Origin of the sequence: Burkholderia sp. Nafp2/4-1b, from assembly GCF_003635165.1 — a bacterium.
Lineage (GTDB): Bacteria > Pseudomonadota > Gammaproteobacteria > Burkholderiales > Burkholderiaceae > Burkholderia.
On the sequence record NZ_ML058626.1, the window covers coordinates 1 to 57,671 of the forward strand.

Annotated in this window: 48 protein-coding genes and 5 pseudogenes; 42 read left to right on the forward strand and 11 right to left on the reverse strand. The window is 63.4% G+C overall.

What is annotated here, in order from left to right; all coding sequences use genetic code 11:
* Positions 1 to 9: 9 nt before the first annotated feature.
* A complete protein-coding gene (locus C7H84_RS31260) occupies positions 10 to 882 on the reverse strand; it encodes a helix-turn-helix domain-containing protein (protein WP_121862424.1) in 873 nt (290 codons plus the stop codon).
* A gap of 187 nt (positions 883 to 1,069) precedes the next feature.
* On the opposite strand from C7H84_RS31260, the gene C7H84_RS31265 reads away from it, so the two are divergent.
* The 4 genes from C7H84_RS31265 (at position 1,070) to C7H84_RS31280 (ending at position 5,740) form a co-directional block, all read left to right on the forward strand.
* Positions 1,070 to 1,903: an SDR family oxidoreductase gene (locus tag C7H84_RS31265; protein WP_121862567.1), complete on the forward strand. Its 834-nt coding sequence runs from the start codon at positions 1,070 to 1,072 to the stop codon at positions 1,901 to 1,903.
* 91 nt (positions 1,904 to 1,994) lie between these two features.
* Positions 1,995 to 3,794, forward strand: coding sequence for an FAD-dependent oxidoreductase (locus C7H84_RS31270; RefSeq protein WP_205611482.1), 1,800 nt, complete (start codon positions 1,995 to 1,997; stop codon positions 3,792 to 3,794).
* Positions 3,795 to 3,808: 14 nt separating this feature from the next.
* Entirely contained in the window at positions 3,809 to 4,150 is a 342-nt protein-coding gene (locus C7H84_RS31275; protein WP_121862425.1) for an NIPSNAP family protein, read from the forward strand.
* 213 nt (positions 4,151 to 4,363) lie between these two features.
* The gene (locus C7H84_RS31280; RefSeq protein WP_121862426.1) at positions 4,364 to 5,740 is read left to right on the forward strand and encodes an aromatic acid/H+ symport family MFS transporter; all 1,377 of its coding nucleotides are present in this window, start codon (positions 4,364 to 4,366) and stop codon (positions 5,738 to 5,740) included.
* A gap of 133 nt (positions 5,741 to 5,873) precedes the next feature.
* Here C7H84_RS31280 and C7H84_RS31285 read toward each other — a convergent pair whose 3' ends face one another.
* On the reverse strand, positions 5,874 to 6,815 hold the full coding sequence (locus tag C7H84_RS31285) for a dihydrodipicolinate synthase family protein (protein WP_121862427.1): 942 nt from the start codon (positions 6,813 to 6,815) through the stop codon (positions 5,874 to 5,876).
* Between the two features lie 603 nt (positions 6,816 to 7,418).
* Here C7H84_RS31285 and abaF point away from each other — a divergent pair.
* The 3 genes from abaF (at position 7,419) to C7H84_RS31300 (ending at position 11,053) form a co-directional block, all read left to right on the forward strand.
* Positions 7,419 to 8,798 carry a fosfomycin efflux MFS transporter AbaF gene (gene abaF, locus C7H84_RS31290; protein ID WP_121862428.1) on the forward strand — a complete coding sequence of 460 codons (1,380 nt, stop codon included), beginning with the start codon at positions 7,419 to 7,421 and terminating at the stop codon, positions 8,796 to 8,798.
* A gap of 749 nt (positions 8,799 to 9,547) precedes the next feature.
* Positions 9,548 to 10,135 (forward strand): hypothetical protein, encoded by a 588-nt coding sequence (locus C7H84_RS31295; RefSeq protein ID WP_240462148.1) that lies wholly within the window; start codon positions 9,548 to 9,550, stop codon positions 10,133 to 10,135.
* A 237-nt stretch (positions 10,136 to 10,372) separates the two neighbouring features.
* Positions 10,373 to 11,053 carry a GntR family transcriptional regulator gene (locus C7H84_RS31300; RefSeq protein WP_121862430.1) on the forward strand — a complete coding sequence of 227 codons (681 nt, stop codon included), beginning with the start codon at positions 10,373 to 10,375 and terminating at the stop codon, positions 11,051 to 11,053.
* A gap of 138 nt (positions 11,054 to 11,191) precedes the next feature.
* On the opposite strand, the gene C7H84_RS31305 is transcribed toward C7H84_RS31300, so the two are convergent.
* On the reverse strand, positions 11,192 to 11,386 hold the full coding sequence (locus C7H84_RS31305) for a hypothetical protein (RefSeq protein WP_121862431.1): 195 nt from the start codon (positions 11,384 to 11,386) through the stop codon (positions 11,192 to 11,194).
* A 306-nt stretch (positions 11,387 to 11,692) separates the two neighbouring features.
* Between C7H84_RS31305 and C7H84_RS31310 the strand changes: the two are divergent.
* From C7H84_RS31310 to C7H84_RS31385, 18 genes and pseudogenes are all read left to right on the forward strand, one after another.
* Positions 11,693 to 12,334: pseudogene (locus tag C7H84_RS31310) on the forward strand (TRAP transporter substrate-binding protein); the annotation flags it as partial.
* The gene (locus C7H84_RS31315; RefSeq protein WP_121862432.1) at positions 12,330 to 12,707 is read left to right on the forward strand and encodes a TRAP transporter small permease subunit; all 378 of its coding nucleotides are present in this window, start codon (positions 12,330 to 12,332) and stop codon (positions 12,705 to 12,707) included. The pseudogene C7H84_RS31310 and the gene C7H84_RS31315, both read left to right, overlap by 5 nt.
* 4 nt (positions 12,708 to 12,711) lie before the next feature.
* Positions 12,712 to 14,064 (forward strand): annotated as a pseudogene (locus C7H84_RS31320) (TRAP transporter large permease).
* A gap of 95 nt (positions 14,065 to 14,159) precedes the next feature.
* A complete protein-coding gene (locus C7H84_RS37315; protein WP_240462154.1) occupies positions 14,160 to 14,321 on the forward strand; it encodes a hypothetical protein in 162 nt (53 codons plus the stop codon).
* Positions 14,294 to 15,144 (forward strand): annotated as a pseudogene (locus C7H84_RS31325) (methyl-accepting chemotaxis protein); the annotation flags it as partial. The gene C7H84_RS37315 and the pseudogene C7H84_RS31325, both read left to right, overlap by 28 nt.
* Before the next feature lie 221 nt (positions 15,145 to 15,365).
* On the forward strand, positions 15,366 to 17,897 hold the full coding sequence (locus C7H84_RS31330; protein ID WP_121862433.1) for a type VI secretion system Vgr family protein: 2,532 nt from the start codon (positions 15,366 to 15,368) through the stop codon (positions 17,895 to 17,897).
* A gap of 4 nt (positions 17,898 to 17,901) precedes the next feature.
* Positions 17,902 to 18,867, forward strand: a complete 966-nt coding sequence (locus C7H84_RS31335) for a DUF4123 domain-containing protein (RefSeq protein ID WP_121862434.1) — start codon at positions 17,902 to 17,904, stop codon at positions 18,865 to 18,867.
* Positions 18,868 to 18,907: 40 nt separating this feature from the next.
* Complete coding sequence (locus C7H84_RS31340) at positions 18,908 to 21,769, forward strand: T6SS effector BTH_I2691 family protein (RefSeq protein WP_121862435.1); 2,862 nt, start codon at positions 18,908 to 18,910, stop codon at positions 21,767 to 21,769.
* An 8-nt stretch (positions 21,770 to 21,777) separates the two neighbouring features.
* Positions 21,778 to 22,515 carry a putative type VI secretion system effector gene (locus C7H84_RS31345; RefSeq protein WP_121862436.1) on the forward strand — a complete coding sequence of 246 codons (738 nt, stop codon included), beginning with the start codon at positions 21,778 to 21,780 and terminating at the stop codon, positions 22,513 to 22,515.
* 35 nt (positions 22,516 to 22,550) lie between these two features.
* Complete coding sequence (locus C7H84_RS31350; RefSeq protein ID WP_121862437.1) at positions 22,551 to 22,802, forward strand: PAAR domain-containing protein; 252 nt, start codon at positions 22,551 to 22,553, stop codon at positions 22,800 to 22,802.
* 36 nt (positions 22,803 to 22,838) lie between these two features.
* Positions 22,839 to 23,966, forward strand: a complete 1,128-nt coding sequence (locus tag C7H84_RS31355) for a T6SS effector BTH_I2691 family protein (protein ID WP_276208428.1) — start codon at positions 22,839 to 22,841, stop codon at positions 23,964 to 23,966.
* Positions 23,963 to 24,694 (forward strand): putative type VI secretion system effector, encoded by a 732-nt coding sequence (locus tag C7H84_RS31360; protein ID WP_121862439.1) that lies wholly within the window; start codon positions 23,963 to 23,965, stop codon positions 24,692 to 24,694. Before C7H84_RS31355 ends, C7H84_RS31360 begins: the two co-directional genes overlap by 4 nt.
* A gap of 11 nt (positions 24,695 to 24,705) precedes the next feature.
* Positions 24,706 to 24,956, forward strand: a pseudogene (locus C7H84_RS31365) (PAAR domain-containing protein).
* 285 nt (positions 24,957 to 25,241) lie between these two features.
* Complete coding sequence (locus C7H84_RS31370) at positions 25,242 to 25,436, forward strand: hypothetical protein (RefSeq protein ID WP_121862569.1); 195 nt, start codon at positions 25,242 to 25,244, stop codon at positions 25,434 to 25,436.
* 8 nt (positions 25,437 to 25,444) lie between these two features.
* On the forward strand, positions 25,445 to 26,182 hold the full coding sequence (locus C7H84_RS31375) for a putative type VI secretion system effector (protein WP_121862440.1): 738 nt from the start codon (positions 25,445 to 25,447) through the stop codon (positions 26,180 to 26,182).
* Between the two features lie 49 nt (positions 26,183 to 26,231).
* Positions 26,232 to 26,777: a putative type VI secretion system effector gene (locus tag C7H84_RS31380; protein WP_346428406.1), complete on the forward strand. Its 546-nt coding sequence runs from the start codon at positions 26,232 to 26,234 to the stop codon at positions 26,775 to 26,777.
* A gap of 17 nt (positions 26,778 to 26,794) precedes the next feature.
* A complete protein-coding gene (locus C7H84_RS37695) occupies positions 26,795 to 26,968 on the forward strand; it encodes a hypothetical protein (protein ID WP_346428407.1) in 174 nt (57 codons plus the stop codon).
* A 35-nt stretch (positions 26,969 to 27,003) separates the two neighbouring features.
* On the forward strand, positions 27,004 to 27,255 hold the full coding sequence (locus tag C7H84_RS31385) for a PAAR domain-containing protein (protein ID WP_121862441.1): 252 nt from the start codon (positions 27,004 to 27,006) through the stop codon (positions 27,253 to 27,255).
* A 51-nt stretch (positions 27,256 to 27,306) separates the two neighbouring features.
* Here C7H84_RS31385 and tssF read toward each other — a convergent pair whose 3' ends face one another.
* Positions 27,307 to 29,157 carry a type VI secretion system baseplate subunit TssF gene (gene tssF / locus C7H84_RS31390; RefSeq protein ID WP_240462149.1) on the reverse strand — a complete coding sequence of 617 codons (1,851 nt, stop codon included), beginning with the start codon at positions 29,155 to 29,157 and terminating at the stop codon, positions 27,307 to 27,309.
* A 138-nt stretch (positions 29,158 to 29,295) separates the two neighbouring features.
* Between tssF and C7H84_RS31395 the strand changes: the two are divergent.
* Together C7H84_RS31395 and C7H84_RS31405 are read left to right on the forward strand one after the other, a co-directional pair.
* A pseudogene (locus tag C7H84_RS31395) lies at positions 29,296 to 29,503 on the forward strand (IS3 family transposase); the annotation flags it as partial.
* A 577-nt stretch (positions 29,504 to 30,080) separates the two neighbouring features.
* Positions 30,081 to 30,905, forward strand: a complete 825-nt coding sequence (locus C7H84_RS31405; protein ID WP_121862443.1) for an alpha/beta fold hydrolase — start codon at positions 30,081 to 30,083, stop codon at positions 30,903 to 30,905.
* A 74-nt stretch (positions 30,906 to 30,979) separates the two neighbouring features.
* Here the strand turns inward: C7H84_RS31405 and proP are convergent, their stop codons facing one another.
* The 6 genes from proP to C7H84_RS31435 form a co-directional block, all read right to left on the reverse strand.
* Positions 30,980 to 32,449, reverse strand: a complete 1,470-nt coding sequence (gene proP / locus C7H84_RS31410; protein ID WP_121862444.1) for a glycine betaine/L-proline transporter ProP — start codon at positions 32,447 to 32,449, stop codon at positions 30,980 to 30,982.
* A gap of 502 nt (positions 32,450 to 32,951) precedes the next feature.
* A complete protein-coding gene (locus C7H84_RS31415) occupies positions 32,952 to 34,019 on the reverse strand; it encodes a porin (protein WP_121862445.1) in 1,068 nt (355 codons plus the stop codon).
* A gap of 625 nt (positions 34,020 to 34,644) precedes the next feature.
* Complete coding sequence (locus C7H84_RS31420; protein ID WP_121862446.1) at positions 34,645 to 34,962, reverse strand: high-potential iron-sulfur protein; 318 nt, start codon at positions 34,960 to 34,962, stop codon at positions 34,645 to 34,647.
* A gap of 120 nt (positions 34,963 to 35,082) precedes the next feature.
* Positions 35,083 to 36,342 carry a transporter substrate-binding domain-containing protein gene (locus C7H84_RS31425; RefSeq protein WP_121862570.1) on the reverse strand — a complete coding sequence of 420 codons (1,260 nt, stop codon included), beginning with the start codon at positions 36,340 to 36,342 and terminating at the stop codon, positions 35,083 to 35,085.
* Between the two features lie 73 nt (positions 36,343 to 36,415).
* Positions 36,416 to 38,143, reverse strand: coding sequence for a methanol/ethanol family PQQ-dependent dehydrogenase (locus tag C7H84_RS31430; protein WP_121862447.1), 1,728 nt, complete (start codon positions 38,141 to 38,143; stop codon positions 36,416 to 36,418).
* Between the two features lie 639 nt (positions 38,144 to 38,782).
* Positions 38,783 to 39,787, reverse strand: coding sequence for an alpha/beta fold hydrolase (locus C7H84_RS31435; protein ID WP_121862448.1), 1,005 nt, complete (start codon positions 39,785 to 39,787; stop codon positions 38,783 to 38,785).
* Positions 39,788 to 40,047: 260 nt separating this feature from the next.
* Between C7H84_RS31435 and C7H84_RS31440 the strand changes: the two genes are divergently transcribed.
* From C7H84_RS31440 to pqqE, 6 genes are all read left to right on the forward strand, one after another.
* Complete coding sequence (locus C7H84_RS31440) at positions 40,048 to 42,066, forward strand: sigma-54-dependent Fis family transcriptional regulator (protein ID WP_121862449.1); 2,019 nt, start codon at positions 40,048 to 40,050, stop codon at positions 42,064 to 42,066.
* Between the two features lie 293 nt (positions 42,067 to 42,359).
* On the forward strand, positions 42,360 to 42,434 hold the full coding sequence (gene pqqA / locus C7H84_RS31445; RefSeq protein ID WP_006410019.1) for a pyrroloquinoline quinone precursor peptide PqqA: 75 nt from the start codon (positions 42,360 to 42,362) through the stop codon (positions 42,432 to 42,434).
* Positions 42,435 to 42,497: 63 nt separating this feature from the next.
* A complete protein-coding gene (gene pqqB, locus C7H84_RS31450; RefSeq protein WP_121862571.1) occupies positions 42,498 to 43,421 on the forward strand; it encodes a pyrroloquinoline quinone biosynthesis protein PqqB in 924 nt (307 codons plus the stop codon).
* Positions 43,422 to 43,423: 2 nt separating this feature from the next.
* Positions 43,424 to 44,143 carry a pyrroloquinoline-quinone synthase PqqC gene (gene pqqC / locus C7H84_RS31455; RefSeq protein WP_121862450.1) on the forward strand — a complete coding sequence of 240 codons (720 nt, stop codon included), beginning with the start codon at positions 43,424 to 43,426 and terminating at the stop codon, positions 44,141 to 44,143.
* Positions 44,140 to 44,421, forward strand: coding sequence for a pyrroloquinoline quinone biosynthesis peptide chaperone PqqD (pqqD, locus tag C7H84_RS31460; protein ID WP_121862451.1), 282 nt, complete (start codon positions 44,140 to 44,142; stop codon positions 44,419 to 44,421). The genes pqqC and pqqD overlap by 4 nt, the downstream gene beginning before the upstream one ends.
* Positions 44,422 to 44,428: 7 nt before the next feature.
* Positions 44,429 to 45,547: a pyrroloquinoline quinone biosynthesis protein PqqE gene (pqqE, locus tag C7H84_RS31465; RefSeq protein ID WP_121862572.1), complete on the forward strand. Its 1,119-nt coding sequence runs from the start codon at positions 44,429 to 44,431 to the stop codon at positions 45,545 to 45,547.
* A 781-nt stretch (positions 45,548 to 46,328) separates the two neighbouring features.
* Here the strand turns inward: pqqE and C7H84_RS36665 are convergent.
* Complete coding sequence (locus C7H84_RS36665; protein ID WP_162999427.1) at positions 46,329 to 46,637, reverse strand: hypothetical protein; 309 nt, start codon at positions 46,635 to 46,637, stop codon at positions 46,329 to 46,331.
* 71 nt (positions 46,638 to 46,708) lie between these two features.
* Here C7H84_RS36665 and C7H84_RS31470 point away from each other — a divergent pair, with 71 nt between their 5' ends.
* From C7H84_RS31470 to C7H84_RS31510, 9 genes are all read left to right on the forward strand, one after another.
* Entirely contained in the window at positions 46,709 to 47,680 is a 972-nt protein-coding gene (locus C7H84_RS31470) for a helix-turn-helix domain-containing protein (protein ID WP_121862452.1), read from the forward strand.
* Positions 47,681 to 48,457: 777 nt separating this feature from the next.
* Entirely contained in the window at positions 48,458 to 49,519 is a 1,062-nt protein-coding gene (locus C7H84_RS31475; RefSeq protein WP_121862453.1) for a sugar transferase, read from the forward strand.
* A 214-nt stretch (positions 49,520 to 49,733) separates the two neighbouring features.
* The gene (locus C7H84_RS31480) at positions 49,734 to 50,909 is read left to right on the forward strand and encodes a polysaccharide biosynthesis/export family protein (RefSeq protein WP_121862454.1); all 1,176 of its coding nucleotides are present in this window, start codon (positions 49,734 to 49,736) and stop codon (positions 50,907 to 50,909) included.
* On the forward strand, positions 50,906 to 51,340 hold the full coding sequence (locus C7H84_RS31485; RefSeq protein ID WP_121862455.1) for a low molecular weight protein-tyrosine-phosphatase: 435 nt from the start codon (positions 50,906 to 50,908) through the stop codon (positions 51,338 to 51,340). The genes C7H84_RS31480 and C7H84_RS31485 overlap by 4 nt, the downstream gene beginning before the upstream one ends.
* A gap of 53 nt (positions 51,341 to 51,393) precedes the next feature.
* Positions 51,394 to 53,631, forward strand: a complete 2,238-nt coding sequence (locus tag C7H84_RS31490; RefSeq protein ID WP_121862456.1) for a polysaccharide biosynthesis tyrosine autokinase — start codon at positions 51,394 to 51,396, stop codon at positions 53,629 to 53,631.
* Between the two features lie 75 nt (positions 53,632 to 53,706).
* The gene (locus C7H84_RS31495; RefSeq protein ID WP_121862457.1) at positions 53,707 to 54,939 is read left to right on the forward strand and encodes an oligosaccharide flippase family protein; all 1,233 of its coding nucleotides are present in this window, start codon (positions 53,707 to 53,709) and stop codon (positions 54,937 to 54,939) included.
* A 28-nt stretch (positions 54,940 to 54,967) separates the two neighbouring features.
* On the forward strand, positions 54,968 to 56,167 hold the full coding sequence (locus C7H84_RS31500) for a capsular biosynthesis protein (RefSeq protein WP_121862458.1): 1,200 nt from the start codon (positions 54,968 to 54,970) through the stop codon (positions 56,165 to 56,167).
* 1 nt (position 56,168) lies between these two features.
* Positions 56,169 to 56,699, forward strand: a complete 531-nt coding sequence (locus C7H84_RS31505) for a serine acetyltransferase (protein WP_121862459.1) — start codon at positions 56,169 to 56,171, stop codon at positions 56,697 to 56,699.
* Positions 56,696 to 57,670: a glycosyltransferase gene (locus tag C7H84_RS31510; RefSeq protein ID WP_121862460.1), complete on the forward strand. Its 975-nt coding sequence runs from the start codon at positions 56,696 to 56,698 to the stop codon at positions 57,668 to 57,670. The genes C7H84_RS31505 and C7H84_RS31510 overlap by 4 nt, the downstream gene beginning before the upstream one ends.
* Position 57,671: the final 1 nt, after the last annotated feature.

Here is a 57,671-nt window from a genome sequence, read left to right on the forward strand (position 1 = left end):
GGGACGCGTTCATATAGATTCCCTGAACTCGCCGGGCGTCACACCGGTTTGCTTGCGGAAATAACGGCTGAAGTACGCGCTGTCCGCAAAACCCATCTCGTGCGCGATCTGCTTCACGCTCAGATTCGAATAGACAAGATCGCGTTGCGCTTCCCGAATCAGGTGCGCGTTGACGACCGCCGTCGTCGAAATCCCCAACTCCTCCCGACAGACGCGCGCAAGCTGCGCAGCCGTGACGCCGAGCCGGTCTGCATAGAATTCCACCGGTCGATGCTCGCGAAAATGCGTGTCGATCAGTTCACGAAAACGTCGCAGCAAGGTGCCGCGCCGATCGGTGCCTGCATGCGACGGCGCGGCCGCGAGATCGCCCACGCGCGCGATATGCACGACGAGCGCCACCAGCAACGCCATCCCCGCCGCGCCGCGCCCGCGTGACGTGCTGCGGAATTCCTGTTCGAGCAACGCGAACAGCGGCATCAGCATCGCCACGCTCGCGTCCGACCCCTTGACCGGAATCACCGCCGCCCGTTGCAGGATCGACAGCGCGCCCGGTGCGACGGTCTTGACCAGTGTTTCCAGCGCGCGCTGCACGACCGTGATCACGAGGCCGTCGATGTGCGGCGAGAACTCGAATGCATGGATTGTCTGCGCGGGCAGCAGCACGAGGCACGGCGGCGCGAACGTGTGCTTGTCGCTCTCGATCACGACATGCCCATGCCCGCCGCGAATGTACAAAATCTGCAATAGCGCATCGTGGCGGTGCGCGGCGATATGCCAGTCGTTCGGCCGGCTGCGCTCCGGTATCCATTCGAAGTTGAACGCGTCGTACCAGGGCGGACGCGCCGATTCGCCATACAGATCGTAGTTAGGGATTTTCCTCATGCCGCGCGGCCTCCTGTGTACAAATTGTCCTGTTGCTTGCGGCGTTTGTCCAATTTTCGCGCGGTGCGCGCTTCTATACTTTTCCCATCGACGTAGCGCCTGAACTTGACGCATCGCGTGACGTCCGGGTAGCAGGTGACGAATCCAGTCGGCGCGTTTCGAGCCTATTTAAAGAGGATGACTAATGATATCGCAAGCAGACAATCGCAAGCAGGGGTGGCTTCGCCTCGACGGACAGGTGTGCGTGGTGACGGGAGCGGCCGGGGGCATCGGCACGTCGATCGTCGAAACGTTTGTGGCGACCGGTGCACGGGTCGCACTGCTCGACCGCGACGCGGATGCGACCATCGCGCTCGCTGAGCGACTGCGTGCGGCAGGGGGCGACGTCGTCGCGATCGGCTGCGACATCGGCGACACCGCCAGCGTGACCCAGGCCGCCGAACGCGTGGAGCGCGACTTCGGCCCCGCCGACGTCCTCGTGAACAACGCCGGCCTGTTGCGGGCCGGCGGTATCGAGACCATCGGCCTCGATGCCTGGAACGCGATGCTGCAGGTCAATCTGACCGGCTACATGTTGTGTTCGCAGGCGTTCGGGCGCGCGATGCTGGCGCGCGGTTCCGGCGCGCTGGTGCATGTGGCGTCGATCGCGGCGCGCCACCCGCAGACGTATAGCGGCGCGTACAGCGCAAGCAAGGCAGCGGTCGCGATGTTGGCGCGGCAACTGGCGGCGGAGTGGGGGCCGCGCGGCATCCGCAGCAATACCGTGTGCCCCGGCATGATCCGCACGCCGTTGTCCGAGTCGTTCTATGCGAGCGGCGACATCGAGGCGCGCCGCGGCGCGATGACCGCGAGCCGCCGCATCGGCCGGCCCGACGACATCGCGAACGTCGTCGCGTTTCTCGCCAGCGAGCGAGCCGCGTATGTGAACGGCGCGGAACTGGTGGTCGATGGCGGCCTTGACGCGATGCTGATGGATCTCGTGCCGCGGCCCGGCTATGAAGCCGGCGCCGTCGCACGTTGATTCGACGACCCTGCCGTGCCGCACGCGCGGCTCGAAATCCGAGCTCGACGGCGTGGCGGCGCGGTCATTCCAGGAAACGGAGGAAGACATGATGAACGATCAACAGCGTTCGAAGCACGTCACGTGCGATCTGCTCGTGATCGGATCGGGCGCGGGCGGCCTGTCCACGGCCATTACCGCGCGCAACGCGGGCCTCGACGTGATCGTCGTCGAGAAGGAAGCGTGCTTCGGCGGTACCACTGCGTTTTCCGGCGGCGTGCTGTGGATCCCCGGCAATCGCCATGCGAGCGCGAACGGCGTGCAGGATACGCGCGAAGCGGCACGCACGTATCTGCGCGGCGAAACGGGCGCGTTCCACGACGACGTGGCGATCGACGCGTTTCTCGAGCACGGCCCGCGCATGCTCGAATTCTTCGAGCGCGAAACGGACGTGAAATTCGTGCCGACGCTGTATCCCGACTATCACCCGAACGTGCCCGGCGGCGTCGACATCGGCCGCTCGGTCGTTGCCGCACCGTACGATGCGCGCCGGCTCGGCCGCGATCTCGAGCGCCTGCGTCCGCCGCTGAAGACCATTACGTTCATCGGGATGATGTTCAATTCGTCGAACGCGGACCTGAAGCACTTCTTCAATGCGACGCGCTCGCTTCAGTCCGCGTGGTACGTGACGAAGCGGCTTGCCGCGCATCTGAAGGATCTCGCGCTGTACCGGCGTGGCGTGCAGATCACGAGCGGCAACGCGCTGGCCGCACGGCTCGCGAAGTCCGCGCTGGACCTCGGCATCCCGATCCTCACGAACACACCGGCACGCGAGCTGATCGCGGATGGCGCGCGCATCGTCGGTGCGACGGTCGGCGCGGACGGCGCGACGTATCGCATCACCGCGCGCCGTGCGGTCGTGCTCGCGAGCGGCGGCTTCTCGCACGACGTCGCGCGAATCGCGCGTGCGTATCCGCACGTTGCACGCGGCGGCGAGCATCTGTCGCCGGTGCCGACCGGCAACACCGGCGACGGCGCGAAGCTCGCCGAGCGCGCCGGCGGCCGCGTGGAGATTCGCTATCCGCAGCCGGCCGCATGGATGCCCGTCTCGCGCGTGCCGCTCGGCGACGGCCGCTTCGGCGTGTTTCCCCATCTGCTCGATCGCTACAAGCCGGGCGTCATCGGCGTGACGCGTCGCGGCACGCGTTTCACGAACGAATCGAATTCGTATCACGACGTCGGCGCTGCGATGATCGCCGCCTGCCGCGACGACGCCGAGACGGCGATGTGGCTCGTATGCGATCACGCGACGATCCGCAAATACGGGCTCGGCTTCGCGAAGCCCGCCCCCGTGCCGCTCGGGCCGCTGCTGCGCAACGGCTATCTCGTGCAGGGGCGCACGCTCGCGGAGCTCGCGCAGCGGGCCGGCATCGACGGGGCGAACCTGGAGGTGACCGTGCGGCGCTACAACCGCGATGCCGCGCGCGGCGAGGATCCCGAATTCGGCCGCGGCACGACGTCGTTCAACCGCTATCTCGGCGACGCCGACCATCGTCCGAATCCGTGCGTCGCGCCGCTCGGCGACGGACCGTATTACGCGCTGAAGGTCGTGATGGGCGATCTCGGCACCTTCGACGGGATCCGGACTAATGCGGTCGGTCAGGTGCTCGCCGCCGACGGTCGGCCGATCGCCGGCCTGTACGCGGTGGGCAACGATCGCGCCAGCATCATGGGCGGCAACTATCCGGGCGCGGGGATCACGCTCGGTCCGATCATGACGTTCGGCTACCTGAGCGCGCGCCATATCGCGGGGCTCATCGCGCTCACCGACCTGACCGACCTGAGCGCCCTCACCGAACCCACGCGGCGCGCGGCCGCGCCGCAATCGGCCGACGCACGCGCGACCGCCTGAACCCGGAGCCGACCATGACTACCGAGAAGGCATTCATCGACCATCGCATCTATACGATCCGCCCCCGCGGCATGGCGGAGTTCATCGAGATCTTCGACCGGCTCGCGATGCCGATCCAGGTCAGGTATCTCGGCGCACCCGTCGGCTTCTACATGAGCGACATCGGCGCGTTGAACCAGGTCGTCCATCTGTGGGGCTACGACAGCATCGCCGATTACGACGCGCGACGCACCGCGCGCGATGCCGATCCGGACTGGCCCGCGTATCTGCAGGCATCGGGCCATCTGATCGTCGCGCAGGAGAGCCGCATCATCCGCCGCGTCGAGTTTCCGAGCCTTGCGTACCTGACGCGCTGAGCGCTCACGACGATGAACCGGATGCGGCGAGCGACGTCACCGGCACCGTGCTGAACGTCGACGGCGGCTGGCCGGCCTACAGCGCTGATTCACCGCCCGGCTGACGGCTTCGTTGACCCGAGGCCAGATTCACAACACAACATGTTCATGGAGATGTCCGCACGCTTGCGGCGCGTCGGCGCCGTCTTGCGTCCGGACCGAAGGAGACACACGATGAAAACCCAACCGCGTACGCTCGACGTGCAGTCGTTCATCGACGCCGAGCGCTTTTCCCCCTGCCAGTGGCTGATCCTGATCCTGTGCTTCCTGGTCGTGGCCGCCGACGGCTACGACACGGCCGCGATCGGCTTCATCGCGCCCGCATTGACACACGACTGGGGCATCGCGCGCAGCGCGCTCGGCCCGGTGATGAGCGCGGCGCTGGCCGGGCTCGGCATCGGCGCACTTGCCGCCGGCCCGTGCGCGGACCGGCTCGGCCGCAAGACCGTGCTCGTGCTGTCGGTGGCCTGCTTCGGCGCGTGGAGCATGGTGTCCGCGCATGCGCAGTCGATCGAGACGCTGACGGCCTTTCGCTTCCTGACCGGGCTCGGCCTGGGCGCCGCGATGCCGAACGCCGTCACGCTGATGTCGGAATATGCGCCGGCCCGGATCCGCGGCGTGGCCGTCAACGCGATGTTCTGCGGCTTCTCGTGCGGGCTCGCAATCGGCGGCATCACGTCCGCATGGCTGATTCCGCATTTCGGCTGGCAAAGCGTCCTGAGCGCGGGCGGGATCGGACCGATCGTGCTGGCCGTGGCACTCGTCGTGCTGCTGCCCGAGTCCGCGCAGTATCTCGCGGCACGCCACGGCACCCAGGCGCGCATCGCTCGCATCCTCGCGCGGATCGCGCCGGGCGAGCGCTTCGACGACTGTACGTTCGTTGCCGCCGGCGCGCGCGTGAGCGACGGGGGTGGGGCATCCGCGCTCGCGCTGGTGCTGTCCGCGTCGTTCCGTGCGCGCACGCTGATGCTGTGGGCGGCCTACTTCATGGGGCTGCTGATCTATTACCTGCTGACCAACTGGATGCCGACGCTGCTGCGCGACGCGGGCTTCAGTGCCGAAGGCGGCGCGCTGATGACGTCGCTGTTCCCGCTCGGCGGTGTGCTCGGCAATCTCGGTGTCGGCTGGCTGATGGATCGCTTCAATCCGAATCGCACGATCGTGTGTGCGTATGTCGTGGCGGCGCTGCTGGTGCTCGTGGCGAGCCGCACGATCGGGCATGCCGCGTGGCTCGGCACGCTGATCTTCCTGTGCGGCACCGTGGTGACGAGCGCGGTAACGTCGATGTCGGCCTATGCCGCGAGCCTGTATCCGACGCGCTGCCGCGCGACGGGTGTGGCCTGGATGCTCGGCATCGGGCGCATCGGCGGCGTGGCCGGCGCGTTCGCCGGCGCGATGCTGATGGGGCTCGGCTGGCGCTTCGGCGACGTGTTCAGCCTGCTTGCGGTGCCGGCGCTCGTCGCGGCCGGTGCGCTGTACGCGATCGGCGCGTGCCGCACGGAGATCACCGAGCAGGAGCGCGCGAGCGGGGCGGCCGTGCAGCAACACTGATCCGGCGCGCGCGCAGTTGCAGCGCGGCGCATGAATGACGAAAAGCCACGGATCGCTCCGTGGCTTTTCGTGTTGGTCACGCAGCCGCTTCATGGCCACGTGTCGTGCAGCGCGTGAGCGCTCAGGCGATGGCTCAGGCGATGGTCTTGGACCAGTTCGCGTACCAGTTGCGGAACAGCGTGTACTGCGCTTCCGCGTAGTTGCGCTGCGCGTCGCTCAGTGCATCCGTTTCGTTGAAGTGCAGCGTGTATTCCTTGTCGCCGTTCAGCACCATCAGGTGCTTGTAGAACAGCACCAGGTCGCAGCCTTCGTCGAACGACGACAGCACGGCCAGCGCGGCTTCCAGTTCCTTCGCACGCACGCGCGCCACCGGGTCGCCTTGCGCGGCCTTCTTGCACAGGTCGACCAGTTGCAGCACTTCGCGCGGCAGCGCGTTGCCGATGCCGGTGATCGCGCCTGCTGCGCCGCAGTTCACGAAGCCATGGAACACTTGCGTGTCGACGCCGGCCATCAGCGTCACGCTGTCGTCCTGCGACGTGATGTTCTCGGCTGCGTAGCGCATGTCGGCCGCGCCGCCGAATTCCTTGAAGCCGATCAGGTTCGGGTGCTGGCGACGCAGTTCGAAGAACAGGTCGGCGCGCGTTGCGAAGCCATAGTACGGGCTGTTGTAGATCACGGCCGGCAGGTTCGGCGCGGCGTTCAGGATCGCGGCGAAGTGCGCCTTCTGTGCGGCCGGCGATGCGCCGCGCGACAGCACGCGCGGGATCACCATCAGGCCGTGCGCGCCGACCTTCGCGGCATGCGCGGCGTGCGACACGGCTTCCTTCGAGTTCACCGCACCCGTGCCGACGATCGTCGGCACGCCGGCTTCGACCAGACGCGCGACGCCCTCCTGGCGCTGCGCTTCCGTCAGCAGCGGCCAGTCGCCCATCGAGCCGCAGTACACGACCGCGCGCATGCCGAGTGCCACCAGCTCCTTGCCCTTCTTCACCAGCGCGTCGAAATCCGGCTGACGGTCAGCGGTGCACGGCGTCATCAGGGCCGGAATGGTGCCGGTAAAAATGTTGTCGCTCATCTCGTTTCCTCACATTCAGATAGGGTCAACTGCCGTTGCCGGCAGCTTGGGCTGTGCGCGTGCTCGCCGTCTCGTCGGTACTTCGCGTGATCCGGACGGCGGCTGGCCACTTCTTGTTTGCCTCGGTGCCGAAGCGTTGGCTCCGGTTCCGCCCGAGAGTCAGCCATCGACGGAAGCCATTCTAGTCAGTTCGCATATTTTATACAATATAAAATAAAAGGGGCATGACGAACGGTGCCGTGCCGGGGTGTCGGGGAGGGCGGGAAACCGCGCCGCAGCGGGCTCTGACGGGAATCGCCGGGAGTTTCGATGAAGCGGGGTCGTTGGTTCTTTCGGCGCTTCTTGCTTCCGCCGGGCGGTGCTTGTGGCCCAACGGGGCCCCTCAGGCGGCCCCGTGTCGCGCTTTCCGCCGATCAAAAACGCCCGTCTCGCCCACACCCGCCTGGTCCCCAAACACCTTCTTACCCGTCGCATCTCAGCCTGCCGAAACCATTTTGAGATTACGTGGATTGTGTATTGAATATTGTATAAAATCCATCGCGCGAGCTTACTCGCGAACCGCCCCGTCACGGGAATTGGAAGACAACGAGAGGAGATACGGAGATGACAAGTCAGGTCGGCGAGGCAGTCTCGCCCGGTAGTCCGGCAGCCGTGCAGGACACGGCATCGAAACGGGAGTTGAAGCGGGTCGTCGCGGCGTCGATGGTCGGGTCGGTCGCGGAGTGGTACGAGTTCTTCCTGTATGGAACGGCGTCGGCGCTGGTGTTCGGCACCCACTTCTTCAAGAAGACGGGCAATCCGATCGACGGCCTGCTCGCCGCGTTCGCGTTGTATGCGGTCGGGTTCGCTGCTCGTCCGATCGGCGGGCTGGTGTTCGGCTACTACGGCGACAAGTTCGGCCGCAAATATCTGCTGCAGGTCAGCCTGATCGTCGTCGGCATCACCACGTTCCTGATGGGGTGCCTGCCGACCTTCGATGCGATCGGCTACTGGGCGCCGGTGCTGCTCGTGTCGCTGCGGCTGATCCAGGGTTTCGCGTTCGGCGGCGAGTGGGGCGGCGCGATCCTGCTGGTCAGCGAACACAGTCCGGACAACCGCCGCGGCTACTGGGCCAGCTGGCCGCAGGCCGGCGTGCCGGCCGGCAACCTGGTCGCGACCATCATCCTGCTGGTGCTGTCGAGCTCGCTGTCGGAGGCCGACTTCCTGGCATGGGGCTGGCGTGCGGCGTTCTGGTTCTCGGCGGTGGTCGTGCTGATCGGCTTCTGGATTCGCCGCAAGGTCGACGATGCGCCGATCTTCAAGGAAGCGCAGGCGCGCCGCGCGCAGAAGCAGGAAAAGCAGCTCCGCGTGGGGCACGTGCTGAAGTATCACTGGCGACAGGTGCTGATCGGCATCGGCGCGCGGTTTGCCGAGAACATCCTGTATTACATGGTCGTCACGTTCTCGCTGACTTATCTGAAGCTGGTTGTCGGTTTTGATACCACGCGGATTTTGAAGCTGATGTTCGCGGCCAATGCGATTCATTTCTTCTTCATTCCGATGATGGGGCTGTTGTCGGATATCGTCGGCCGCAAGCCGGTGTATTTGACTGGCGCCGTGTTGACCGCCGGGTGGGGCTTCGTCGCGTTCCCGATGATGGATACCGGCAACGACTGGATCATCATGGCCGCGATCGTGCTCGGGCTGTTCATCGAATCGATGACGTATTCACCGTATTCGGCGCTGATGACCGAGATGTTTCCCACCAACGTGCGTTATACGGCGCTGTCGCTGTGTTATCAGGTCGCGCCGCTGATGGCCGGGTCGCTCGCGCCGCTGATCGGGTTGTCGCTGCTCGAGCGCTATCACTCGTCGACGCCGATCGCGTTGTACCTGGTCGCCGCCGCGGGGATCTCGATCGTGTGCGTGGGGCTCGCGAAGGAGACGCGCGGCAAGTCTTTGCGCGATGTCGATGCCGACGCAAGCCGGCGGACCGGCGTGTGACGCAGGCGGTCGAAGTCGGATCGCAGGTACGGAAGCCACCCGCGAGGGTGGTTTTTTTGTTCTCAGGCGTAGGGTTTCGTCTGAATAAATCGAGGCTCGACGTTAATCCACGCGGCAGAAATTTCACTATTACATACTGAAAGTTTCGCAATGTTCATTATGAATTGCGACCCCTTCACTATTTGCGGCATCAAATGTAAAAAAATCTGCCGCATTAATCAGTGCCGGAATCCAGGTCAGAACAATTTCGTATCCGCCGTATCGGGGGAAACCCCGCGTGGGTCCGACCCTGCCGTTATGCGGCTTGACCGTCGTTACGCTATTTGCATTTCGTAACAAGTCGGGTTGATCGGTCGAAACTGGCGTTTTAAATTTCGCCGGTCGTTCAGCAGCACCCCTGCAGTTGGGCGACCTTTCATTCTGCAAGTCACGGCATGCGAATGCCTGGATGGCCAGCCATCCGACACCACAAGTCTGCACGCTGTGTGGGCTTGATCAATTGGTCGAACTCGCGATGGGTATCGATTCGACTGTATGCGGCCCGTGGGGACCCGACGCACCTTAGTGGGCTCGCCGAGTTATTCATGTCATGCCGAACTGGATCCAGCTTGATACCGGAATCCATGATCGAACTTTGATATTTGCGTCGTATTCCTAAATGTATAGCCGAAATTCGCCCAGATTTGCGGCGGTACAACTTAACTTTTGCGCAATGCGCCGATAAAGGACAGACAATGGAATTCGTACGAATGGGAATCGTCTATATTCATCTCATCGCCTGCTGTGTCGCGATTGGTCTCGTGCTGACCAGCGACATCGCCATGGTCAAGCGACTGCTGGATTCAGACGCATCTGCCGATTTTGACCAGGGCCACCTGCCCAGCCTGCAGCGCACCGTCTCGTTGGCGTTGACGGTTCTCTGGATCACGGGCATCGCGATCATTGCGTTCGACATGCGGACCCAGGGTCTCGGATATCTCGGCAATCCCAAACTGCAGGCCAAGATAGCCATCGTCGCGTTGCTGACCTTCAACGGTATCGCTTTGCACTCCGCGGTTCTTCCGGCATTGGAGAAAGCGGGGTCCCTGCTGAAGCTTTCCTTCGAACGACGCATGGTTGCCATTTTCTCTGGCGTGATTTCCGCCGTCTCGTGGTTCTACGCGGCAATGCTGGGCGTCGGGCGCCCGTTGAGCTGGAAGTATTCGCTGGTCCAGATTCTCGCCGCTTACCCGGCACTGATTGCCGGTGGAATCGCCACCATGTTGTTCATCACGGCAGTGGCGAAATCCAGGACGTCCGTTGAACAACAGAATTCGGAAGAGGCCGCGGCCTATTGATTGCCGCCACCCGAAGGATGCGCACCGCTCACGGCAGTGCGCATCCTGTCGTCGCACCTTCCGCGCGTTGGCCAGCGCCGGATTTCGACTCTTAGGGTGCACGCGACCACTCGGACGGTGGCTGCACGCCACCGCCGCGCGGCGGCTGGGGACGCTCTGCTAATATTGTAGAAAATATGCAATCCCCGCCGCCGCGTCGGCGCCAGCCTGACCGCCATCCCCCGTCCGAACCGCAACATGAACGAGAAACGCCCTGCTCTTGTCTACGCCACGCGCGCCGAAGCCGCTGCGAATGAACTGCGCCGCCGTATCCTGACGGGCGAGTATGTCGACGGCTACCAGCTTCGCCAGGATGCGCTCGCGACCGAGCTCGGCATCAGCCGCATCCCGCTGCGCGAAGCGCTCGTGCAGCTCGAGAGTGAAGGACTGGTGAAAATCCTGCCGCACAAGGGCGCGATTGTCTCGGAGCTATCCCCGGAAGACATCACCGAGTTGTTCGAACTCCGCGCGCTGCTCGAACCTGTGCTGCTGAAAAAATCGATTCCGAAGCTGACCGCCGAGGACTTCGCGCGGCTCGATGCGATTCTCGACGAATACAGCGCCGTGCTGCATGCGAGCCAGTCGGGGCGTTGGGGCGAACTGAATACCGAATTGCATCATTTGCTGCTGTCGCGCGCAGAGCAGCCGAAGACGGCGGCGATCGTCGCATCGCTGCTGCAGCAGACCGACCGTTACACACGCGTGCAGCTGTCGCTGTCGGAAGCCGCCCGCGACGTGGCCGAATCCGAACATGCGGAACTGGTCGCGTTGTGCCGCAAGGGCGACACGCGCGCGGCGTCGTCGTTGCTCAAGCGCCATATCGAACACGCGGGCAACGAGTTGAATACGTTTCTGCGAGACCGACGCCTGGGTCGTTGAGCGCACTCGGTTACCCGACTCCGCGAACACCACGTTACGATCAGGTCCAGCGCCGAAGGCGCTCGCATCCGACGTATTGCCGTCCGGACGGCGCGCGCCGGATGTCACCGAGCCGCGCTTGTACCCGCTGACTTCGGCTTAGCCGCCACCGATCCCCTGCAGCACCTTCCCCGTCCCGCCGCACACCGTGCACGGCTGTCCTTCGACCATCCCGGTGCCGCGGCACACGCCGCATACATCCTCGCCGACGCCCGGCGCATCGGGCGGCCCTTCGTCGCCCGGGTTCAACGACGAATCCTGATGCTGTCCTTCTTGCGGTTTGTTCGTCTGCATCGCGCACCTCCTGTCGCGTTTCGGGTGTCGCGGCGGGCACGCATCGCTCGTGCCCGCCGCGACAGCACGCAAGCAGGCGGCGGCCCGCGCCGCGGGCCCGTGATCGCGATATGGTCAGTCATCCTATGACAATGTAAGTGGAAACGGAAGGCGGCGGTCTGCAGCAGGAAAACGACACAACCCCGTGTCGATTCAAATGCACTCCCGGTTCCGGAAAACGTTTCGCCCCGAGTCTGTCGTGTGGGTATGGCTGTTCCACGTCCCCGGCCGAAAACCCGCTACAGGGGTGCTTATAGGGGTATGCACCAGGTGTTCGGCAACAGCGCGCTCGGCTCCGAGAAGGACACGGTCGACCAGGTGCGGATCGGCGCGATCGACATGGCGCGCGCGAACGGCGCGTCGTTCAACGAGATCGTGCCGGAGTGGCTGATCCCGTCGTTCCCGTTCCTGTTCCGCGACGTCGACCACTTCCGCAAGGCGATGTACGGCCCGGCCGGCCAGAAGATCCTCGACGCGTTCGCGGCGAAGGGGATGATCGCGCTGACGTTCTACGAGAGCGGCGCGCGCTCGATCTACGCGAAGCGCCCGGTGCGCACGCCGGCCGACATGAAGGGGCTGAAGGTGCGCGTGCAACCGTCGGACCTGATGGTCGACGAGATCAAGGCGATGGGCGGCACGCCGACGCCGATGCCGTTCGCCGAGGTCTACACGGGCCTGAAGACGGGCCTCGTCGACGCAGCGGAAAACAACCTGCCGTCGTACGAGGAAACCAAGCACTTCGAAGTGGCGCCCGACTACTCGGAGACGCAGCACGCGATGACGCCGGAAGTGCTGGTGTTCTCGAAGAAGATCTGGGACACGCTGTCGCCGCAGGAGCAGGCGGCGATCAGGAAGGCCGCGGCCGATTCGGTGCCGTACTACCAGAAGCTGTGGACTAGTCGTGATGCGTTACGTGTTCGAGGACGCGCCCGATTTCGTCGAGCCGATCGCATTGCTGCTGGTGATCGTGATCGCGATGTTCGGCGCGGCGATGAAGGTGCGCGACGGCGGCCACATCGGCCTCGACTCGCTCGTGCAGCGCCTGTCGGCCGGCCCGCGCACGGTCGTGATCGCGATCCAGCACCTGAGCCTGATCGCGTTCGCGATCGCGATCATGGTCGGCTGCGGCACCATGGCCGCCGAGACGATGGGCGACCACATCCCGATCATCGGGCTGCCCGAAGGCGTGCGCTACCTGATCACGATTCCCGCGGCGATCGCCATCATCCTTTTCTCGCTCGAGCACTTGCTCGCGCTTCGTCGTTCTTCGTCGGGACAATAACGCCATGGAACTCGCGATCCTGTCCGTCAGTTTTCTGATATTCCTCGTGCTCGGCGTGCCCGTGTCGTTCGGGCTCGGGCTCGCATGCGTGCTGACCTACATGGTCGAAGGGCTGCCGATCGCCACCGCGATGCAGTCGATGATCTCGGGGATGAACGCATTCTCGTTCCTCGCGGTGCCGTTCTTCATCTTCTCCGGCGAGCTGATGCTGCACGGCGGCATCGCCGACCGGATCCTGCGCTTCGCGCAGGCGACCGTCGGCCATTTCCGCGGCGGCCTCGGGATGGCCAACGTCGTCGCGTGAACACTGTTCGGCGGCGTGTCGGGCTCGCCGACCGCCGATACGTCGGCAATGGGCGGCGTGGTGATTCCGTTGATGAAGCGCGAAGGCTACAGCGCGGCTTATGCGGTCAACGTGACGACCCACGCGTCGCTCGCCGGCGCGCTGATGCCGACGTCGACCAACATGATCATCTACGCGTTCGCCGCGCAGGGCATCACGGGCATGCTGCATGGCCAGCAGGTGAGCGGCGTGTCGATCGGCGACCTGCTGTTCTCCGGCTTGCTGCCGGTGCTGTGGGTGATGGGCTTCGTGCTCGCCGCCGCGTACTGGCAGGCCGTGCGTCACGGCTATCCGCGCCGTGAAGACGGCTCGTCCGCGCTGCCGTCGTTCCCGGGCTGGTATGCGGTGCTGCGCAGCTTCGTAGGCGCGGTGCCGGGCCTGATGGTGATCGCGATCATCCTCGTCTGCGTCGCGAAGGGCATCGCCACGGCAACCGAAGCTGCCGCGATCGCCGTCGTGTATTCGCTCGTGCTGACCGCGATCGTGTACCGCACGCTGACCGTCGAGAAGCTGCGCCGCGCGCTGTCGCACGCGGCGCGTACGACGGGCGTCGTGCTGCTGCTGATCGCCGTGTCGAACATGCTGCGCTTCCAGATGTCGTACCTGGAGATTCCGGATGCGATCGAAGGGCTGCTGAAGCAGTCGACCGCTGCGCCGTGGCTGATGCTGCTGTACATCAACATCATCCAGGTGTTCCTCGGCACGTTCGTTGACATGGCCGCGCACATCCTGATCACGACGCCGCTGTTCCTGCCGATCGCGATGGCGTGCGGCGTCGGGCCGGTGCAGTTCGGGATCATGCTGCTGCTGAACTGCTCGCTCGGCCTCGTGCACCCGCCGATCGGTTCCGTGCAGTTCGTCGGCTGCGCGATCGGCAACGTATCGATCGGCGAGACGACGAAGATGGCGTGGCCGTACTACCTCGCGATCTTCAGTGCGATCAACATCGTCACGTACATGCCGTTCTTCTCGACCTGGCTGCCGAGCCTGATCAGCGGGCATGCGGTGTTCTGACCGGTTGCGTTGTCAATCGCGGCGCCGGACGGCCGAGGTTGTCCGGCGCCGCAATCACGTCAATGGCTTCTTTCTTCCTCGCATTGCGAATCCACATGAACAAGAAGACAGCATCGCGCGCCGTCGCGTCTGCCGCATTCGTGCTGAGTGCATCGCTCGTGCACGCCGCGACGTATGCGTACGTGTCGAACAGCGACAGTCGCGACATCTCGGTGTTCGGCGTCGACACGTCGGCCGGATCGCATCGAACGACCTGACCGTGACGGTGCCCGACGCCGGCCGCAACGAAATCGGTCAGTTGTTTGCCGCGATGAAACGGATGCAGGCGGGGCTCGCGAAGACGATCACCGGCATGCGCGACGGCAGTGACGCGATTCACACGGCCGCGCGCGAGATCGCCGCAGGGAACCTCGACCTGTCGAGCTGCACCGAGCAGCAGTCCGCGTCGCTCGAGGAAACGGCCGCGAGCATGGAGCAACTGACGTCGACGGTGCGCCAGAATGCGGACAACGCGCAGCAGGCGAGCACGCTCGCCGCGAGCACCGCGGATCTCGCGCAGCACGGCGGCGAACTGGTCGGCCGCGCGGTCGACATGATGCGCGTGATCGACACGAGCTCGCAGAAGATCGCGGAGGGGATGATCAACGGCATTGCGCTCTAGACCAACATCCTCGCGCTGAACGCGGCGGTGGAGTCGGCCGGAGCGAGCGAACGCGGGCGCGGTGCGCACGCTGGCGCAGCGCAGCGCGGGTGCCGCGCGCGAGATTCGCCAGTTGATCGGCGCATCGATCGACGACGTGCGCGACGGGAATGCGCTCGTGACGCACGCGGGGCACGCGATGGGCGAGATCGTGTCGTCGGTGCGGCGCGTCGCGACGATCATGACCGAGATCCCGACGGCGACCGTCGAGCAGAACGCGGGATCGACCAGGTCGGGCAGGCCGTTACGCACAGATGGACCAGATGACGCAGCAGAACGCGGCGCTCGTCGAACAGGCGAGTGCGGCCGCGACCGCGCTCGAGCATCAGGTGAGCTCGAGGCAGGCGATGTCGGTGTTCCGGATTGCGCGGGCGGGGTGAGTCTATTTACGACAGAGTAGGTTTTACACGAACGGAGAGATATCGGAAATATTTACTTTTAGACTTGTGCGATGCCGGTAAATTGAAGTGCCAATTTCACGCTCTCATATTTATTTGAGATAAGTGAAGTCGGCCGATCCCGCTATCGTCTTGTGCCGAAAGGCATTTATAATCAGCGCTCGGCAGAAACCCCACCTGTATACCAACCAAGGGAAAGCTGCATGGGCCACACCGCACTTTACAAGACGTTGCGTCTGGGCGACGTGCAATACAATCGTCTTGTCAAACTCGACACGCCGCTTGGAGTCGACTGGTTATTGCCGCTTTATGTGAAAGGAACGGCTCGACTCGGTCGCGATTACGAATTCGTGATTGATGCCGTTTCGCCACGCGGTAGCCAAATTGAACTGAGTGCGCTACTGGCCAAGCCGGTCACGCTCTGGATCCAGCAGACGGACGGCTCCTACATGCCGATCCATGGCTACGTTCACCGATTCAGCAGACTGGGCGCGGATGGGCCGCTGACTTTTTACAAGCTAGCGTTCTCGTCCTGGCTCTATTTCTTGCGCCTGCGCCGCGACATGCGCGACTGGCAGGAGCAGAACGGCGAGCAGATTCTGGTGGACGTCTTTAACGAGCACCCGCAAGCACGGGGTGCGTTCCGCGTCGATCTACACAAGCCTCTGCCGTCCTATTCAAATCGCGTGCAGTGGGAATACGATCTGAATTTCGTCTATCGCAGCATGGAGGAGGCAGGCGTATTTCCGTACTTCGAGCAAGCCGAAAATGGCCGATCGCACACGATGGTTTTGACGGACGACGTTTATTTCGTCCCGCAACTCAAACAGCCCGTTGTCGAGTTCGGCCCTACGGAAATCAGCGGGGAACTGGACGGGTTCGCGCAGTGGAAGGAGCAGCTTCAGATTGACAGTGCGCAATTGACGTCGCGCTCGTTCGACTATAAGCGGCCCGATCTTCCTCGGCAGGTACAGGGCGTGACCGACGTGGACGGCCAGTTGGCGACCGACGGGGAAATCTACGACTACCCGGGCGCGTACATGTGGTCGGACCGTGAGCAAGGTGAGCGCCTTGTCCAGATTCGACTTGAAGAGCGCAAATCGCGGATGAAACGTTTTCACGGAATAGGCGGCTTGCGCTGCGCGATGCCGGGGCGACGCTTCGAGCTTCGCGGTCATCCGGTGCATGATGCGGGCAGTCAACCGGATCGTGAATTTGTTCTGCTCGGGGTTGACTGGCTGATTTGCAATAACCTGCCTGGTCTGGACGAGGCGGATCAATTTCCCGACGGGCTGGCTGCGGAAGTTGCCCAAGCGAAGGCTGGCGCGACGGTTCGCCACGCAGACGGCAGCGAAGGTTTTTTCCAGGTGGTGGTTGAGGCGCAGCCGCGCAACGTCCCGTTCCGTAGCCCGTTCGAACACAAGAAGCCGGTGATGCAGTTGCAGAATGCAATCGTCGCCGGGCCGAGCGGGGAAGAGGTGTACACCGATTCGCTGAACCGGGTGAAGGTGTGGTTCCACTGGAATCGCCGCAATGGCCAGGATGAACGTGCATCGTGCTGGGTGCGCCCGACGTTCCTGGATGCAGGCTCGAATCGAGGTGGGATTCAGCCGCTGCGCAAGGGCGACGAAGTGGTCGTCGGTTTCATGGAAGGTGACTGTGACCGGCCCGTCATCATCGCGAGAATGTACGGGGGAGCTACGCAGCCGGTGTGGCACACGAACGGCTTGCTGTCCGGTCAGCGCTCGCGGGAGTACGGCGGCACAGGCTACAACCAGCTCGTAATGGACGACTCGACGCAGCAGAATCGGGTTCACCTTTACTCGAGCAGCTATCAGTCCCACTTGCACCTGGGGTACCTGATCCAGCAGACCGACAATACGCGCGGTGCTTTCCTTGGGAGCGGGTTCGACCTCAAATCAGACGCCTATGGTGCCATTCGGGCGGGACAGGGCTTGTTCGTATCTACCCACCCGACAGCGGCGAACCAGCCGTTGAACGTAACGGCAGCGTCCGAGCAGTTAGCCAGTGCGGAAACCGTTGTGGATTTGACGTCGCAGGCGAGCTCGGCGAATCAGGCCGAAAGTTTGCAGGAAGGACAGGACGCACTCAAGAAGTTCACCGACGCGACGCACTATAGCGTGAGCGGCGGCGCCGGCAGCGGCGGTCGGACTGGCGGCGGCGGCACGGGTAACGCCAACGGCTTTTCGACACCGATCATGCTGATGGCGAGTCCTGCGGGCGTGGGTCTGTCGACGCAGGAATCGGCGCAGGTCACGGCGAACCAGCAGGTCAATATCGTCAGTGGCAAGAGCGTGCACGTGGCGGCCGGCAAATCGCTGATCGCGAGTGTGATGGAGAAGATTAGCCTGTTCGCGCAGAACGCAGGGATCAAGCTGTTTGCTGCGAAGGGCAAGGTCGAGATCCAGGCGCAGAGCGACGAGATGAAGCTTGCCGCGCTCAACGACGTGACGATCACGAGCTCGAACGGGAAAGTCGTCATTTCGGCGGAGAAGGAGATCTGGATCGGTGCAGGCGGTTCGTACATCAAGATCACGCCCGATCTGATCGAGAACGGGACGAGCGGGCAGATTCTCGAGAAGTGTGCGAATTGGGACAAACCGGGCGCGTCGTCGATGCGTCTGCCTTCACCGATTGCGAGCGTGCCGAAGGGCTGTTCGTGGAAGACTGCTGCGGCATCGGCCGATAGCGCGTCGAGTATCGTATTGGAGTGACTGGATGGAAGCGTTCGAATCGATTGAAGACGTGTACCGTAAGTCCGTCGACTCGATGGTGAGTGTCTTGCGTGCCTATTTCGACCAGCACAATGAATCGCGCTGTTGTCTTGTTGTCGATCCGAGCCAGCGTGCGTTGCCTCGAAACGATGAAGGTGCACCTTCGTTTGATGATCAGCCTAGCGCAGTCATCGCGATCGCGCATGAGGCCTTTCCTGAAGATCGTTGCCCATATTTGGTCGAATTGAATTTGTCGACATCCGAAGGTGTGGCGTTGCTGGTTGAAAGCGTTCGGGTGGCCTTCTCAGATCGACAACCGGACGCGGTAGCAAAGGGGCTGGGTCAGCGAATCGGGGGCTGGTTGGTGAGCGATGCGGCACTAGAACAGATCGCCGGATATTGGTCGGACAACGTACTGCAAATCGACGATCAGGGGCGCCGATGCGCATTGCGCTTCTACGACGCCCGTGCGCTGAGCCTGATGTGGCCGATTCTGTCGGATGGGCAAAAGCGGGCCTTGCTCGGCCCGGTCAAGGCCTGGCACGCGCTGGATGCCTGTGCAAAGCCATGCGTCTACGCATCGGAAACTGCGTTGCGTACCGAGCTGGGTCTGACCGATAGGCAGTGGCCTGACATTCACCGCCATGGGCTGGTCAATCGAGCACTTGCATTGCATATGCTGGCTACGCAACGGCAGCCGCGATCCAGCGAAGTGGAGACCGCGATTGCGAGCGCGACCCGCGCGGAACAGCATGGACTTGTTGATCGTGAGGACAAAATCGCATTCATCGGCCATGCGCTGACATGGCATCCATATTTCGATCGTCATCCGAGCGTTGCGCAAGCATTGCGCCAGCGTCCGCCGGACGAGTTCTATACGGCAGCAGTCGGTGAATTAAGCGAAGACGAAATCGAAGCGATTCGACAGGGGATGTGGTACGACGAGTCAGTGAACGTTTCATCTTCCTAGCCTTAGCAAAACAAACCTAACTCCCATATCGAGAGAGCGAATGGACACAGCAAACCAGTGCGCCAACTGCGAAAAGACGGGGCTGCCCATCTTGCCGGTTCGGTACACGGTCGTGCCGAATACCGTGCCGGCAAAATTGCCGGCCGGCATTGGCGGCCATGGGGTGACCGACGTCACACTTACTGAACATCGATACGCGGTGCGCACGTTGCGTGCCGGTTGGTTGTATCTGTTCTACGTAAAGGGCGCGCGAGGCAGCAACTACTGGGAAGCATACAACGTGACGGAGGACGGGCGCTTGTGGAAGCAATCGCTCCCGTTACCGGACGAGCCGACCACTCATCCCGCGTGTGCAAAGAAAGCAATCGCGGTGCCGATGGACATCATCGCGATCGAGAAGCCGGAGAAGTGTACCGACCGTGTGTATATCGCGTTTTCGCAGCATGCGTGGCATCGCGATACGTTCGAACTGTACAAGAAAGATGCAGGGCTTCGTCAGCAACGTATGCAATGGATCGAACCGTCGAAATGGATCTCGGCCGGCCACGATGCGCAAGGGCACGCTATCGTTGCAACCCGACAAAGTATCGATGACATCATCGAATATATGCCGGCTCTCGATCCCAAACTGTTGCAGCCGCCTGTGCAGACGCTGAGCGACGAAACTGGCAAATACAAGCCGGAAGTAATGCGCCAGGAGACGACCTGTTACCCGTTGCATATTCGTCAGGCTTCTCCTCGGTCGGCCAGTGACGGGTTGATCAGGGTGATGAGCGACGTCGGCCAACTCGATAAGGGCAAGCATCATCCGCCGATGTTATTAGCGTTGTGGGACGGGATCGGGAACGTTCATGAATTGAACGGCTTCCGAAACGACGCCGGGAGTTGGTTACTGACGTACACGCGTGAGCGGGTGAGACAGATCGACGCGCTCGAGTCGATTACCGCTGCTGAAGGAGCGGTACGCAACGGTGCCGTTGAGTCGAAAAGCCGTTTGCGGTCGGCGTTGACGGCTGGTTGGGAGGCGATGAAGAATAATCCGTATGCTGCAGACGGGGTTCCTGATGCCCTGGTCGTATCTCCGGAGCAGCAAGCGATGTCCGACAAGAAAATTGCTGCCGCTGGGGTGATCACACCGGCCGAGGCAAAGAAGATAGGCGATGCCGCTTGGCCGAAGTATTACGGCAAACTCGATCCGCGCACGCTGGGCGTGTTTCGGCCGTGGTACGAGTCAGTGCAGAAGGCTTCGCATCAGTTGCAGGCCAATCGAACGCCGGATATCGGCGCGTGGCTGAAGGCATCGACGTTCCTGGTCACGCTGCATGATTATCACGAAAACGATTTCCAGGATGGACTGGCCTTTGCCGCCGTCATCGATGCTGCGTTGTGGGGTTTGCCGTCGGAGGAAAACGGTGCCAAGTTGATTGAAGATTTGGTCAACAACATGGATCCCACGCAACCGTCGAGTCTGGTATGGCGGGCCTATGCGTACAACCAGCAGGATCAGAAGGAGGAAATCAAGGCGCTGCTGGCGAAGGCTACCGAATATAAGGCACAGCCGGCGAGTGTCGGCGATCAGGTCAGTCATTGGGCCGACTTCGTTTCATCGTATCTTGTCAAGAATGGGAAGGCCTTCCTGAAGTTTTGCGACAAGATGACCGATGTGCTAAAGCGCGGCCCAACGGCGGCGTCGGGTTCGGAGTATGCGGTGAAAGGCATTCATGCCGATCAACTCGCCGTGACGATGGGCAATGGCCTGTTCAAATGGAGTAAAAGTGCGGAGTTGGCTGACAGCGTCGGGATGTATCTGATTCGTGGCACGTTGATGATACGAGGCGGAATTGCGCAGGCGGACACGGTCAAGCTCATCAAGGCCGCGATGGTAGCCGAGCCCGCGATGCGCCTGGCTTTGCAGATGGGCTATCGTGAGCTGCGGCAGCAGGGTATGCCGCCGCCTCAGGCGTATGTGCGTTCGCTGCAAGCCGTAGGATCGGATAAGCGTGTCAAGAGTTTGACGGACATGTGGGAGGAGGTCAGCAAGTCGCAAAAGGGAGCGTCGACGCAATTGAATGCCCGGTTGGCCAGTACGCTGGTGGTAATCGAGATGCTGAATTTCGGATGCTTGCTTGCCAAAGCGGATAAAAATAGCGATGACTATGCGCTGCTAGTTGCATCCGGGGTGTCGGTGGTGGGTGCGGTTTTTACGGTTTCGGAGAAGGCGCTCAAGGCGTTCTCGAGTGATGCAGCACAGACGCTGCGCAACCTGAAGGCAGTTACGAGCTTCTTGGGGGGAGTTTCGGCGGTGATTCAAGGGGTCGTGGATTTCCGAAAGGGTATTGATAAGGTTCAAGGTGGTAGCTTCGGTGTTGCAGCCTTTTATTTCCTCAAGTCGATGCTCGGTATTGGTACGGGCATCTCGTATCTTCTTACAGCTCTTACATCGTCGGCTCCACTGCTTGCTCGTCTTGCTGGTAGTGGGAGCCGCATTGTGATCCTGGCAAGAGGAGGTGCTGCGGGCATTGCTGGTGCGACAGCCAGACTCGGATCGTTCACGACATCCGAGGTTGCGGAGGCTGGCGGGTGGCGTGCTCGACAGCAGGCGGCAAATGTGGCCGGCAGAGCGGCAGTTGGTGCAGCGGCGGAAGAGGCAGGTGTGGCAATCGGTTCGCGAGGGGCATTGTTGCTTCTCGGTCGGGGCGTTTTGATCATGACCGGCTGGGAGGTTGCACTGGCGGTGGTCGCTATCCAGTTTCTGATTTGGTATTTTTCAGACGATAATTTACAGACATGGCTTGAAAAGTGTGCGTTCGGACGAAAACCTGCGAATCCGGCTTGGGATGCGGGAAAGCAGAGCGACGAATTTGAGAAGGCATTCAAGATAATGGGTCTTTCGACTGATTGAGTGGATTAATGATGGCAGACACGGCACAATCCTCCCCTACTCGACTATTGAGAGGGAATATCCGGAATCTTCGTAGCACGAGGCAGTCCCAAGAGTTTTTGTTTACAGATGCTGATCGGACAGCGATGGGGGTAACGGCCGTTGCGGCTGGCCTTGCGGGGCTTGGCGGTGTGGCTATCGGGCTGGCCGCGTCTGCGGACGATACCGCCGAAGACGCTGAGCTGCTTGAATTTGAACTGGATGGGAAGAGTATTCGTGCGTGGGTATGGATATCCGTGTTCAAAGAGGGCGATGAAGTCGAGATTGTCGCAGAGCAATTTGGCCAGATATGGCATGCATTTGGCATCAGACGTGTCAGCGACCGAATCGTGGCGCTACATCCACATTGCAGTCGAGGTCGATATGCGCACTATAAGGCGACGGTGCGATGGTGGTTTTTGATTTATTCATCGTTGATGTCGATTATGATTATTTTGGGTGCAATTACAATTCCATTAAAGGGTGTTGATAACTGGATGGGGATTTTTTATATGTATGCCGGGGGGGGAGGTATGGCTGCCGCTATTTTCGGCTTGATTGCATTCAACATATCCAGAAAATTTATGGGGTTTGTTCGTCTCGCCGAAGGAATTTTTTCTGGTTTTGGTTGGAAGAATGTGAAGAACATCGATCTGCCAGCGATCACGAAAAAGAGCAAGAAGCCGGGAGATCCGGGAGCATTGGGCATCTTGTATTTCCGCTACTAACAGTAGTTTTCTCGCTCAAGGCTGGGGCATTATCCATGATGAATCTCATCCGTGTCGGTGACGATACAGACCACGGCGGCAAGGTGACCACGGGTTCGTCGACGATGCGTTTCGACGGCCGTTTCGTTGCTCGCAAGGGAGACGAGGTCACTTGCCCCCAACACCCAGACGTCAAACCGAATTTGATCGAAGAGGGCGACGAATCGATGACAGATAATGGTGTTCCGATTGCCCGGCACGGTCACCGGGCGACCTGCGGTTGTCACCTGATTTCGAGCCTTACCTAAACTACATGAGTTGTAGGGTGACTCGATCGTCGCGGTCTGGAGGCAGGAAAATCAGGCGAGCATGATTGTGCCTGGTCGTGGCGCACCATCGCACTGAGCGCGCATCACTACAGCCTCAGAACGCTCCGAGAGGGCTGGCTTTATCTTTTCTACGAGAAGGGGGCACGTGGCCGCAACTACTGGGAAGCCTATCGGGTGACCGAAGACGGACGGCTCTGGAAGCAGACGATCCCGTTGCCGTCGGTACCGAAGACAGACCCGGCGTGCGCACAGGGCGGCGGTGCCGTGCCTATGGATGTTATCTCAATAGAGAAGCCTGAGAAGGTGACGCGGGTCTTCATCGCTTTCTCCGAATATCCGTGGATCAAAGAGGTTTTTCAGAAGTATGCGACGTCCTCGAAGCTGCGCAGCGAACGCATGCAGGTCATCATGCCGGCTACGTGGATCAAGACAGGAAGTGGCATGTTCGGTATGCAGAAAGGCGAGGCTGGACATGCGACCGTTGCAACACAGGCCGGTATAGACCAGATCGTCGAGTACCAGCCGGGCTTGAAGGCTGACTTGCTCGCTCCACCCGCTAAGCCGATCGCGGTAGATGAGTATGGGCGTGCGACTGACGACACCATTTGGGAGCAGGAAGCCACGCGCTATCCCTTACATATCCGTCAAACCTCGCCGTCGGGTTCGGCCAGCAAAGATCTGGTCAAGTTGATGAATGAAATTGGCGAGAATGCTGGCGGCGAGCCCCATAAACCGATGCTGCTGGCGTTGCGCGTGAAGGCTGGGTTAGGGGTAGCCAGCGGCACGGCGTTCGTGATCGACGCCATTAGTACTGCTGCACCGCTATTCAAGAAGTTGGCGGCTCGCTCAGGGAATCGTGTCCTCGTCATGGCGGTCGAGACTGTTGCATCGCGAGCGGCGGTGGTTACATCGCTCCGAGCGGTGAGCATGCTAATCACGTGGGAAGCGACGATTGGATTGTTCGCATTGCAGGCACTTGCGGATACCCTAACCCCCGATGAGTTGGAGTCCTGGTGTTCTCGCTGTGTATTTGGTCCTGGGAAAGAGGCTATCCTTCGAGTGAAAGATCACGGCGTCGAAAAATACACAGAGATGGAACAGCAGGAAAAAGCCTTTGATAAGGCAATGACGGAGATGGCATGAGTTCTGAGCGAGAATATGCGGTTCAGGTGCTGCGAGGCACGATCAGTAACCTTAAGTGCCGGCGTCGCCAGCAGGACTTCGTTTTAAGTGAAGCGCAGCATGCCTACATACAAGCGACGGCTGCTGGCGCAGCATTGGCGGGCATGGGTGCATCTGCAATTGGGTTAATTCAATCTTCTGCGAATTCGGAGGAAGAAGCGGACTGGGTGGAATTTGAACTCGACGGCAAGCAGATCGAGGGGTGGCTCTGGAAGATGCCGATGAAAGACGGTGATGATGTCGAGATCATTGCCGAACCGAGGCCGCGTGATCGGTACTTTGCCTATTCAGTCCGGAGAGTTCAGGACGATATGGTGGCAGTGTATCCGCATGCGACGAGAGGGCGATCGGCACTTTATCGCTGGCTTATGAAATTCATGTTAATCACGTGGGGATTTTGTAGTGGCATTGTAACGGCCTTGATGTTCCGAGGCCACGAGAGGATTGATTTGAGTACGCATATTTTGGTGATGACTGGTGCTTGGGCTTTTTCATTGATTGTTTTTTGGATATTATTTCACCGTGCTTATCTGAAGATGAAGCACTTTGCTAGATTGGCCGAAGTAATTTTCTCGTGCTACGGCTGGAGCGACGTACGTAGGATTAATCTCGTGCGCTCGTCGAAGCAGATGAGACCGGATAATCGAGATCTCGAATATGGAATTCACTATTTTCGCTATCGTCCGTAAGGTATTCTACGATGATGAATCTCATCCGCGTCGGTGACGATACAGACCACGGCGGCAAGGTGATCACGGGTTCGTCGACGATGCGTTTCGACGGTCGATTCGTTGCTCGCAAGGGGACGAGGTAACTTGCCCTCAACACCCAGACGTCAAACCGAATTTGATCGAAGAGGGCGACGAATCGATGACAGATAATGGTGTTCCGATTGCCCGGCACGGTCACCGGGCGACCTGCGGTTGTCACCTGATTTCGAGCCTTACCTAAACTACATGAGTTGTAGCGTGACTCGATCGTCGCGGTCTGGAGGCAAGAAAATCAGGCGAGCATGATTGTGCCTGGTCGTGGGGAGGTGCTGCGGGCATTGCAGGTGCGACCGCCAGACTCGGATCGTTCACGACATCCGAGGTTGCGGAGGCTGGCGAGTGGCGTGCTCGACAGCAGGCGGCAAATGCGGCCGGCAGAGCGGCAGTTGGTGCAGCAGCGGAAGAGGCAGGTGTGGCAATCGGTTCGCGAGGGGCATTGTTGCTCCTCGGTCGGAGCGTTTTGATCATGACTGGCTGGGAGGTTGCACTGGCGGTGGTCGCTATCCAGTTTCTAATTTGGTATTTTTCAGACGATGATTTACAGACATGGCTTGAAAAATGTGCGTTCGGACGAAAACCTGCAAATCCCGCTTGGGATGCGGGAAAGCAGAGCGACGAATTTGAGAAGGCATTGAAGGTAATGGGCCTTTCGGCTGACTGAATGGGTTAATGATGGCAGACACGGCACAATCTTCCCCTACTCAACTATTGAGAGGGCATATCCGGAATCTTCGTAGCACGAGGCGGTCCCAGGAATTTTTGTTTAGTGATGCTGATCGAACAGCAATGGGGGTAACGGCTGTTGCAGCTGGCATTGCAGGGCTTGGCGGCGTGGCTATCGGGCTGGCCGCATCTGCGGACGATACCGCCGAGGACGCTGATTTGCTTGAGTTTGAACTCGATGGGAAGAGTATTCGTGCGTGGGTATGGGTATCCGTGTTCAAAGAGGGCGATGAAGTCGAAATTGTCGCGGAGCAATTTGGCCAGATATGGCATGCATTTGGTATCAGACGTGTCAGGGACCGAATCGTAGCGCTACATCCACATTGCAGTCGAGGCCGATACGCGCACTATAAGGCGACGGCGCTATGGTGGATTTTACTGACGGGCGTATTTTTACTGTGCTTTAATATTTTTGCTGTAATTGTTTTGTATTTTAGTGGTGAGAGTGATTGGCTTGGTGTGTTGAATTTGTTTTTGGGTGGCGGGGTGATAGTTGCGACCATTACGGGAATAATTTCGGTGCGTATAGGTAGAAAGATGATGAAATTCGTTCGTCTTGCAGAAGGAATTTTTTCTGGATTTGGTTGGGAAAATGAAAGGAGCATAGATTTGCCGGCGATTACAAAAAAGAGTAAGAAGCCCGGAGATCCTGGGGAGTTGGGTGTCCTGTATTTTCGTTACTAATGGTAGCGCGCGAACTCGGCAGTGTTTTTTTAGTTGATGGTGAGAATTAATGGCGGTATACACGGAAAAACTCTCCCCTACTCAACTATTGAGAGGGCATATCCGGAATCTTCGTAGCACGAGGCAGTCCCAAGAGTTTTTGTTTACAGATGCTGAGCGGACATCGATGGGGGTAACGGCCGTTGCGGCTGGCCTTGCGGGGCTTGGCGGTGTGGCTGTCGGGCTGGCCGCGTCTGCGGACGATACCGCCGAGGACCCTGATCTGCTTGAATTTGAGCTGGATGGGAAGAGTATTCGCGCGTGGGTATGGGTATCCGTTTTCAAAGAGGGCGACGAAGTCGAGATTGTCGCAGAGCAATTTGGCCAGATATGGCATGCATTTGGCATCAGACGTGTCAGGGACCGAATCGTGGCGCTACATCCACATTGCAGTAGAGGCCGATATGCACACTATAAGGCGACGGCGCGATGGTGGATTTTAATATATTCGCTATTGATGTTGGTCATGATTCTTTTGGGGGTGGTCATGTCTTTCTTTGATCCTGTTGATGACTGGTTGGGGATTTTTTATATGTATGCGGGCGGGGGGCTATAGTTGCCGCTATTTTTGGCGTGATTGCATTCAACATATCCAGGAAGTTTATGGGGTTTGTTCGTCTTGCTGAAGGGATTTTTTCTGGTTTTGGTTGGGGGAATGTGAAGAACATCGATCTGCCAGCGATCACGAAAAAGAGCAAGAAGCCGGGAGATCCGGGCGCATTGGGCATCTTGTATTTCCGCTGCTAACGGTAGTTTTCTCACTCAAGGCTGGGGCATTATCCATGATGAATCTCATCCGTGTCGGCGACGAGACCGACCACGGCGGCAAGGTGATCACGGGTTCGTCGACGATGCGTTTCGACGGTCGATTCGTTGCTCGCAAGGGGGACGAGGTAACTTGTCCCCAACACCCAGACGTCAAACCGAATTTGATCGAAGAGGGTGATGAATCGATGACAGATAACGGTGTTCCGATTGCTCGACACGGTCACCGGGCGACCTGCGGCTGTCACCTGATTTCGAGCCTTACCTAGACTACACGAGTTGTAGAGTGACTCGATCGTCGCGGTCTGGAGGCAAGACAATCAGGCGAGCATGATTGTGCCTGGTCGTGGCGCGCAACGTCGAATTTCCGCGCCGGAGTTGACCGACATCACGACAAGTTGGACAAAGCTTGTCGTCGGTGCATGCACGGTGAAGAAGTGATCCATTACGCTAATGAACGCGTTCAAACTGACGGCGGCAAACGCTTGTTCGTCGACCGTCAACGTCACTTCCAAACCCTGAACGAAACTCGGCATTGGTTTTCCTGGAAGCCAGAGCTGTTTGGCCCGATGGCTCATGTTCGTCAGTCCGTCGAGCAGTTTCGCGTGTCCGGCGGATTGAGCGACGAACTGGCGGAACAGGCGTTTCAACTCCGCAAGCCCGGTGCGGGTCAATTCGAACGCGTGCGGGGCGAATTGCGTGATGAGCTGCCAAGCCGCGTCGCCTTCGCTCGACAATCGCGCGACTTCTGTCGGTGCGTCCAGCATCACGATGCGCGAAACCATCGTTCCCTGTTCGTTTACCAGATCACCATTCTCGGCGCCGGCCCGCATCGTGCGAGGGAAATTGCCATTCGAGCAGGTGACATCTGCCGTTATCTGTTCGATTCCGGTGTCGGCCGCCGGGCGGCCGTCGAGTTCGACCAAGCTGAGCGCGGTTTCTTTCTTTCCCGATGGCGAGGCCGCGTTATGGTGCATGAGAACCCAATAGGGGCCCGCTGGTTTGCCGGAACTGCCGTGCATGAGCGACACGAACGGATGGATGATGTTCGCTCTGGAACTGCCTGTCGTGGCACGGACCGACTCGACGGACCAAACTTCGACACCCGCAACGTCCGTATTCTGGGACGGCATGGGGTACGTGTTCGTGACCGGATTTCGCTTGAGCGGCAGCGACGTAAGCCGGAACAGGTTGACGATGGGCGTGCAAAAGAGCCTCAGATGGTCCGCCGCCAGACTTTTTAGTCGCTGTGCCTTCCACGAATCGGGATGAACGCCGCAAATGGCGAGATGCAAGGTAAGTTGCTGGCTGGAGCCCGCCGTATGTGCGAGCGCGGCGAGGTCGATGTCAACGAAATCGAATTTCTTCGGAAACGCAAAATACTCGCTCAGTAGCCGCAGGGCTGGCGGCCCGTCGTCTTCGTCGAGCAGTTTCTCGGCCTCATCGTAGCCGGCGGCAGCGAGCGGCAGTGTGGTCAGCGTTGACCAGCGACGTTCGGCGTTTTCGACGAAGGCGGCTGCCGTGTGCATCGTCATCGTATCCATTGCCGCCCCGACGACTTCGCGAGGGCCGTTGACGTGGATGCGCAACGGGCTGGGGACGGCTTCGAGACGAAAGTCGGGGCGGGCAACCGCAAAAGTGATCGAGAGCAGACCGGTTGTGCCGGCGGGCAGGACGACGTCGGAGGGAACCGCGGTTGCCGGGGCGTAGCGCGCAGCCGAAATCCGCACGGGTGCTAGCGTTACGTCATATCCGGTTCGGAAAAGGCAGCCTTCCGTTTTGCTCGCCAGTTCTGTACCGCGAGCAATGAGCGATGGCTCAGTGAGCTTCTCGAACATGTCCGAGATATCGAACTGGGCGATTGCGCACGCAGGAATCGTTCGAAGATGCTGGGGATACAGCATGCCGAGGAGGGCTTCGGCGAATTCCGGATAGTTGTCGTCGAGCCGACTTCCTATGTCCGCAGCGAGGAGAGCGAACGATTGCAGCATCCGTTCGACGTGGGGATCTTCGGAGCGGTCGCCGGAAATCCCGAGACGAACGGCAATTTTGGGATAGCGTGTTGCAAACGTTGCAACTGACCGGCGCAGTAGTGAAAGTTCTCGTTCGTAATGCGGAAGCAGATGATCCATCGCGTGAAATAATGAACCGGCCGGACCGTAAAATTCCAAGTCCTCGTCTGGCGCAGTTGCGCTGAATAGTGTCGAGCACGCTAACGTTTGACGTTGCCATGATAACCGCTTAACCGAGAGCGGACCGGCCAACCTTTCATATGATCCCATCCCGACGAATTTTGTCTCCGTACGACGTGCCGGGTGCTCGGCGGGCATCGCAGCGGCTATTACGTCTGGCAACGCGAGGCGACCGGTTCGCGTGCGCGCGAGGATGATCGGCCTGCTAGCTCTGATCAACCATCATTGGCTGGCCAGCGGCGGCGTATACGATTATCGCAAGATCACGGTCGATCTGTGCGAATCAAGCGAAGCGTGCAGCCGCCACCGTGTGCATCGGCTGATGAATCGCGAAGCCGACTCGATCGGCTTGAACGCAAAGTAGCGAGGCACGGCTGCACACGATCCGCGCGGTGAATGGCCGTGGTACGCATGGAACAACCTGCCGCAGGCGCTCGGCGTGCCGCGGCCGCGGCCGCATTTCAGCCAGTACCGCCAGTTCGTGCAGGCCGCGGTCTACGACCACGGCATCGCGCTCGGCCGCCGATCGCTACGCAATTTTCCAGAACCGCGACGTGTGCAACGAATTCGATATCGCGGTGTGAGTAACTGGCTGATCGACTGGGTCAGTATGCCGCTGCCGTCGAACAGGCGAGTGCCGCCGCGAGCGCGCTCGCGCAGCAGGCGAGTTCGATGCAGACGGCGATGTCGGTGTTTCGGGTTGCGTGGGCGGGGTGACTTCGGCAGTAGCGGGGCGACGACGACACGAACGCATGCATCAGCTCGCGCAGTGGCTGGCGATGTGTCGTCCGCATCGTCACAGACCTGTGCGATGATGCGCGGCGCCGCAGTTTTCACCACGCACCACTGACGCAGCGCCTGCGTGCGGGCCGCTGCCGATCGTCGTCATATCCGGAGGCCCGATGCCTACTCGAATCGTTCATGGCAATACGCTGCATTACCAGGATCACGGCACCGGCTTTCCGGTGCTGCTCGGGCACAGCTACCTGTGGGATGCAGCGATGTGGGCGCCGCAGATCGATGCATTGTCGCGCCGCTATCGCGTGATCGTGCCGGACCTGTGGGGGCATGGCGGGTCGGGCCCGTTGCCGGACGCCACGCAAACGCTCGACGATCTCGCCGCGCACGCGAGCGCATTGCTCGATGCGCTGGAGATCGAGCAGTGCGCGGTCGTCGGACTCAGCGTCGGCGGGATGTGGGGCGCGCGACTCGCGTTGCGCGAACCCCGGCGCGTGCGCTCGCTCGTGCTGATGGATGCGTCGCTCGAGGCCGAACCCGACGCGACGCGCCTGCGCTACTTCGGGATGCTCGATGCGATTGCTGCCGCCGGTTCGATCGTGCCGCCGCTGCTCGATGCGATCGTGCCGCTGTTCTTCCGGCCGGACGTGAACCTGGCCGACCCGGTGCCGAGCGCGTTTCGCGCCGCGCTCGCGAGCCTGCCGGCCGACCGGCTGCGAGAATCGATCGTGCCGCTCGGCCGGCTGATCTTCGGGCGGCCGGACACGCTCGCCGCGCTTGCGGAACTCGATGCGGAGCGCACGCTGCTGATGTGCGGCGCGGGCGACATGGCGCGCCCGCCGTCGGAGACGGTGAAGATGGCGAGCGTGATCGGCTGCCGTCATGCACTGGTGCCGGACGCCGGCCACATCTCGAACCTGGAAAATCCCGCGTTCGTCACGCGCGCGCTGCTCGACTGGTTCGACGAGCAGCAGCTCGCGGCGCGCTGACGGTCACGTGGTGCGATGCCGGCGGCGGGTGCCGCGCGGCGTCGCATGACGATGCTATAGCGCTACAGCGGGCGTTACGCGCGTTCTCCGACCGGCGCGAACTTGCGCTCGCGCACGCGACCCTCGTCCGCACCGGGGCGAATCAGGTCCTGCGCCTCCGCGCGGCTGGCCACGCACGGCGCGGAGCCGGGCAGCGGCCGCCGGGCCGATTCGCGCAGCGCGAGCACCGACACGATGCCGATGAACGACGCGCCCATCAGGTAGTAGGCCGGCATCATCAGGTCGCCGGTGCGATCGACGAGCCACGCGGTGACGAGCGGCGTCGTGCCGCCGAACAACGAAACCGACACGTTGAAGCCGATTGCGAGCGCGCCATAGCGAATCCGCGTCGGGAAGAGCGCGGGCAGCGCCGACGGCATCACGCCGGTGAAGGTCGACAGCAGCGTGCCGTAGATCAGCATCCCGCCGAACACGGCCGCCGTCCCGCCGGTGCGGATCAGCAGCAGTGCGGGCACCGACAGCACCAGCAGGCCGACGCAGCCGAACATCATCACCGGCTTGCGGCCGAGCCGATCCGACAGATGGCCCGCGTAGAGCGTCATCGGCATCATCAGCACCATCACGAGCAGCACCATGAAGAGGCCGTGCGTTTCGTTGAAGTGCAGCGTTGCCGACAGATAGTTCGGCAGGTACGACAGCGCCATGTAGTCGGTCACGTTGAAGATCAGCACGAGGCCGACGCACTGCAGCAGCGGCTTCCACTGCTCGATGAGCAGCGTGCCGAACGATTGCTTCGGGCGCGCCCGTTCGTCCGCTTCGCGCGCTTCGGCTTCCTTCCTGAACGCGGGCGTTTCCTCGAGCTTGAGTCGCACGTACAGGCCGACGAGGCCAAGCGGACCGGCGATGAAGAACGGCACGCGCCAGCCCCACGACAACAGCGCCTCCTGCGACAGCGTGGCCGTCAGCACCGCGACGGTGGCCGCGCCGAGCGTGTAGCCGATCAGCGTGCCGAACTCGAGAAAGCTGCCCATGAAGCCGCGGCGCTTGTCGGTCGCGAACTCGGCGATGAAGGTCGCGGCGCCGCCGTATTCACCGCCGGTCGAGAAGCCCTGCACGAGGCGGGCGACCAGCAGCAGGATAGGCGCCATGATGCCGATCGACGCGTAACTGGGAATCAGGCCGATCGCGAAGGTGCCGACGGCCATCATGATCATCGTGGCCGCCAGCACGCGCTGGCGGCCGATGCGATCGCCGAGCGGGCCGAACACCATGCCGCCGAGCGGGCGCACGAGAAACGCGGCCGCGAACGTGCCGAAGGTCGCGAGCAGTTGCGCGGACGGGTTGCTGGACGGGAAGAACACCTTGCCGAGCGTGACGGCGATATAGCTGTAGACGCCGAAATCGAACCATTCCATCGCGTTGCCGAACGCCATGGCGCCGACCGCGCGCTTCAGCACGGCAGGATCGACGATCGTGATGTCGTCCAGCTTGAGGGCCTTGCGCGAAGAGCGGGCTTTCGCGGGGTGCGCTTGCAATGAACTCAATGAACGCTCCTGGAAGGGCCTTCGCGGCTGGCCGAGCGAGTGCGCGGCGGCGCGGGCGCGGGGCCGTCGGGGACGAAGGCGGTTGTCTCGGGACTGCCGTGACGTCGGTGGCGCGGCGCGCGGCACACGACACCCGGCAAGTGTGTGTTGGTGTGAAGCAGTGTAGAGAAACGGGGAGAGCGGACTATCGGTCATGCGCCCGGAAATCGGTCGTAAACGACACGGATGTCGCAGGCGGCCAACTCGCGCCGCAACGCGTGGGGGGTGCATGGCGGTACGGGTTGCGCCAGCGGTGGTCTATACCGGATTCATGACGTGGACGGATGCAGCGTCGTGGGACCGCACGGACGCGCAGGGCGCGCGCAGCGTTGCGGGCGCATTCATACGTGGTGAAGATCGTGCCGAATCCGGCTGCGTCGTTGCATGCCGGATTCGGTGAAGGATCATTCGGACTACGAATACACAAGGGCGGTGGCTCGATGCCGAAGCCGCCGCCCGCGCGTCAGAACAGGTGGCGGATCCCGAGGTTCGCGCCGACGGTCGTCCCGGTGACCGCATACAGCGCGTTGGTGATGCCGAGCCCCGTGTTCATCGCGCCGTGGTTGTTGACCATCGCGACCTGCGCGTACAGCGCAGTCGCCTTCGACAGGCTATAGGTCGTGCCGATCGCCGCGAGCAGCGAATGATTGGCCGTATCGTTGCGATCGCTGGTGAACCAGACACCGCCGTTCAGGTCGACGGCCGGCGTCGCCTGGTAGTCGACGCCGCCGCCGTACACGTTGTTGCTGAACGAGCCGCCGACCTTGTAGCTCGCGAACGACGCCTTCGCGGTGACTGCGCCGAACCGGTACGCCGCGCCGATCGTGCGCCCGACGAACGCGACGGTGCTCGGAGTCGGCGTCGGGTTAGTGCCGTCGTTGCCGTCATAGAACGCGGCGTTGATCATGAAGCCGCCATGCTCGTACTTGAGGCTCGCCGAATACTGGCGGCCGGCCTGGAAGTCGCCGGCCTTGCCGCCGAACGCGAACATCGCGCTGCCGGTGAGGCCGGCGATGGTCGGGCTCGTATATGACACGGCGTTCGGGTTGAACAGGCCCGTCACGAGCACGTTATCGACGTAGTTGATCAGCCCGCTGCCGAAGTGCGAGAAGCTGCGCGGATCCGAATCGAAGATCGCGAGCAGGAACGGCGAATATTGCACGCCGGCCTTGACCGTGCCGAGTCCGCCGTCGAGCCCGATCCACGCCTGGCGGCCGAAGAAGTTGCCGTTCGAATGGGCGAACGCGCCGTTGGTGACGGCAAAGCCGCTTTCGAGCTGGAACTTCGCTTTCAGGCCGCCGCCGAGATCCTCGGTGCCGGTCATCCCGAACGTCGTCGGCGTCATGCCGGTGTCGGCCATTGAGAACTGGTGGCCGGCGTTCGCGCCCGTGGCCGAGTCGAGCGTCTTGCTCGTGTACAGCACTGCGGCGTCGAGGTTGCCGTACAGCGTCACGCTGCTCTGCGCGAAGCCGCTGGTACTGGCCAGCGCGCCTGCCAGCGCCGCGCAACCGATCACGATTTGGCTTTTCATTGAGTGTCTCCGGTGTTGTGTTGTTGTACGTCGATGCATCGAACAGGGAATGCGACGGACGTCCGCGTAGCGGCGGTCGTCGCGCGGTGCGCGCACGTGGGGTGGGGCGCGGCGGGACGCACGTGCGCGGCCGGTTGCGGTCGCGTGCGACGCGTTCATGGCGGGGATGGGTGCCGGAACGCGTGTGCGTCGAAGCTGTCGGGTGAGGATGGCCTCGTCGATCAGAGCGACTGGCCGAGCTGGTCCAGGATCGCCGATGAGAATCGTCGGGTGTGGCCTGACTGTCGAAACGCAACTTGCATGCCAATCGAGCTTCGATTCGGCCTTGGGGCAGCGTGCGTGCACGGTATCGCGGGGTTATCGCCGTTCGGTATGTACTGCAAAGCATCGAGCGATTGAAGGTGCGGCGTGATCGCCGGCCCGCGGGTTGCGTCGAAATGCAGCAGCGGGTGTTGCAGGCGTCAACACAGCGTGCAGCGAGCGGTGTTCGGCGTGAGGTGTGCGGCTCGCGCGACGCCGGCCGCCGTGCTAGGCGATGAATGATCGCAGCACACCGAGCGCGTCGTATGCGCGCAGGCGGGCGAGCGCCGGTGCTGGGCGCGCCGGCATCTCGTCGCGCAATGCGTCATGCGCGCTTCGCATACACGTTGCACCAGCCGTCCGCCGCAACCGACTTGCCGCCGAACATCGGACACGTGCCGCTTGCATCCGCCGCTTCACCCTTGTAGAAGCGGCAGTTCACGCAGCGCTGGCCGGCCTGGTATTTCGGGAATTGCGCGGCATCGACGCTCGCCGCATGCGCGCGATAGCCGAGCGTCTTCGCGGCGGCGTCGTTCTCGTCGACGAGCGGCGGGGCCGCGCATGCCGCGCGCGACGCAGCGAGCGCCGCGCACAGGCCGATGGTGTTGATGAGAAAGGTTCTGCGGGAAGTCGGATAAGTCACGGTCGTTTCCTGATGAAGATGAAATCGTGGAGAAGGGCGCGGCCTGCATGGGCGCTGCCTGCATGGGCGCTGCCCGCATGGGTGCGGCCCGCATCGCGTGGCGAAGCCGCATGGCCCGCGTTACTGGCTGGCGTCCTTGTGTCCGGCGGGGCCGACGACGAGCGGTGCGGTCGACGCGCGTGCGGTATCGGCCGTCAGTTTCGTCTTGCCGGCGACATAGCCGTTCGATGCGAGCAGGAAAGCCATCAGATCCGCATATTCGTCGTCCGTCAGCTTGCCGGGCTGGTCGGCCGGCATGTTGGTCGCCATGTAGCCGAACACGCCGCCGATCGTCAGGTGCGAGTGCGACAGCGGCGCGAACGACGTGCCGCTCAATGCGGGTGCCGTATTGCCTTCGAGATCGGCGCCGTGGCACTTCGCACACGCATTGCCGTAGATTTGCTTGCCGTGCGCCACCTGGGCGGCGTCGAACGGGAGCGCGGCATCGCCGGTGCTGTCGGCCACCCGGATGAAACCACCGCCCGCGGGCAGGTTGCGCGCGCGCAGCAGGCCGCCCGGCGCGTGGGTGCCGGCCGCCATCGCGCCGTCGAGGAAGCGTGCGGGCACGCGCGACTCGTGGGCTTCGAGCGCACTGCCGGGCAGCGTCCACTTGCGCGTCAGCGCGGCAAGCCGGCCGTTGTTCTTCATCTGCGTGAGTGCCGCGTCGATCCGCTGCTGCAGCGCGGCCGAGCGCGAGGAAAGCGCAAACACAAGCTGCCAGTCCGCATACGGGGACGACGTCGCGGCGATGCGGAACGCCTGCTTCGGATGCGTGGCCTGATACGCGATGACGGCCGGATACCAGACGATCGCGCGGTGCGCGCGGCCGCGTGCAACCGCATCGACCGTTTGCGCGGAGGTGTTCTCCAGATCGAAGCGCGCGTCCTTCTGCTGGACCGCGATCAGTTGCGCAGGGCTCGCATAGGTGGCCGCGACGATTTCGCGGCCGCTCGACGGCGAGCCGCCATCGCGGCGCGTGACGCTCACGTAGCCGGAGCGCAGGTAGCCGTGCGAGAACAGCAGCCTCGGATCGGATGCGTCGGCGATCGCCGAGCGCGGAAAGCCCGCGAGCACGTCGCAATCGCGCTCGAGGATGCCGGCGAGCTCGCGCGCGGACACGCCGTCGTCGTCGCTGCCGCCGGCATCGTGCGCGGCGAAGGTGGCGGCGATGCCGGCCGTGCGGAACACGTCGCGGGCAACGGCCTTGTCGAGTGCGGCCGTCGGCGTGCCGGGCAGCGAGCAGATGCGTACCGGCGTCGCGGCCGTGGACAGCGCCGGGGTCAGTGCCGTGCCTGCCGTGAGCGCACAGGCCACGGCGAGGCGGGAAAGTCTGAGGTTCATGATGTACGCCCGGTTGAAGAGGGGAAGGTGCCCGCGCCGGCGGCGCGGGCGCATGCGGTCGATCGGTTCGCGATCAGCCGCCGTTCAGGGCGAACACGTACAGCGTGCCGCCGCGCGGCACGTCGTCCGCCGCCTTGGCCATCGGGCCGCCCCAGATCGGGTTCGCGCCGCCGTAGCCGGCGAGCACCGCTACGTACTCCTTTCCATCCACTTCAAACACGGACGGCTGCGCGATGATCCCGCTCGCGAGCTTCGGGCTTTCCCACAGCACCTTGCCGGTCGACACGTCGAACGCATACAGGTGGCCGTCGAGCGAGCCGCTGAACGCGAGGCCGCTCGCGGTCGTCGCGACGCCGCCGTTCCACGGCAGCTTGCTCCAGTGGCTCCACACCTTCTTGCCGGTATTGACGTCGATCGCCTGCAGTTCGCCGTAGCCTTCGCTGCCCGGCTCCGGCTTGATCTCGAAGCCTTCGCCGAGATACGGCAGCCCTTCCATGTAGTTGACCGACTTGCCCGACAGGCTCATGCACGCATGCAGTGCCGGTACGATCGCGAGATGGCGCTCGGGGTCGTACGACACCGACCACCAGTTCTTGCCGCCGAGGAAGCTCGGGCACGTGTCGATCGTCGTGCCGACCTTCGGATACTTCGCGGGATCCTGGATCGGCGCGCCGTCTTCCGTGTAGCCGGTGACCGACGTCGCCTTCACGAACGGCTCCGCGTAGATCAGCTTGCCGCTGTCGCGATCGATCGCGTGGAAGTAGCCGTTGCGGTCCGCGTGGATGATCGCGTCGTGCTCCTTGCCCTTGTACTTGATGGTCGCGAGCACCGGCGTGTTCACGCCGTCATAGTCCCAGGTGTCGTGCTTCGTGTACTGGTAGTGCCACTTGAGGTCGCCGTTCTTCGGGTCGAGCGCGAGCAGCGAATCGGAGTACAGGTTGTCGCCCGGGCGCAGATCCGCGAGCCACGGCCCCGGATTGCCGACGCCCCAGTACAGCGTGCGCGTCGCCGCATCGTAGGTGCCGGTCAGCCACGCCGGTGCGCCGCCGTGCGACTGCATGCCGTCGGGCCAGGTGTCCGCGTGCTTCTCGCCCTGGCCGGGGATCGTGAAGCGTTTCCACAGCAGCGCGCCGTCGTTCGGGCTGAGCGCGGCGATGAACCCGCGCGCACCATACTCGCCGCCCGAGCTGCCGACCACGATCGCGCCGTCGAGCGCGAGCGGGGCGAGCGAGAATGCGTAGCCGAGCCCCGGTTCGAACATCTGCTTCTTCCACACGAGCGCACCGGTCTGCGCATCGAGCGCAGCCACTTCGCCGCTCAGCATCGCGACGTAGACATTCTTGCCGTACAGCGCGACACCGCGGTTCACGACGTCGCAGCAGGCCGTCTTGAACGATTCCGCGCCGAGCTTCGGCTCGTACTTCCACAGTTGCGCGCCGGTGGCCGCGTCGAATGCATAGACGTTGTCCTTCGGCGTGGTCACGAACAGGTATCGGCCGTTGACGATCGGCGTGGCTTCGAAGCCCTGCTTCAGTTCGGCCGGAAACTTGTAGCTCCATGCCTGCGTGAGCGTGTTCACGTTCGACGCATCGATCTGCTTGAGCGGCGAATGCGCCTGGCCGTTGTACGTGCGGTAGTAGGTGAGCCAGCCCGGATCGCGTTGCGCGTCCGTGAGGCGCTGGTACGTGACGGCCGGATAGTCCGCGGCGGCGTCCACCAGGCCGGGATTCAAGACGATCGCGGCTGCTGCCGCGATTCCGATCGTTGCGAGTCGGCTCGTCGAAGCCGAGAGTTTTTTCATGGTTGTCTCCTGAGTCATTGTGGTCGCACACCGCGGCCAACTCATGGCCGGGCCAGGGTGGGGATCCGGCTCGAGTGCGCAGTCAGTCACGCAAATCGCATGCCATTGCGCGGCGTGCCTTGGCGCGTAAGGCAGAGCGGCCGATCGAGCCCGCTGGGGCGATGCGCGCAATGCAGTGCGGCTAATCCGCGTGTGTTGCGTTCGGGGACAACCGTTGCCCGAGTGTTGCGAAACATGACAGTGCGTCGAAGGCGGGATCGGAGGCAGGGTTACTGTTTGGTGTTGCCGGCGCAGGCACAGGCGCATGGGCGCTCGTCGAAAGGCTCGCGATGACCGTCGGCCGATCGACTGGATGTCGGGCGATGTGCACGCGATGTGCACGTAATCGACAGCCGGCGTGGCGCCGCGACGGCGTGAATGCCGTGGCATTGATCCAAGTCGACACAGGGTCGGTCGCGACCACGCCACGACGTGGCAAGTGACGAAGCACCGGTAACTGTTCGCGTCGGTCACCAACCTGCTCGAGAATCGCTACGCGAGCTTCGGGATGCTCGGCAGGAACTTCTTCAATGGTCCGAATCATTCGTTCGACGGACTCAACGCCGTCAACGAACAGTTCGTCGCGCGGGGAGCGCCCCGCTATGCGTGGGACTGTGCGGGCGATGCGCTACGGGACGACGCATCGATCGTGATGTTCGTCAGCGTCGCGCGCACCGCACGCGCGATGCCGCGTGCGAGCGCAGCGTCGCTCGCAAGATGGCCTGCCGGCACACGTTCAACAATCGCGGCCGGCACCGCCCGCGCGAGACGGTCGACGTTGTCGATCGGACACACACGGTCGCGCGTGCCGTGCACCGCATGCAGCGGCACACCGGCTTGCGCGGCCTGTCGCGCCAGCGCCAGCAGCCGGCGCTCGCCGAGCCAGCAGTTGCGTTGCAGGTAATGCGCCTGGATCCGGTATTTGTCGATCAGTCGATCGGCATCGCGTTGCGTCGGCCGTGCATCGCGACTCGCGCGAGCCGGCCGCCCGGTCAGGATCGCATCTTCATAGGCGTGCCATGCGAGCGCGATCGCGCGTTGCCGCGCCGCACCCGCGCCCGGCTGCAGACGTCGCGCACAGCAGGCGATCAGGCGATCGGCGCGCGTGGTGCCGGCGGCGGCCGTCAGGCGCTGCCACGCCCGCGGCGCGTGCGCACGCGCACCGACGAACAGGCCGCGCACTTCGCGCGACGACGTGAGGAACAACCCACGCAGCACGACGCCCGTCACGCGCGACGGATGCTGCCCGGCGTAGGCGAGCGCGAGCGCCGCGCCCCACGAGCCGCCGACGACGCCCCAGCGTGCGATTCCGAGCTGCGCGCGCAACCCGTCGAGGTCCCCGATCAGCCGCATCGTGTCGTTGTGGCGCAGGCCGCCGCGCGGCGTCGATGCGCCTGCGCCGCGCTGGTCGACCAGCACGACACGCATGCGCGTGAGGTCGAACTGGCGCAGGACGGCGGGCCGGCTACCGCTGCCGGGGCCGCCGTGCAGCACGACGACCGGCTCGCCGTGCGGATTGCCGGCTTCAGTCCACGCGATCGTGCATGCGTCGCGCGACAAGCGATGCACAGGAAGGGTGGAGCGGCGGGGGGATGCTTGCGTCATGGGGCCGGTAGCGAGAGAAAGAAAAGGCAACGGCACGAAGCGGCCGGCCCTCGTGAAGCCAGAATCGCGCCAGCGACGAGGACAGCGATGCGTGACGCGTGACCTGGCCGCCGCAGTCATGCTTGCATTTTGCTTTCAACCTCGGTTGCGCGGCGAGGCATCGAATCAAGACCGCACTCGCCCCGCATCGTGGCCTGATGTTTGCTTGTATCCACGCCAAAGAGTCCGGCTACTGACCGGAAGGATCCCCGGAGGAGACAATGCGCGATGACGTTCATCCGCCGGCCAACGCACGGGCCACGCATGCGCCCGGCTGGCCGACGCCGACGATCCAGAAATCCCATGAGCGGTCCGAGACGTTCGGCCTGCAGGCGTCGGCACGTCCCGACTACGACCTGCTGTCCGGCGCCGCGCTGGCGCTCAAGCGAGAACAGAACCGCGTGCTGTGCGTGCATGCGATGCCCGTGATGGAGACGCTGCACGAGCAGATCGTGAATACGCAAAGCATGATCGTGCTGACCGACGCGGAAGGGCTGATCCTGCATTCCATCGGCGACGACGACTTTCTGCGGCGCGCGGAGCGCGTCGCGCTGCGCCCCGGCGCGAACTGGGCGGAGAGCCGGCAGGGCACCAACGCGATCGGCACCGCGCTGGCGGAGCTGTGTCCGATGGTCGTGCATGGCAACCAGCACTTTCTTGCCGCGAACCATTTCCTGACCTGCTCGAGCGTGCCGATCCTCGACCCGTACGGCGACGCGATCGGCGTGCTCGACGTGACGGGCGACCACCGCAGCTATCACCAGCACACGATGGCGCTCGCGAAGATGTCGGTGCAGATGATCGAGAACCACCTCTTCACGACGACCTTCCAGGAGACGCTGCAGGTGTCGTTCCACGGCCGCCCGGAATTCCTCGGAACCCTGATGGAAGGGATCGTCGCGTTCACCGCCGACGGCCGCTTCCTGTCGGCCAACCGCAGCGCGCAGTTCCAGCTGGGGATGCCGCTCGCCGCGCTGCGTGCGCACACGCTCGCGTCGCTGTTCGACGTGACGAGCGCGCAGCTGATCGACCGGCTGCGCGCGAGCACCGAGCCGCACGTGTCGCTGAACCTCGGCAACGGCGCGGTGGTCTGCGCGCGCGTGCAGTTCCGGCGCGCGATGCGGGCCGAGGGCAGCCGGCCGGCCGACGTGCACGATGGAGCCGCGCCGGCAGCACGGCCGCCTGCCGCGCAGAACGCGGCAAGCCTGTCGCGGCTCAGCTATCTCGACACCGGCGATCCGCAGGTCGCGGCGGTGATCGCGAAGGTGCGCAAGGTGATCGGCAAGGACATTCCGGTGTTGATCACCGGCGAGACCGGGACCGGCAAGGAACTGCTCGCGCAGGCGATCCACAACGACTCGCCGCGCCGCGACGGGCCATTCGTCGCGGTCAACTGCGCATCGATTCCGGAGACGCTAATCGAATCGGAGCTGTTCGGCTACGAGGAGGGCGCGTTTACCGGCGCGCGCCGCAAGGGCGCGACCGGCAAGCTGCTGCAGGCCAACGGCGGCACTCTGTTTCTCGATGAGATCGGCGACATGCCGTATCCGCTTCAGGTGCGGCTGCTGCGCGTGCTGCAGGAGCGCATCGTGAACCCGCTCGGCTCGACTAAGGCGATCGGTGTCGACATCGCGATCATCTGCGCGACGCACCGCGACCTGCGCGACATGATTGCGCAGAACCGCTTTCGCGAGGACCTGTATTACCGCCTCAACGGCCTCGTCGTGCGCCTGCCGCCGCTGCGCGACCGCACGGACCTCGCGGTGGTCGTCCAGAAGATGCTGCAACGCGAGACGCTGTCGGGGCCCGGCCGCCGGCCGTTGAGCGTCGCGCCCGACGTGATGGCGTTGTTCGAGCGCTGCGCATGGCCGGGCAACTTCCGGCAGCTCGCCAACCTGCTGCGCACGGCGGCCGCGATGGTCGACGACGACTGCGAGATCCGCTGCGAGCATTTGCCGGACGATTTCTTCGACGACGTGCGGCGCGAGGATGCGCAAACCGCACCGGCCAGCGGTGCGGTGCCGGCGCCGCTCGGCGCGCAAGCTGCCGCATTCGCCGCCGCGCCGACCGGCTGCGACGCGCGGCTGCAGGACGTGGCCGCCTCCGCGATCGCGGCCGCGCTCGCACGCCATGGAGGCAACGTGTCGGCCGCGGCCCGCGCGCTCGGCGTGTCGCGCAACACGATCTACCGCAAGATGCCGGCCGCCGGGCACGACACGCTGGAGGCCGACGAACCCTGACGACAGCCGCGACTGTCACACGGGTGTGTCAGGTTGCAACACCCGGTGTTCACGGATTCAACAGGTGCTCAACCGGCCGCGCATGCCGTGAACCGTCGATCGATGGTTTCTGAAATGTTGTCGTATTTTAAACGTAAGGATTCCGGTGTCGTGGCCACCCGGCGGCCGCCGCATGCCCGCGCGCGGCGCGGCACACCGCGGATTGCGCCCCGGCATGCTCCTTGCTGAATGGGTATCGGCCGCTCGATCGACGCGGTTGTCATCGACTCACCAACTCAACCAGGAGACACATCATGCAGTGGACCACCCCGGCCTATACCGACCTGCGGTTCGGCTTCGAAATCACGATGTACATCGCCAACCGCTGACCGACCCGTGCAGTGCCGCCCGCGTCGACGGACACGATGCGGGCGGCACCGGAGCATACGCAGATGAAGATCAAGATACTTGGCTCGGGCGCCGGCGGCGGATTGCCGCAATGGAACTGCAACTGCGGCAACTGCCGTCGCGCGCGGGCCGGCACCGACGGCATCGTGCCGCGCACGCAATCGTCGATCGCGGTCAGTGGCGACGGCATCGACTGGGTGCTGGTGAACGCGTCGCCGGATATCCTCGCGCAACTGCGCGCCCACCCGGACCTGCAGCCGGCGCGCACGATCCGCGACAGCGCGATCGTCGCGGTCGTGCTGTGCGACGCACAGATCGATCACGTGACGGGGCTGCTGATGCTGCGCGAGCGCACGTCGCCGCTGCCGCTGTATGCGAGCGCACCGGTGCTCGACGATCTGTCGACGGGGCTGCCGCTCGTGCCGCTGCTCGGCCATTACTGCGGTGTCGACGTGCATCCGATCGTGCCCGGCGAACCGTTCGCGATCCCGGGCGCCAGCGGGATCCGCCTCACGGCCGTGCCGGTCGACAGCAAGCCGCCGCCTTATTCGCCGCGTCGTGCGGCAGGCGTGCCGGGCGATAACATCGCACTCCTGATCGAGGATGCAACGACCGGCCGGCAGGCGTTCTATGCGCCGGGGCTCGCCGACATCGACGACGGCGTGCGCGCCGCGATGTGCGACGCCGATCTCGTGCTGGTGGACGGCACGTTCTGGACCGGTACTGAGATGATCGACCTCGGGCTGTCGTCGAAGCACGCGGTCGACATGGGCCATCTCGCGCAGTGCGGCGACGCGGCGCGGCCGGGGATGATCGACCGGCTGCGCGCGTTGCCGGCGCGTACGCGCAAGGTTCTCACGCATATCAACAACACGAATCCGATTCTCGACCCCGGCTCCGCTCAGCGTGCGCAATTGCACGCGCACGGCATCGAGGTCGCCTACGACGGCATGCAATTCGAGGTTTGACCATGAACGCACCGATTCCCGCCGCGGCGCTGCACGTGACACCGTGGAGTGCGCAGGAGTTCGAGGCGCGCTTGCGCGCGCTCGAATCGCGCTACCACATTCATCATCCGTTCAACCGGCGCCTGAATGCCGGCGCGTGCTCGCGGGCGCAGATCCGCGGCTGGGTCGCGAACCGTTTCTACTACCAGATCAGCATTCCGCTGAAAGACGCGGCGATCCTGTCCAATTGCCCGGATCGCGATACGCGCCGGCTGTGGGTCGAACGCATTCTCGACCACGACGGTCACGGCGACCAGGCCGGCGGGATCGAGGCGTGGGCGCGGCTCGGCGAGGCGGTCGGCATCGATCGCGAGGAACTGTGGTCGCTCGCGCACGTGCTGCCCGGCGTGCGCTTCGCGGTCGACGCGTACGTCAATTTCGCGCGGCATGCGCCATGGCAGGAAGCCGTGTGCTCGTCGCTGACCGAGATGTTCGCACCGCAGATCCATCTCGACCGGCTCGCCGGCTGGCCGTCCCACTATCCGTGGATCGACGCGGACGGGCTGCAGTACTTCCGCAGCCGCGTGCCGCTCGCGCAGCGCGACGTCGAGCACGGGCTCGCGGTGACGTTGCATCATTTCACGACACCGGACGCGCAACGGCGCGCGCTCGACATCCTGTCGTTCAAGCTGGATGTGCTGTGGTCGATCCTCGATGCGATTGAAAAGGCGTATCCCGCATGAACACCAACGACGCCGTCAGCGGCGTGCCGCTGCGCCCCTCGCTGAAGGGCATGTACCGCCTGCAGTGGGAGGCGGCCCAGGATGCCTACGTGCTCCTCTATCCGGAAGGGATGGTCCGGCTCAATCCGAGCGCCGGCGAAATCCTCGCGCGCTGCGACGGCACGCGCGAGCTCGACGACATCATCGACGAACTCGAGCGGCTGTTCAGCACGTCGGACCTTGCGTCGGACGTCTACCGCTTCCTCGATCATGCGCGACTGCGCGGGTGGCTCGACTGACATGGACATGACCCAGCCTTCGAACCGGCCGTCCGCGCCCTTGTGGCTGCTCGCCGAGCTCACGTACCGGTGCCCGCTGCACTGCGCGTTCTGCTACAACCCGGTCGACTTCGCGACGCACGGCGCCGAGCTCGACACCGACGCGTGGCGCACGGTGATCAGCGATGCCCGCGCGCTCGGCGCCGCGCAGATCGGCTTTTCCGGCGGCGAGCCGCTGCAGCGCGGCGATCTCGAAGTGCTGGTCGAGCATGCGCGCTCGCTCGGCTTCTACACCAACCTGATCACGTCGGGCGTCGGACTGAATGCCGCGCGCATCGACCGGTTGAAGGCGGCCGGGCTCGATCATATCCAGCTGTCGCTGCAGGACTCGACGCGCGAGCTGAACGATTTCCTGACCAGCACGCGAACCTTCGACCTGAAGCACGGCGTCGGACGGTTGATCAAGTCGCACGGCTATCCGATGGTGTTGAACTGCGTGCTGCATCGATACAACCTGCCGCATGTCGGGCAGATCATCGAAATGGCGCTCGATCTGGGCGCGGATTTTCTCGAACTCGCGAACACGCAGTACTACGGCTGGGCGATGCTGAATCGCGACCAGTTGATGCCGACCGCCGAACAGCTGCGCGAGGCGGAGGAAACGGTCAACCGCTACCGGAAGCTCGTCGGCGAACGATGCAAGATCCTGTTCGTCGTGCCGGACTACTTCGAACAGCGGCCGAAAGCCTGCATGAACGGGTGGGGCTCGGTGTTCCTCGGCGTTGCACCGGACGGCACCGCGCTGCCGTGCCATGCCGCGCGCTCGTTGCCGGGCCTCGCGCTGCCGAACGTGCGCGACCGCTCGTTGAAGGACATCTGGTACGACAGCGACGCGTTCAACGCATTTCGTGGCGAAGGCTGGATGCGCGACCCGTGCCGGACCTGCGACGAACGCCACTCGGATCATGGCGGATGCCGGTGCCAGGCATACATGCTCGCCGGCGATCCGGCGGAGGCCGATCCGGTCTGCGCGAAGTCCGCGCATCATGGGCGCGTCGAACACGCGGTTCAGTTCGCGCGGCGGGTGGAGCGGCAAGACGAGCAGCCGCTGATCTTTCGCAGCGTGGTCAATTCGATCGGGCGTTGAGCGGTGCATGCTGTCGGCTGACCCGAACGTTCATTATTAAAACGACTGTTTGATCCACCTGGCGTATCGCGCATACCGCCGTCACGCGGTTTCCCACTCGACCGAAGCACAGCGGTCATGAAAACGATTCGATCCGGATGCGATTCTCCTCGCGTGTGCGCGGGACGAGTCTCGATATGACGAACACGTGCCGACACGTCTCCCGGGTTACAGAGGATTAGTGCGCCGCACGCGTCCCGAGTAATCCGGAGTAATGCCCGGTAATCCCGTGTATTCGTTCGCGGGTAAGTCAGCTTCGGTGATAACGTTTGCGCCTTACCATATCGGAAGTTCGACGATGACGCCGGTATTGCATTGTCGATACGAAACGACACATTTCCCGAATTTTCATTAACGTCCGGCCGAAATCGCCGTACCGGACCTCTGCACGAAATTGAAGCGTGTACGATGCAAATGCGGCATCACCGATTTGCATTCAGCGGTTCCCGGAGCGGACCCGCTCAATCCCGTCGACCGCCGCCCGCGTAACGTTTAAAGCCGGTGCGCCCGGCTTCGACGCAAACATACCGCCGGAATGACGATCAATCGACGTGGTGGCCCGATCCGCGCCGGACGGCGCGCGGGCGCGTGCCGCCGCGCACGTCGTTTCACCGGCCCGCTTCAAACAACCTGAGCGGAATTCGACCATGCACGACTGAAACGAAACACGGCAGTCTCGACGTATCGTTGTCGCGATACCGTCCCTTCGTCCGTTCCGGCAGTGCCAGCCGGAATAGGTGATTCATTCAATCGGCTTCGGCTTCTCGTCACTCATCCGGGAGAGAAGCCGTCCGCTATATCCCGATTCAAATCGCGGGGTGTTGACACACGTCAATTTTTGGAAATTCGGACGATCGGTTTGCAGCGGAATGTGACGAATCTCATTAAATAGGGTCGCACCATCGGCTTGATTGATTCCGACAACAACACGGCAAAAACAGACATTGGGAAATCGGCGGGCAAGGGTCACCCCTATGATGCGGCGCAGAAAACAACAAATGTAAAAAATTGTTAAAGGGCCGCAAGATGCAAACAGTGTCGAATCATTCATCGACGGGGATAAGCGTGAATCGTGGGAGAAGCGCCGGCAACGGGCATCAACGAGCAAGCGTAATCGTACTGTTGCTCGAGGGTTTCTCCATCATGCAGATGGGCAAACTGGCCGCTGTTTTCGAACTCGCGAATGAGCTCGGAAGGGCGAATACCGCATTTACCGATCGTTATGAGTTGCGGTTGTATTCCGTGCATGGCGGCCCGGTCCGTTCGCCTTCGGGCGTCGGCATCTGGACGGAAGCGGCGCGTACGCTCGAAGCCAGCACGGTGCACGCGATGTTCGTGTTGAGCGGTCAGGACGGAGTCGACGCGCTCGATGAGCAGTTGATCGGTTGGCTCAGGCATGCGCACCAGCGCGCGCGCGTCGTGCGCGGCAGCCAGGGCGGCCGCAAATTGCTGACGCAGATTCATCTGCCGCAGAAGGAGGTCGATACGGCCGCGACGGTCGCGGACGGCGGCGCGTCGCCCGCCGGGCGTGACGATGGCGACCCGGCGGCCGCAGACGAAGACGACGGGCCGTTCTCCGACGCATTGTCGATTGTCCGCGTGGACATGGGCTACGAAATCGCGCAGGAAATCGTGATGTGCATGGTGTCCGGCGCGAACCGCAAGCTGACCGACGTGTTGTTCGGTGCGCGGGTCGCGCGTGCGAGCACGTTGATCCGGATGGCCGCCCATCATCTGCGCGTGAACAGCGAGAACCGGATTTCGATTGCCGACGCGGCGCAGGCCGCCGCGATGAGCGAGCGCAATTTCCTGCGGCGTTTCAAGAACGAGATCGGCGTCACGCCTACCGAGTTCGTGTTGAGGATCCGCCTTGAGAAGGCGTGTCGCATGCTGATCGAAACCGATCTGCCGGCCGACAAGGTGGCGCGACGTACCGGCCTCGGCAGCGGCGACCGGATGGCCAAACTCTTTCGCCAGCACTTGCAGACGTCGCCGACCGAGTATCGCGCGGCTGCACGCAAGGGCGGCGACGCGTCGACGGACATGCTCTACGCATCGGATCTCGGCGACTGGGTGAACGGCGCAGCATCGTAGACGGACAATTGAGATTCGCGCGCCGCGATCATCCGACGTCCGGCGTGACATTCACTAAATTGCATTGCGCGAATCCAGATCAATATCCCGATATTAGTGCTTCGTCGGAATGACCATATCGTTATTCGGGAATCGACGGCGCCGGATATAAGTCGTTTTTCATGCGACGAAGGCGGATTCGGCCACAATCGCGGCGCGGTCCGACACCGGCCGCTCACAACACCTTTCCACCGATTAAGTTATCGACTGGCCTTTCGAGGAGGCGGCACCCCGGCACTCCTCGGAATTTTGCCTGCCGTGTCGCCGTGAGCGCACTGTGCAGGCCTTTTTATTCGATGAGCGAGCATCCGGCCGGTGGATGCGCCCGATGCTCGCTCGCAGGTCTAGACGGCGCCAGGCGAAGCGCGTGCCGCTCGAAGTGCACGCAATAGCAGGTGCGGAAAATCGCAATTCAACGATGCAACCGCGCGTCGTCCGTGTGAATGAAATGCGGGCACGAATCGTTGTGCATGCACGTTATCCGTGCATTGAACATGTATCGCTCTATTCGTGAAATCGATCGAATAATTCGCACGCGATATCGGCCTTGATGTGTTCCGCCATCAACAAGGCGAATTCGGACGCGAGAGATAAAAGCGCGAGTCGCGCCGAATATGATGCACTGCGGAAACGTTGAAGCAACGGTATCTCAACGAGCGCGCCGCGTGACGCGCGCATCGGCCTGACGCACGCTGCACCGTGAACGAATGTTGGACGATGAATTAGGAGTTCATATCAATGAATTCGTTGATCAATCGAGCGACCGATATCGGGCTGATCGTGCTGGGCGCGTTCATTCCCGCATTGATCGGTGCCACCGGCGGTGCGCGCGGGACGCTGTTCGACGGTGCGCTCGTCGCCTTTGCCGCCGCGCTGGCGCTGTCGGTGTTTCCCGCCTGCGGGATCTACGAAGCGGCGCGTACGCGCTCGGCGCTGCACGTGCTCGGCCGCACGGTACTCGCGTGGATCGTCGTGCAGGGCATGAGCACCGCGCTGCTGTACGTGCTGCATCGCGCACATGTGCTGTCGAGCGAGTGGTTCGTGTACTGGACGCTCGCGAGCGGGATCGGCCTGATCGCGTTTCGCGCGCTGACGCTCGCGATCTTCGGGATGATCGAGCGGGCGGGTGGCCAGGTGCGTGCGGCGGCGATCGCGCACGCGGACTTGCGCGGCCACCGCACGATCGGCCGCGTCAAGCGGATGGTCAAGCGCAGCTTCGACCTGGTCGGCGCGTCGATGCTGCTCGTCGTGCTGGCCCCGGTACTGCTGGGCATCGCATGGACCGTGCGGCGCGACGGCGGCCCCGCAATCTTTGGACACGAGCGCGTCGGGCAAAACGGACGGCGGTTCAAGTGCCTGAAATTCCGCTCGATGGTGACGAACGCCGATGCGGTGCTCAAGGCACTGCTGGAGCGCGATGCCGACGCCCGTGCGGAATGGGATCGCGAATTCAAGCTGAAGCACGACGTGCGGATCACGCCGATCGGCCGCCTGCTCCGCAAGACGAGCCTCGACGAGCTGCCGCAGCTGCTGAACGTGCTGAAGGGCGACATGAGCCTGGTCGGGCCGCGTCCGATCGTCGAGGCCGAGCTCGAACGCTACGGCACGGACGTGCGCTACTACCTGATGGCGAAGCCCGGCATGACGGGACTGTGGCAAGTCAGCGGTCGCAACGATACCGATTATTCGACGCGCGTGTCGCTCGACGTGTCCTACGTGCGCGAATGGTCGCTGCGTCGCGACATCGGCATCCTGTTCCGCACGATCAACGTGGTGGTGCGCGGTTCGGGCGCGTATTAGCACGCTGTCGCGCGCACTGCCGCATCGCAGGATGCGCGGCGACAGCGCGTGACGGCAGCAGGCAACGCGGGATTGAGCAGCGAGCAGTGGCAGCAAGCAGTGGCAACAAGCAGTGGCAGCAAGCAGATCCGGTCTCGACAGGGGTGCTGTACTCGCGGTCGCGACGACGCGGGGCGACCGGCGCAATTTCAAATTAAAAAAGTGCGAGGTTGTAATGCAGAGGTTGCGTCAAATGGAGTCGGCGCGCGCGGGCGTGCCGCGTCGACCATCGCGTGTCGGTTCGCTCGTGATGATCCTGCCGCTGTGTGCGTTGCTGGGCGCGTGCGGTATCGCGCCGGGCATGCGCATGCAGCAGCCGGCGTCGATTCCGCTGCAAAGCGGCGCCACGCCGGCCGAGAGTGCCGACCTGCCGGTGCCGGTCACGAACATCGACCTGGCGCTGATCCGGCACATGCGCGACAGCGAGCGCAGCACGCGTGGCGAACCGCGCGACATCGTCGCGTCGCCGGACGTGTACACCATCGGCCGCGGCGATGTGCTGCAGATCACCGTCTGGGACCACCCCGAACTTGCGGCGGCGCTCGGCGCGCCGGCTCAGGCTGCGCCGCGCGCGGCCGACGCGCCGCCGGGCTTCGTCGTCGATCAGGACGGCACGCTGCAGTTCCCGTTCGCGGGTCGCCTGCCGGTGGCCGGGCTGACGGCCGAGCAGGTACAGACGCAGCTCGCGCGTCGCCTCGACAAGACGTTCAGGAATCCGCAAGTCACGGTGCGCATCGCGTCGTTCCGCGCGAAGCAGGTGTATATCGAGGGCGAGGTGCATACGCCTGGCTCGCAGTCCGTGAACGACATTCCGATGACGCTGTACGACGCGATCGGGCGGGCCGGCGGCTTTGCGGCGTCGGCCGACCAGAGCCGCATCGTGCTGGTGCGCGACGGCGTCGAACGCCGGATCGACCTGACCGAGATGGCCGAGCAGGGGCGCAATCCGTCGAAGATCGTGCTGCGCGACGGCGATCTCGTGCGCGTGCTGCCGCGCGACGAGAGCGGCGTGTTCGTGATGGGCGAGGTCAACAAGCCCGTGACGGCGCTGCCGATGCGCAACGGCCGGCTGACGCTGAGCGAGGCGATCGCGCAGGCCGGCAGCCTGAACGCCAACACGGCCGATGCCGCGCAGCTCTACGTGGTGCGCGGGATGCAGGATGCGCAGCCGCAGGTGTATCACCTCGATGCGCGCTCGCCGGTCGCGATGGTGCTGGCGAATCAGTTCCAGCTGAAACCGAAGGACGTCGTGTATGTCGACGGCAACGGGCTCGTCCGCTTCAGCCGCGTGCTCAGCCTGTTGCTGCCGGCCATCAACGCCGGCCTCACCGCGGCGATCGCGACCAAATGATGGAATCCATCCTGATCGTCTGCGAGGGCAACATCTGCCGCAGTCCGATGGCCGAGGCGATGCTGCGTCAGGCCATGCCCGGGCGTCGCGTCGCGTCCGCGGGCCTGAACGCGCTGGTCGGCATGCCGGCCGCGCCGTATGCGCAGGAGGTGATGCGGATGCGCGGCTTCGACGTGTCGACGCATCGCGCGCAGCAGATCGGCCGCTCGCTGTGTATCGACGCCGACGTGATCCTCGTGATGGACCGTCGCCAGCGCACGTCGCTCGAGAACCAGTTCCCGTTCGTGCGGGGACGCGTGTTCCGTCTCGGCGAGTACACGGATTTCGACGTGCACGACCCTTACCGGCAGCCCAGATTCGTGTTCGAACGCTGTGCGCGACTGATCGAGCTCGGCGTGTCCGAGTGGTCGAAGCGCCTGCGTATCGTCTGACGCGGCCACAGGTCGATGTCCCACTGGAACCCAATACGCCTCCCATCGTTGCCATGACCCAACCCTCCGCCCCGCCGCAGCACCCTGCCGAAGACGGCAGCGAGACCGACTTCGTCGCGGTACTCGATATCCTGCTGGAAAGCCGCTGGCTGATCGCGACCATCACGTGCGTGCTGCTTGCCGCCGGGCTCGCCTATGCGGTTCTCGGCAAGCCTGTGTTCGAAGCCAACATCATGGTCCAGGTCGAGGACAGCCCGGACACGTCGGCCGCGAAGTCGTTGCTCGGCGATGTGTCGTCGCTGTTCGACGTCAAGTCGTCGGCCGCCGCCGAACAGCAGATCCTCGCGTCGCGCCTCGTCGTCGAACGCGCGGTCGACAAGCTCAACCTGTTCATCGACGCGGAGCCGAAGCGCTTTCCGCTGATCGGCGACTGGATCGCGCGCCACAGCGACGGCCTGTCCGAGCCCGGCCTGGCCGGCTTGGGCGGCTACACCTGGGGCCGCGAACGCATCGACGTGTCGCGCTTCGACGTGCCGCGCAAGAACGAAGGCGACACGTTCACATTGACGAGCCTCGGCGGCAAGCGCTATCGGCTCGACGGCGGCGCTCTCGATGCCCCGGTCGAGGGCACCGTCGGCACGCTCGAGCGCTTCGGCTCGCCGCGCGGCCCGATCGTGCTGCAGGTCGCGTCGCTCGCTGCAAGACCCGGCGCCATGTTCGTGCTGGTGCGCAACTCGCGGCTGAAGACGATCGAGGACATCCGCGATCGCCTCAACGTGCAGGAGCGCGTGAAGCAATCGGACGTCGTCGTCGCCAGTCTGCAGGACACCGATCCGAAATGGGTCAGCGCCACGATGAACGAGATCGGCCGTCAGTACGTGCGGCAGAACATCGAGCGTAAATCCGCGGAGGCCGCGCAGTCGCTCGAATTCCTGACCGCGCAGCTGCCGCAGCTCAAGCAACAGCTGACCGATTCCGAAGCGCGCCTGACGAAACTGCGCAACGAGCACGGCACGGTCGACCTCACCGAGGAAGCGAAGCTCGCGCTCGCGCAGACGGCCGATGCGAAGACGCGGCTGCTCGAACTGCAGCAGAAGCGCCAGGAACTCATGTCGCGCTTCACCGAACGGCACCCGAGCGTGGCCGTGATCGACGAGCAGATTGCCGCATTGAGCGGTTATCGGAATGCGGCGGAGCAGCAGATCCGGCGCTTGCCGGACCTGCAGCAGGAACTGGTGCGGCAGATGCTCGACGTGAAGGTCAACACCGATCTCTACACGGCGCTGCTGAACAACATGCAGCAGCTGCAGCTCGTGCAGGCCGGCAAGACCGGCAACGTGCGTCTCGTCGATACGGCGGCGGTGCCGGAAGTCGCGGTGCGGCCGAAAAAGGTGCTCGTCGCGCTGGCGTCGCTGCTGCTCGGGCTGCTCGCCGGGTGCGGCACCGCGATCGTCCGCTCGATGCTGTTCCATGGCATTTCGGATCACAACGAGATCGAACGTCGTCTCGGCCTGGCGGTGTACGCGACGGTGCCGATCAGCGACCATCAGCGCGACCTGGCGGAGGAGGCCGCGCGCAAGAGCGGCCACAAGTCGATCCTGTCGATCGACTTCCCGAACGAGCCGGCCGTCGAGTGCCTGCGCAGCCTGCGCACCGCGCTGCAGTTCGCGATGCTCGAGGCGAAGAACAACGTCGTGCTGATCGCCGGCCCCGCACCGGGCGTCGGCAAGACCTTCCTGTCGTCGAACCTGGCGGTCGTGATGGCGAGCGCCGGCAAGCGCGTGCTGTTGATCGACGGCGACATCCGCAAGGGCCGCCTGCACGACTATCTCGGCTTCCCGCGCGGCCGCGGCTTCACGGAACTGATCGCCGGCAGCGCGCGCGTGGAGGACGTGATTCACCGCGAGGTGGTCGGCGGCCTCGATTTCATCTCGACCGGGACGATGCCGAAGAACCCGGCGGAGCTGCTGCTGAACCGCAATGTCGCGGCGCTGGTCGACGATCTGTCGTCGCGCTACGACATCGTCGTGATCGACTCGGCGCCGGTGCTCGCCGTGCCCGATACCGGCATTCTCGGCGCGGTTGCCGGCACCGCGCTGCTCGTCACGATGGCGGGCAAGACGAAGCTCGGCGAGATCGGCGAATCCGCGAAGCGCTTTGCGCAGAACGGCGTGCGGCTGAACGGCGTCATCTTCAACGGCGTCAACCCGCGGCTCGGGCAGTACGGGTACGGGTCGAAGTACGGCGGGTATCGCTACGTCGCCTACGAATACGGGGCGCAGGATGTGTGACGCACGCAGCGCCGCCGCGGCCACAGTTGGCGGCCCGACCCGCGCGTCCGGCTGCGCTCGGTGCACGGAGGCGCGATGATCAATCCGCGGGATTCGATCGTATCGCTCGCCGGCGTCGTGATCGGGCAGATCGCGCTGTTCGTCTGCATCTTCGTGATCGGACGGCGCTTCGGGCCGGAGTCGCTCGGCCACTTCAACTATCTGCTCGCGCTGGCGACCTTCGTCGGCACGCTGCTTGCGTTTCGCTACGAGCTCGCGTGCGTCGACGACGCGCCGGGCGAGTCGTTCAACGCGTTCGTCAACGTGACGACGCTGAGCCTGGTTGTGATCGTCGCGTTCGGCATCGTGATTGCCGCGGCCGGGCGCGACGATCTCCATCTCGTCGCGGTCTACGCGCTGGCAACGTTCGTGCAGCTGGCCGCCGGTTCCTACCTGAACAGCCTGAGACGTTATGGCTGGATCGCGCTGTCGCGCGTGGTGGTGAACGGGTCGTTCCTCGCCGGCCTCCTGCTGTCGCTCGCGTGCCGCGCGTGCGCAAGCGTCGACGTGTTCGCGCTGTACGCTTGGGTGAGCGCCGCGGTGTCGATCGTGATGGCCGCGGCGATCCTGTTCTCCGGCTATCGCGCCGGATATTCGTTCAGGCTGTCGCACGGTTTTTTCGTCAGGAACCGCCGCTTCGCGCTGTATATCCTCCCGTCGACGCTGTGCGCGTCGGTGTTGACCTACGCGCTGTCGATTGCGATTCCGCACTGGTTCGACGCACAGAGCGCCGGCTATTTCGCGGCCGCATATCGGCTCGGCTTCTTCCCGGTATCGCTGATCGCACAGAGCGTCGGCGGCGTGTTCCGGCGCGACGCGATCGGCGCGATGGCGCGCCCGGATGCGGGCACGACGGTGCCCCGCGTGTACCGGACCTACGCGCGTGCGCTCACCGCGCTCGCGGCCGTGTACATGGCAGGCGGGCTGCTGCTGTTCGCGCCGCTCGTCAACCTGTTCTTCGGCGAAAGCTGGCGCGGCTCGGTCGGGTTCTATCACAGCCTGATGCCGTTGTTCGCGCTGCAGCTCATCTTTGTGCCGCTGTCGCAGATCTTCCTCGCGACGCGCGCGCAACGCATCGATTTCCTGTTCCAGCTGACCTGCGGCGTGTGCCTCGGCGGCGCGCTGGGCATCGCGCGGCTGATGAACCTGTCGGCCACGACCAGCGTGCAGATTTTTTCGCTGACCGGCGCGGCGCTGATGGCGGCCGGTATCGCGCTGACATACCGCGTCCTCGACACGAACCTGTCCCGATCCGGGGCGTTGGCGTGAGATCGCCGCTACGACGAACGAGCACACCATGATCCTGATAGTCATCGATTCTCTCGAGCGCTACTACTTCGCGACCCGTCTCGTGAACGCCGTGCGGCACGAATACGAGTTCGCGTTCCTGACGAGCGAGCCCGTCGCCCATCTCGGCCTGTTGCTGAACGGGTACCGGTCGGTGTACCTGAACCGATTGATGCCGATCGACGTGCCCGACGGCCAGCCGGTTGACCGCACGCCGTATCAGCTGTCGATCGAGGTGCTGAACGGGCAGATGACCGAAGCGCGTGCGAAGCGCGAATCGGCGGCGGTCTTCCATATCGCGTCGGAAGTGCTGCGCGGCCTGCGGGTCGAGCAGTGCGTGATGTGGAACGGGCAGCAGCTCGTGTGCCGCGCGGTGCGGCAGGCCTGCGCGGTGCACGGCGTCGCCACGCGCTTCATCGAGATCTCGAATCTGCCGGGCAAGCTGTTCGTCGATTCGCTGGGCGTCAACGCGCTGTCGACGATCAGCCGCAACCCGGAGGTCATCGATCGGCTGCCGCTACCCGACGAGGATACGCATACGCGCTGGCTGTCGGCGTATGAACGCTACAAGCGGATGCCCCTGCCGCAGGCGAGGACGTCGTTCGCGCGCAAGGCGACGTCCGCGGCCAACTACCTGCTGAAGGCGGTCAGCGGCGGCGTCGCGCGCCGGCGCCTGACGAGCGTGCGGGCGCGCAACGGAATGCCGGCACCGCGGCAGGCGATCCATCTGCCGGTCGATGCGCTGGCGACGAGCCGCTACGTGTTCCTGCCGCTGCAGGTGTCCGGCGACACGCAGATCAGGCTGCACTCGGACGTCGGCAATCTCGACGCGATCCGTCACGCGTTCGCGTTCGCTGCGAACGAGAGCGCCGACCTGTTCGTGAAGCTGCATCCGGCCGAGACCGATGCGGCGGAGATCGATGCGATCGTGCGCCTGCAGGAGAGCTATCACTTCGAGATCGTCACGTCGCCGACCACCGAGTTGCTGCGGCACGCGCATGCGGTCGTCACGATCAATTCGACGGTCGGGCTCGAGGCGATGCTGTACGGCAAGCGCGTGGTGTCGCTCGGCCGCTGCTTCTACAAGGAATTCGACCGCGAGCGGTTGCTGAAGTACATCCATTCGTTCCTGATCGACGGTATCGACTATTTCGGTGCGGCGCGCATTCCCGCCGATGCGGCGCGGCGCGTGTTCGCGAGACGGCACTGACATGGCCGTCTCGTTGCGACAGACCGCGGAGGCGATCGTCGAAGACTGCCGCCGCAATGCATTCTTCAAGACGCGCTGCGTGGTGATCTTCTATCGCGTCGTGCATTACCTCGCGTGCCGGAACCGGCTCACGCTGCTGGCCGGCGCGCCGCTGATCGTGCTGTACATCGTGCTGTGCGACTGGCTGCTGGGCATCGAGATCCCGGTGAAGACGAAGATCGGCAAGGGGCTCGCGCTCTATCACGGCACCGGGCTCGTCATCAATGGTTACGCGGTGATCGGCGACTACTGCACGCTGCGGCACGGCGTGACCATCGGTAACACGATCCGCAAGGACGGCTCGATCGGCGGCGTGCCGACGATCGGCGACCACGTGGAGTTCGGCGTGCACAGCGTCGTACTCGGCGCGGTGCGCGTCGGCGACCGCGCGCGGATCGGCGCCGGCGCGGTGGTGCTGCGCGACGTACCCGACGGCCGCGTGGCCGTCGGCGTGCCGGCGCGCCTTCTCGACAACGGACAGGAGCCGACATGAAAGTGTTCATTCTGCATCCCGGCAAGGCCAATTATCCGGAGATCGCCGCGTACGGTCGTCGGCTGAGAGCGCACGGGTTCGAGGTGTTCGACGGCAATCTCGATGCGTACGCGCTCTTCCCCGATCAGGACACCTGCATTCTGTGGTGCATCATGGGTTTCTATCGAGCGCTGCCGCCCGCACGGTTCGTGATTCACGACTACCGATCGCTGTCGGTCGGCCGGCTCGCGGCCGTCAAGGATCGCGTGAAGCGCGTGCTGAACGTGCGGCCCGACTTGCGGATCTTTCAGAACGAACGGATGCGCGACGCGATGGCGTTTCATGACGACGTGCGCGCACTGCTGCTGCCGATGGGCGTCCCGGACTGGATCTTCAACCCCGCCGATGCCGACGGAGACAGGGCCGCGCCAGGCGGCACCGCTGCCGCACCGACACCGTCGGGACGGTTCTGCTACATCGGCGAGATGAGCCGCGAGCGCGGCTTCCACAAGGTGCTGGCCGCGTATCGCGACGCGCGGCGCGACGCATCGGACACGCTGGTGCTGGTCGGCAACCCGGAGCCCGAGATTCGCGCGGCGTTCGCCGATACGCCGGGCATCCACTTCGTCGGCCGCGTGTCGCAACCCGATGCGCTGAGGATCGTTCGCGACAGCGACTATGCGGTGTGCTTCTTTCCGTACCACCGGCCGCATTGCTTCCAGACGCCGACGAAGCTGCTCGAATACGCGTCCCTCGGCAAGAAGATCGTTTGCAACGATGCGCCGTCGAACGTGCGGACCGCGCGCGAGCTGGGCATCCAGTGCCACGTCACCGGCGCGACGATTTTCGACGAGCTGTTTCCGCTGTCGCGGATTCGCGCGACGCGCCCCGACCCTGCGGCGATGAAGTCGCTCGAATGGGGGCGCGTGATCGAGCGCTCGGGTGTGCTCGCTTATATCGATGCGGTCGCGGGGCGTCGCCCCCGCGTCTGAT

Excerpts from the sequence above, each read along its gene's own strand:
- C7H84_RS31260 (WP_121862424.1), bottom strand. The coding sequence starts at position 882 with ATGAGGAAAATCCCTAACTACGATCTGTATGGCGAATCGGCGCGTCCG.
- C7H84_RS31270 (WP_205611482.1), top strand. The coding sequence starts at position 1,995 with ATGAACGATCAACAGCGTTCGAAGCACGTCACGTGCGATCTGCTCGTG.
- C7H84_RS31275 (WP_121862425.1), top strand. The coding sequence starts at position 3,809 with ATGACTACCGAGAAGGCATTCATCGACCATCGCATCTATACGATCCGC.
- C7H84_RS31280 (WP_121862426.1), top strand. The coding sequence starts at position 4,364 with ATGAAAACCCAACCGCGTACGCTCGACGTGCAGTCGTTCATCGACGCC.
- C7H84_RS31285 (WP_121862427.1), bottom strand. The coding sequence starts at position 6,815 with ATGAGCGACAACATTTTTACCGGCACCATTCCGGCCCTGATGACGCCG.
- abaF (WP_121862428.1), top strand. The coding sequence starts at position 7,419 with ATGACAAGTCAGGTCGGCGAGGCAGTCTCGCCCGGTAGTCCGGCAGCC.
- C7H84_RS31295 (WP_240462148.1), top strand. The coding sequence starts at position 9,548 with ATGGGAATCGTCTATATTCATCTCATCGCCTGCTGTGTCGCGATTGGT.
- C7H84_RS31300 (WP_121862430.1), top strand. The coding sequence starts at position 10,373 with ATGAACGAGAAACGCCCTGCTCTTGTCTACGCCACGCGCGCCGAAGCC.
- C7H84_RS31305 (WP_121862431.1), bottom strand. The coding sequence starts at position 11,386 with ATGCAGACGAACAAACCGCAAGAAGGACAGCATCAGGATTCGTCGTTG.
- C7H84_RS31315 (WP_121862432.1), top strand. The coding sequence starts at position 12,330 with ATGCGTTACGTGTTCGAGGACGCGCCCGATTTCGTCGAGCCGATCGCA.
- C7H84_RS37315 (WP_240462154.1), top strand. The coding sequence starts at position 14,160 with ATGAACAAGAAGACAGCATCGCGCGCCGTCGCGTCTGCCGCATTCGTG.
- C7H84_RS31330 (WP_121862433.1), top strand. The coding sequence starts at position 15,366 with ATGGGCCACACCGCACTTTACAAGACGTTGCGTCTGGGCGACGTGCAA.
- C7H84_RS31335 (WP_121862434.1), top strand. The coding sequence starts at position 17,902 with ATGGAAGCGTTCGAATCGATTGAAGACGTGTACCGTAAGTCCGTCGAC.
- C7H84_RS31340 (WP_121862435.1), top strand. The coding sequence starts at position 18,908 with ATGGACACAGCAAACCAGTGCGCCAACTGCGAAAAGACGGGGCTGCCC.
- C7H84_RS31345 (WP_121862436.1), top strand. The coding sequence starts at position 21,778 with ATGATGGCAGACACGGCACAATCCTCCCCTACTCGACTATTGAGAGGG.
- C7H84_RS31350 (WP_121862437.1), top strand. The coding sequence starts at position 22,551 with ATGATGAATCTCATCCGTGTCGGTGACGATACAGACCACGGCGGCAAG.
- C7H84_RS31360 (WP_121862439.1), top strand. The coding sequence starts at position 23,963 with ATGAGTTCTGAGCGAGAATATGCGGTTCAGGTGCTGCGAGGCACGATC.
- C7H84_RS31370 (WP_121862569.1), top strand. The coding sequence starts at position 25,242 with ATGACTGGCTGGGAGGTTGCACTGGCGGTGGTCGCTATCCAGTTTCTA.
- C7H84_RS31375 (WP_121862440.1), top strand. The coding sequence starts at position 25,445 with ATGATGGCAGACACGGCACAATCTTCCCCTACTCAACTATTGAGAGGG.
- C7H84_RS31380 (WP_346428406.1), top strand. The coding sequence starts at position 26,232 with ATGGCGGTATACACGGAAAAACTCTCCCCTACTCAACTATTGAGAGGG.
- C7H84_RS31385 (WP_121862441.1), top strand. The coding sequence starts at position 27,004 with ATGATGAATCTCATCCGTGTCGGCGACGAGACCGACCACGGCGGCAAG.
- C7H84_RS31405 (WP_121862443.1), top strand. The coding sequence starts at position 30,081 with ATGCCTACTCGAATCGTTCATGGCAATACGCTGCATTACCAGGATCAC.
- C7H84_RS31415 (WP_121862445.1), bottom strand. The coding sequence starts at position 34,019 with ATGAAAAGCCAAATCGTGATCGGTTGCGCGGCGCTGGCAGGCGCGCTG.
- C7H84_RS31425 (WP_121862570.1), bottom strand. The coding sequence starts at position 36,342 with ATGAACCTCAGACTTTCCCGCCTCGCCGTGGCCTGTGCGCTCACGGCA.
- C7H84_RS31430 (WP_121862447.1), bottom strand. The coding sequence starts at position 38,143 with ATGAAAAAACTCTCGGCTTCGACGAGCCGACTCGCAACGATCGGAATC.
- C7H84_RS31435 (WP_121862448.1), bottom strand. The coding sequence starts at position 39,787 with ATGACGCAAGCATCCCCCCGCCGCTCCACCCTTCCTGTGCATCGCTTG.
- C7H84_RS31440 (WP_121862449.1), top strand. The coding sequence starts at position 40,048 with ATGCGCGATGACGTTCATCCGCCGGCCAACGCACGGGCCACGCATGCG.
- pqqB (WP_121862571.1), top strand. The coding sequence starts at position 42,498 with ATGAAGATCAAGATACTTGGCTCGGGCGCCGGCGGCGGATTGCCGCAA.
- pqqC (WP_121862450.1), top strand. The coding sequence starts at position 43,424 with ATGAACGCACCGATTCCCGCCGCGGCGCTGCACGTGACACCGTGGAGT.
- pqqD (WP_121862451.1), top strand. The coding sequence starts at position 44,140 with ATGAACACCAACGACGCCGTCAGCGGCGTGCCGCTGCGCCCCTCGCTG.
- pqqE (WP_121862572.1), top strand. The coding sequence starts at position 44,429 with ATGACCCAGCCTTCGAACCGGCCGTCCGCGCCCTTGTGGCTGCTCGCC.
- C7H84_RS36665 (WP_162999427.1), bottom strand. The coding sequence starts at position 46,637 with ATGAATGATTCGACACTGTTTGCATCTTGCGGCCCTTTAACAATTTTT.
- C7H84_RS31475 (WP_121862453.1), top strand. The coding sequence starts at position 48,458 with ATGAATTCGTTGATCAATCGAGCGACCGATATCGGGCTGATCGTGCTG.
- C7H84_RS31480 (WP_121862454.1), top strand. The coding sequence starts at position 49,734 with ATGCAGAGGTTGCGTCAAATGGAGTCGGCGCGCGCGGGCGTGCCGCGT.
- C7H84_RS31485 (WP_121862455.1), top strand. The coding sequence starts at position 50,906 with ATGATGGAATCCATCCTGATCGTCTGCGAGGGCAACATCTGCCGCAGT.
- C7H84_RS31490 (WP_121862456.1), top strand. The coding sequence starts at position 51,394 with ATGACCCAACCCTCCGCCCCGCCGCAGCACCCTGCCGAAGACGGCAGC.
- C7H84_RS31495 (WP_121862457.1), top strand. The coding sequence starts at position 53,707 with ATGATCAATCCGCGGGATTCGATCGTATCGCTCGCCGGCGTCGTGATC.
- C7H84_RS31500 (WP_121862458.1), top strand. The coding sequence starts at position 54,968 with ATGATCCTGATAGTCATCGATTCTCTCGAGCGCTACTACTTCGCGACC.
- C7H84_RS31505 (WP_121862459.1), top strand. The coding sequence starts at position 56,169 with ATGGCCGTCTCGTTGCGACAGACCGCGGAGGCGATCGTCGAAGACTGC.
- C7H84_RS31510 (WP_121862460.1), top strand. The coding sequence starts at position 56,696 with ATGAAAGTGTTCATTCTGCATCCCGGCAAGGCCAATTATCCGGAGATC.